Consider the following 57,671-nt stretch of genomic DNA (forward strand, 5'->3'; position numbering starts at 1 on the left):
CGGTCGCCGATGCGGTGCGCGCGGCGCTGCCCGACGTCGAGACGGCCGGCCAGAACCGGGTCCTCGCGGCGCTGCAGCAGTTCGGGCGGGCGGTGTCCGGGCAGCTCGACGTCGAGCACACGGTCGACGACGGTGTGAACGTGGTCCGGATCGCGGGGGCGGGGACCGACGGCACCCCGACCGAGGTCCTCGAGCACGTGACTACGCGGGTCGACGAGGGCAGGCGCGCGCTCACCCAGCGGGAACGGGACGTGTTCACCGGGTTCGTGCTCGGCGGGGTCGCGGACGAGTTGCGGCGCCGCATCGAACGCGCCGGCGAGCTCGTCGACGCGATGAACGCGAGCCTGTCGGGGAGCCGCACCAGCCACGGCATCGGCGTGCGGATCGGGTGGGTGCCCAACCGCGGCGACGACGAGATCGCCCGCATCACCGCGTTGCTGGCGGATCCGACCGGGCCGGGCAACGGGGCGGAACTGATCGACCTGTTGCGCCGACGCGTCGAGGCCTCGCATACGACGGATCCGTCCGCCGGGTACGCCGCGCACCTGGCGCAGGCGCTGGACTACCGGAACTGGCACACCGTCGACGTGACGATCCTGGGTCCGGAACCCGACCAGGAACGGCGGATCTCCAAGCGCGCCAAGATCTCCCAGGGCGAGACCCGGTTCGTGTCCTACGTGACGCTGTTCGCCGCGGCCGACGGATATCTGTCGAGCCTGCCGGACGTGGACCGCGCGCTGCGGCTGGTGCTGCTCGACGACGCCTTCGCCAAGATCGACGATCCGACCATCGGCGAACTGATGGGCCTGCTGGTCCGGCTCGACATCGACTTCGTCATGACCGGGCACGCCCTGTGGGGTTGTGTGCCACAGGTTCCCGCCCTCGACATCTACGAGGTGCGGCGCCTCGAGGACAGCTCCGCGGTGACCACCCACGTGCACTGGGACGGCCACAACCGGCACCTGCGCCCGCTGGACTGAGCCCCTTCCGCGCCACCGGGGCCTCCGGGAGGTGCCGAACGGGTCCGGCGAAACCCGGGACGGCGGCACCGGCCGGCTATAGCCTCTGGCCTACGCGGCGCTCCCCCCACGGTGCCGCAGGCGAGAAGGAGGCTCTTCGGATGTCCGAGTCGACCCGACCCACCCTGATCGAGCGTGTCGCGCACTGGGCGCGCACGACGCCCGATGCCGAGGCCGTGCGATATCTCGACCGCAGCCACACCTGGTCGCAGTGGCACGAGCGGCTGACGCGCCTCGCCGGCGCCCTGGCCGACGCCGGTGTCGGCCCCGGCGACACCGTGGCGTTCGTGGACAAGAACAACCTCGCCTGCATCGAGCTCACCTATGCCGCGTCCGCGCTCGGCGCAGCCACCGCGATTCCCAATTTCCGGCTCGCCGGTGACGAGCTCGTCTACGTACTCGACGACGCGAAACCTCGAATCCTGTTCGTGGGCAACGAGCTCGTCGAGCAGATCGACGCCATCCGGGACCGTCTCGCCGCGGCCCCGCAGATTCTGGTGGTCGGCGGGGACGACGACGAGTTCGAACCGCTGATCGCGCGCTCCGAGCCGCCGTCGGTGCTGCCGCAGGTCTCGGCGGACGACACGGCGCTGCTGCTCTACAGTTCCGGCACCACCGGCCACCCGAAGGGTGTGCAGCTGACCCACCGGAACCTCGCCGCGCATGCCGAGGCGGTGATGTCGGTGCTGCCGTTCTCCGACGGCGACTGCCTGCTGGTGGCGATGCCGCTGTTCCATGTGGGCGGCACCTGCTACGCGGCGATGGGCATCCACGCCGGGCGCCGCTGCGTCTTCACCCGCGAGGCGGATGCGCCGTCGCTGTTCCGCGGGCTCGCGGAGGGCGCGAACATCGCGTTCCTGGTGCCGCCGGTGATCGCGGGAGTCCTCGCCGCCGGCGAGAAGGCGATCGCGGCGTTCTCCCGGCTCACACGCATCACCTACGGCGCCGCGCCCATGCCGCTGCCGCTGCTGCGCGCGGCCCTGGCGGCGTGGCCGGACACCGAGTTCGTCCAGGTGTACGGGATGACCGAACTCGCCGGGGTGATCACCGCGCTGCTGCCGGATGTGCACCGCGACGAGACGCAGGTCGCGCGGATGGCGTCGGCGGGCACCCCGCTGCCCGGGGTGGAGATGCGCATCGTCGACCCGGCCACGCTCACCGACGTCGAACCCGGTGCCGTCGGGGAACTGTGGTGGCGGTCGGAACAGACCACCCCGGGCTACTGGCACCGCCCGGAGGCGACGAAGGAGGCAATCGTCGACGGTTGGTTGCGCAGCGGCGACATGGGTCGCGCCGACGACGGTGGTTTCGTCTACATCGAGGACCGGCTCAAGGACATGATCATCACCGGCGGCGAGAACGTGTACTGCCCCGAGGTGGAGCGGGTTCTCGTCGAGCATCCCGAGGTCGCGGAGGTCGCCGTGATCGGTGTGCCGGACCCGAAGTGGGGTGAAACCGTCAAGGCCGTCGTGGTCCCGACCGCGGACAGCACCGTCAAAGAGAGCGAGCTCATCGACTACACCCGCGAACATCTCGCAAAGTTCAAGTGCCCCACCAGCATCGACATCGTCGATGCGCTGCCGCGCAATCCGACCGGCAAGATCCTCAAGCGCTCGCTGCGCGAGCCCTACTGGGCGGATCGGCCGCGCAGCATCTGAGCCGCGGTTCGCGGTGGGAGCGCACCGGCGCTCCCACCGCATCCGTTCGTCAGCCGATGCGACGGAACAGCGCCGCCAGCGCCTGGCCGCCACCGATGCACATCGTGACGATGCCCAGCTCGAGGTCGCGGCGCACCAGATCCTTGGCGACACGGACGGTGAGGATCCCACCGGTCGCGCCGACCGGGTGACCGAGCGCGATCGCACCGCCGTACGGGTTCGTCTTCTCGGGATCGAGTCCGGCGTCCCGGATCACGGCGACCGCCTGCGACGCGAACGCCTCGTTCAGCTCGATCGTGTCGATGTCGGACGGCGTGGTGCCGGTCTGCTCGAACAGCTTCTTCAGCGCCAGCACCGGGGCGTAGCCCATCAGTTCCGGTTCCATCGCGGCGGTCGCGACGGACTCGAGGGTCACCAGGCCCCTCAGGCCCTTCGCCTCGGCCACCGACTGCCGGGCCAGCACGACCGCGCCGGCACCGTCGTTGATGCCCGACGCATTGCCGGCGGTGACCGTGCCGTCCTTCTCGAAGGCCGCGCGCAGCTTGGCGAGCGTCTCCATGGTGGTCTCGGGCTTGGGGTGTTCGTCGGTGGTGATGGTGACGGGCTTGCGGCCGCCGATCTCGACCGGGGTGATCTCCTCGGCGAACGCCTTCTGGGCGGCGGCGTCGGCGGCGCGGCGCTGCGATTCGACGGCGAACTCGTCCTGCTGCTCCCGGGTGATGCCGTACTTGCGTGCGACGTTCTCTGCGGTCACACCCATGTGGGTGTTGTGGAACGGGTCGGTGAGCATGCAGACGGTGCCGTCGACGAGGGTGTGGTTGCCCAGCTTGTAACCGGCCCGCGCGGAGTAGTCGTAGAACGGCATGCGCGACATGTTCTCGTCACCGCCGGCGACCGCGAGGTCGACGCCGCCCCACCGCATCTGCATCGCGGCCGACCAGATGGCCTGCAGGCCCGATCCGCACAGGCGGTTGACGGTGTAGGCGGGGACCGACTGCGGGATGCCGGCCGCGAGGGACACGCGGCGGGCGTTGTAGGCGTCTGGGCCGACCTGGCCGATGCAGCCCATGACGACCTCGTCGATGTCCTCGGCTGCCACACCGGCCCGCTCGAGGGCGGCCTTGACGGCGGTGGCGCCGAGTTCGTGCGCCGGCACGTCCTTGAAGACGCCACCGAAGCTGCCGACGGGGGTCCGTGCCCCTTCGACGACGACGATCGGTTCCGGTGTGGTCATTTCCTGTCCCATCTGCTCGAAGCGTTCGCTACCTCTGGCACCCAGTGCCAGTACCGCTTTGTAATCCAAGTTACCCTCGCAACGGCGATCGGAATACCCCCTCCCCGTTCGTGTTCACGCGACGAACGATCAGTGCTGGTGGGGATCGTCCAGGTCCCGCCGCAGGATCCGTTCGGCCGCCCGCGGCGTGCCCAGCTCGCGGCGCATCTCGGGGAAGTGGGCATAGAACTCGAGCACCCGGTGGAGCAGGACGGGGTCTATGTCGAACCGCCGCGAGTCCACTTCGATCATCGGTTCGACGGGCATCCGGTCCAGGCGGAAGATGCGGCTGGTGCGGCGCCTCGCCCACGCCGCGGTGGGGGTGCCGAGCACCCACGATTCCGGGTAGCCGTGATGGTCGGCGCGCACCCCGGCCACCGACACCCACGGCAGATAGGACTCCACGGTCCAGCCGCGTTGCCGGACCCCGTCGGGTCCCAGAAGCAGGGAACCGGAGCGGATGCGGCCGAGCAGGACCTCGACGACGAACGCCACGCACGGCACGCCCAGCAACGCAAGCACGGGGCTCACCCAGGGGAATCCGCTGCTGAACACGAAGATTTCGACGGCAGCGCCGACGGCGAGCGCGGCGGCGCATCCCATCATCGCGACGAGCAACCCGAACACCGATCGTCGTGAGCGCACCTCGGTGGTCCCGGCGACGCCGGCCGGCACGAACCGCACACCCGGTGCTCCGCGCTTCGGTCGCCAGTAGGCGTACCCGAACAGGGCGGTCAGTCCCATGAGCGCCGCCAGGACGAGGAAGAAACGGGTCACCGCACTCGACTCGGCGGCCGCAGTGCCGGCGCGCCACAGCGCCAGGACGAAGAAGACGGCAGCGAACCCGATCGCGACGGCGACCCGGCGATTCCACGAGTCGGCGGGCCATTCCGGGGGTCGCTCCAGAGGTGGGGCGTACGGTGCGGATTCCGGTTCGTCGTCGCGCCCTGTGAACGCCCGTCCCACTGCGATTCCCCTTCCGGAAGCGCCAGGGGACCCCGCCGCCCCCGGCCGGTGCCGGTTTGGGCGCGAACGCTACCGCAGCGCAGCGTTCCAGGCGGGTAGACACGCTTGGAACTGGACATTTGGTCGAGAAGAGGCCAAAGTAGTCCCACTGACCTGGATAATGCACACAAACATCTCGAGCACCAGTGTGATCATCACCATACTCGAGAGTCAGTTGCGGTATTCATGCTGCTCAGACCAAGTTTCACCGGGGGGAAGAACATGGCGTCGTACGGACACGCAGAATTTTGTGTACGGATGAGTAACACCTTCGGCGATCGACACGACACAATCTGTGACGATTCAGACGAGACCGGAGGAATCTGCATGACTGTCCAGCTTGATTCGCCTGGCATCGAAACCGCCGAGCAGGCCGCTTCGACCGAGGTCGAGCTCGTTTCGGCCGATGTCGAACTGGCTCATCTGTTCGACGAGATCCAGGAACTCGATGCCCAGATTCTCGAGGTGATCAAGCGGCGCTGCGAGCTGTCTCAGTTGATCGGGGTTGCGGCGAAGGCCACCGGCCATTCGCGCGAGGCCCAGAACCACGAGATGCAGGTCCTGGACCGCTTCACCGAGCTCGGCAAGGACGGCAACACCCTCGCGCTGACGCTGCTGCGTCTCGGCCGTACGCGCCTGGCTTCCTGACCTCAGCCCTCGGGCGAACGAAGCCCCCGCACCGATCCGGTGCGGGGGCTTCGCCGTTCTCCCCTTCGGGTGCGAGCAGATCAGTAGTAGACCGCTCCCGGCACGCCACCGCCGACGGCGACGGCGTCGCCGGTGATGCCGACGCTGCGCGGCGAGGCCAGGAATGCAACGACGTCGGCGACCTCGCTCGCGTCGATCAGCCGGTGCAGGGAGTTCTGTGCGAGTTCACGTTCGAGTTCCTCGACCGGGACTCCGGTCTCCTGGGATCGTGCGGTGACCTGCGCGACGAGCCGCTCGGTCCGGGTCCGGCCCGGATGCACGACCGTCACGTTGATGCCGTGCGGGCCGAGTTCGTCCGCCAGGTTCTTCGTCAGCGCGGCGACGCTGACGTTGCGGACGGTCTGCGCGATCGAGTTGGCCGCCCGCGCCCCGAGGCCGCTGATGTTGATGATGCGGCCCCAACCCTGGTCGATCAGGTGCGGCGCGACGGCCCGCGCGGTCCGCAGGCAACCGAGTACCTTGATCTCGACCTCGCGGCGGACCACATCGTCGGTGGTCGCGGCGAAATCGGTCGGGGCGTTGGCACTCCACGGGGTGGCTGCCGAGTTGACGAGGATGTCCACGCCGCCGAACTCCTCGACGGTCCGCGCCACGAGCGCGTCCACCGAGTCCTGGTCGCCGGTGTCGGTGGGCACCCCGACGACCCGCCGCCCGGTTTCGTCGGCGAGTGCCTTCGCGGCGATTTCGAGGTCGTGGGCGGTGCGGGCGGCGATCACGACGTCGGCGCCTTCGGTCGCCAGTGCCCGGGCGATCGCGTAGCCGATGCCGCGGCTGCCTCCGGTGACGATCGCGCGCTTGCCTTCGAGGCCGAGATCCATGGTGCTCCTCACGAAATGCCGGTTGGTCCACTGTCGACGCTAGTCCGCCGCCGGATCACCGCCACCGTTTGCCGTCACGGTGACCGTAAGTCGGGTCGGCCGGCAGCCGGGATCGACCGAAAGGGCCGTGGCGGCACCACGATCGGCGGATACTCGACCGGAGTTCCCCGTCGGGTTGCCCGAGCCTGGAAGGACACTCCTCCATGACCACCTACACCGTCGGCTATTTCGTCGGAAGTCTCTCGTCGCGGTCCATCAACCGGACGCTGTCGAAGGCCCTGATCCGGTTGGCGCCGGACGATCTCGAGTTCGTCGAGATCCCCATCAAGGACCTGCCCCTCTACAGCCCGGACTACGACGCCGACTTTCCGCCGGCGGGCACGGCGCTGAAGGAGACGATCGCGGGGGTCGACGCGGTGCTGTTCGTCTCCCCCGAGTACAACCGGTCCATTCCGGGCGCACTGAAGAACGCGATCGACTGGGCGTCGCGTCCGTGGGGCCAGAATTCCTTCGATCATGTGCCGACCGCGCTGATCGGCGCGTCCATCGGCGCCATCGGTACCGCGGTCGGCCAGCAGAGCCTGCGCGGGGTCATGGCGTTCTGCAACGCCCGGCTGATGACCGCCCCCGAGGCGTACATCCACTACACACCCGACGTGTTCGGCGACGACGGCAGCGTCCACAACGAATCGACGGAGACGTTCCTGCGCAACTACATGTCCGAGTTCCGGGACCACATCGTCCGGGTCCTCACCGTGCTCCCCCGATAGGACCGAGCGGGGCGACCTTCTCGAGTTCGAACTCGGCCAGGACGCGGCCGACGACCGCGGCGATCCGATCGGCGGGAAGCTCCTCGTAGGCGGCCAGCACGATCGCCAGCTGCTCGGTCGGCGGCAGCGTCGCGAACAGCACGTCACCGTGCGGGCCGTCGCCGGCGACCCGAGGGGCCTTGCGCGGACGCTGCAGATAGACGAACCAGCTCAGTACGTACGCGCACAGTTCCGGTCCGACGGGGCCACGCCAGGTCGCCACGGCCCGCGCGACCGCCCGGTCGAGGATCTCCGGTGCCGCGTCCCCGGCGAGGAGGCGCGCGCACGGCGCCAGGTCGGGAAGTTTGCTTTCGAGGACTTCGCGCAGCCCGGCGATCCGCTCCCGGTCCACGGCCAGGGTCAGGCTCTCGACCGCGCCCTTGCCTCGGGCACGCTCGCCGCTGCTGCTCGCAATGGTCGTCTCTGCCGCCGGCTGGTACATGGCTCCACTTCTTCCTCGCGTCTCTACTACGACCATCGTCCCGCGAGTGAGGAATGTCACGCGTAGTCGTCTACGCGTGTCGCGAACGGCCACTACGCGAGAAAACCCGCCCCGACGGTCGGTGCACAGATATTTCCGTACACGGACCGTCGGACCGGGTGAGCTGTGCGTACCAGCGCAGGATCAGCGCAGAAATCAGCGCAGGATCGACTTGATCTCGAGGAACTCCTCGAGCCCGAAGACGCCCGCTTCACGGCCGAGCCCGGACTGCTTGTAGCCGCCGAACGGCGCTTCGGTGTTGAACGCGCCGCCGTTGACGTACACCTGGCCGGTGCGCATCCGGCGGGCCACTCGTTCCGCACGGGCGGGATCTGCGGACCACACGCCGCCGGACAGCCCGTATTCGCTCTTGTTGGCGATGCGCACGGCGTCGTCCTCGTCGCGGTAGCCGATGATCGACAGGACCGGCCCGAAGATCTCCTCGCGTGCGATGGTCATGTCCTCGGTGACGTTGCCGAACACGGTCGGGCCGACGAAGTACCCGGTGGTCAGGCCGGTCTCGCGGCCGTCGAGGACCAGGTCGGCGCCTTCCTCCACACCCTTGTCGATGTAGGACCGGACCCGCGCGAGCTGGGTGGCGTTGACGAGCGGGCCGAGCTTGGACCCCGGTTCCGAGGGGTGCCCGACGGTGTAGGCCTGCGCGACCTTCGCGGCGAGCTCGGCGGCCTCGCCGAGGCGGTCCGCAGGCACGAGCATGCGGGTCAGGGCGGTGCAAGTCTGCCCGGAGTTGAGGAAGCACTTGGAGACGCCCTCGGTGACGGCGGTGGCGAGATCGGCGTCGTCGAGGATGACGTTCGCGGACTTGCCACCGAGTTCGAGCGCGACCTTCTTGACCGTGTCGGCGGCGACCGCGGCGACGCGCTTTCCGGCGCGGGTGGAGCCGGTGAACGAGACCATGTCGACGTCGGGGTGTGCGGCGATGGCTTCGCCGACGACCGGCCCGTAGCCGCTGACGAGGTTGAACACGCCCGGCGGCAGGCCGGCCTCGTCGCAGATGTCGACGAGCGCGTACGTGACGAGCGGCGCGACCTCGGTGGGCTTGAGGACGACGGTGCAGCCGGCGGCGAGCGCGGCGAACACCTTGAGCACGACCTGGTGCAGCGGGTAGTTCCACGGGGTGATGGCGCCGACGACACCGACGGGCTCGCGCACGACGAGGGCGTTCCCGATCTCCCGGTCGTCGAAGTCGTATTCGCCGGCGAGCTTCGCGTAGGCGGCGATGTTGCTCAGCGGCATCCCGATCTGGACGGCCGCCGCGAGCTTGAGCGGCATGCCCATGTCGCGGGAGACGATCTCGGTCAGCTCCCCCGCGCGGTCGGTGGCGAGGGCGGCGACCTTGCCGAGATAGGCGCTGCGTTCGGCGCCGGACAGCGCCGACCAGGCGGGGAACGCGGCGCGGGCCGCGGCGGTGGCGCGGTCGACGTCGGAGGCGGTGCCCTCGGCAACGACGGCGATGACCTCCTCGCTCGCGGGGTCGATCACCTCGATGCGGCCGGTGCCGTCCGAGTCCACCCAGGCCCCGTCGATGTAGATCTTGGTGCGGTCGAGTACGTCGGTCATGCGAATCCCTCTCTGCAGCGCTTCGCGGTGTGGCGTGGAACACTCCGACCTGCAGCTTAGCCGAGCGCTCGCTCGGCCGGTGTGACGAACGTGGCGTCCACGCAGGGCACGCGGTGCGGTACGCTGGCCAGGCACTCGCGGGTTTCCAACTTGCTACGCGCGGGTTGCCAGACAACGACGTCTGCCTCATTTCAGACGTCGGCATCCACCATCGGAAGTCCGGATTCCCGGGCTCACCCCTCCGTGGCTGCCGGCACGATCCACCCGAGGAGGACGTCCGTTGCTTACGCATGCCGGCGGAACCGGTCTGTACGACAGCACTTTCGACAAGAGCAGCTGTGGCGTCGGATTCATCACCCGCAAGGACGGCGTGCAGACGCACGAGGTCCTCACCCTCGGTCACGACGCTCTCTGCGTGGTCCCGCACCGCGGTGGCATGTCCGCCGAGGGCGTGGGCGACGGTGCCGGCGTCAACGTCGACCTGTCGGTCGCGTTCTTCTCGCAGCTCACCGGAAAGAGCCTTCGGGCAGGCGAATTCGGTGTCGGCAACTTCTTCCTTCCGACCGATCCCGCCGCCCGCCCCGCGGCGGAGGAACTGATCGGCGCGGCCCTCGCGGCGCAGGACATCGAGGTCCTCGCCGTGCGCGACGTCCCGGTCGACGACAGCGTGCTGCGGCCGGCCGCCGTCGCCTACCAGCTGCCGATCCGGCAGTGGATCTTCGCGCGCCCCGAATCCGTGGACAGCGCAAAGGAATTCGACCGGATTCTGCACGAGGTGCTGCTCGCGGTCGAGGCGCAGGCATACACCGATCCGGCGCTGGCCGGGCTGTACCCGCTCTCGCTCAGCGCACGCACCCAGGTTCTCAAGGGACGCTTGAACTCTCACGAGGTCATCCCCTACTTCGCCGATCTCACCGATCCGGCGCACGCGGTGCACACCCTCTTCTTCCACACCCGGTTCTCCACCAACACCGACCCGCACCCGACGATGGCGCAGCCGTTCCGGCTGATGGCCCACAACGGCGAACTGAACACCGACCGCAAGAACCGGCTGTTCGAGGGCGCGCTCGCTCGTGCCCTGGGCCGCAACATCATCCGACCGCCCGGACAGTCCGACAGCTGCCGCTTCGATCAGACCCTCGCGTCGCGGCTGGTGTACGACGATCTCGATCTGGTGACCGCGGTCGTGCAGATGATGCCCCCGGCGTGGGAGAACGACACCACCCTGTCGCCGCAGGTGCGCGCGATGCTCGAGTTCTTCTCGCTGTACGAGGAGAAGAACGACGGTCCCGCCGCCCTGATCTTCGGCAACGGCAGCGTCGTCGGCGCCCGCCTGGACCGGCTCGGCCTGCGTCCGCTGCGCACCGTCGAGACCGCCGAGTACCTGGGCGTGACCTCCGAGGCCGGCCAGTTCGGGTTCGCACCCGAGACCGTGCTGCGCCGCGGCCGCATCGAGGCCGGCGGCATGCTGTACTTCGACCACGAGCAGGGCCGCTCGTTCGGCACCGTCGAGGCCCTCGAACTGCTCGCCGCGCGCCGCGACTACCCGGCGCTGGTGGCCGATGCCCGCGCCGAGCTCGCGTCGCTGCCCGAGATCCCTGCCGAGAAGGCGGGCTCGCCGCTGCGCTACAACGGCGACCTCGACCGCTACCAGCGGTACGTGTCGTACTCGCTGAACCAGGAGTCGTTCCGGTTCATGCTCGACCCGATGCTCGCGTCGGGAACCGAGAAGATCTCCGCGATGGGGTACGGCAACGCCATCAACGCCCTGTCCGATCAGGAGGGCGGCGTCGCCAAGTACTTCTCGCAGCGGTTCGCGCAGGTCACCAACCCCTCACTGGACTCGATCCGCGAGGCCGACGGCATGACGCTGCGGGTCGCGCTCGGCGCCCGCCCCGGCTCCGGTGCCACGGAGGCCCGGCAGATCGTGGTGCCGTCGCCGATCCTCACCCACCTCGACATGCTCCGCATCCGCGAGCAGGCCGACACCCCCGTGCGCCGCTTCCAGATGCTGTTCACGCCGGTGTTCGACGACCCGGCCGCCAACGCCGCCGCGCTCGAGGCGGCCGTCGAGGCCCTCGCCGACGAGATCGCCGCGTTCGCCCGCGAAACCGGCGGCATCGCGGTGCTCACCGACCGGCACGTCGCGACCGATCGTGCCGCGCTGCCGATGATCCTGACCACCTCCGCCGTGAATCAGCGGCTCATCGACGAGGGCCTGCGGCTGCGGGTCTCGGTGATCGTCGAGTCCGGTCAGCTGTTCTCCTCGCACCACATCGCCACGACCCTCGGTTTCGGTGCCGCCGCCGTGTACCCGCTGACGGTGCAGATGCGCGCGGAGGAGAAGTACGGCGACGACGCCGACGACGCCTTCCTGAAGTTCCGCAAGGCCGCCGAGAAGTCGCTGATGAAGACGATGGGCCGCGTCGGCCTGTGCACCGTCGAGTCGTACATCGGCGGCGAGTTCTTCGAACCCAGCTACCTCGACACCGACGACGCCGTGCTGCGCCGCTGGTTCCCGAACGTCCGAACCCCGGTCGGTGGCGTCGGGTTCGCGACGATCGCGCAGGCCGTCGCCGACTGGCACCAGCGTGCCCTGACGGTCGCGGCCGAGAAGGACGTGCCGCTGCTCGGCCTGTTCAAGGAGCGCGCCGAGGGTGCCGGGCACTCGTACGGCACCACCGCGGTGCGCGGCTTCGTCGACATGACCGAGGAGCCCATCACGCTGCCCGGCGGCGAGCGGGACGGCGAACCCGACCTGACCGACGCGCTGCGGCTGCTGCCGCTGCACCGCCTCGGCGACGCCCACGGCCTCGACGACGACGCCTACCGCTACGGCGGTTTCCGGGCGCTGACCTCCGACGAGATCGACCGGTTCGAGATCACCCCCGGTTACCGTGCGTTCGCGCGCACCATGGCCGACGAGCGGGCCCAGCGCCCGGCCGCGCTGCGCGACGTCCTCGCGACCCCCGCCGACGTCACGTACGCCACCACCGCCGACGAGTTCCGCCGCGAGATGGGCCGCTTCGCCCGCTACGGCAACAACTCGATGCTGGTGCGCGGCATCTCCGCGGCCCGGGTCGGCGACGAGGAGTTCGTGCTGCGCCTGACCGGCCCGCGCGCCGACGAGGCCGACCGGCTCGAGGCGCTCGCCCAGTCCCTCGTCGCCCGGTTCGGCGACGAGATCCTCGGCTACCGCTGCTACGGCGACACCGTCACCGTGCAGGCCACCGGGCAGGCCCGCGACTACCTCGCACTGGTCCGCAAGGCCCCGGACAGCGTGCCGCTGGACCGGGTGCAGCCCGCCCATGAGATCACCCGCACCCTCGCGTCCGGCGCGATGAGCCACGGCGCCCTGAATTCCAACGCGCACGAGGCCGTCGCGCACGGCACCAACATGGTCGGCGGCATGTCGAACTGCGGTGAGGGCGGCGAGCACATCTCCCGCTACGGCACGATCCGCGGTTCGCGGATCAAGCAGTTCGCGTCCGGCCGCTTCGGGGTCTGGGCCGGCTACCTCGCCGACCCGATGCTCGAGGAGATCGAGATCAAGATCGCGCAGGGCGCCAAGCCCGGCGAAGGCGGGCAGCTGCCGGCCGCGAAGGTGACCGTGGAGATCGCCGCCGCCCGCGGTGCCACGCCCGGCGTCGAACTGGTGTCGCCGCCGCCGCACCACGACACCTACTCGATCGAGGACCTCGCGCAGCTCATCCACGACTGCAAGGCCGCCCGCGTCCGGGTCATCGTCAAGCTGGTGTCCTCCGAGGGCATCGGCACCATCGCCGTCGGTGTCGCGAAGGCCGGCGCGGACGTCATCAACGTCGCCGGCAACACCGGCGGCACCGGCGCCGCGTCCGTCACCTCGCTCAAGTACGCGGGCCGCTCCGCCGAGATCGGCGTCGCCGAGGTGCACCAGGCGCTGTGCGCGAACGGTCTGCGCGACAAGGTGGTTCTGCGCTGCTCCGGTGCACACCAGACCGCGTCCGACGTGATCACCTCGGCGCTGCTCGGCGCCGACAGCTTCGAGTTCGGCACCACCGCGCTGATGATGCTCAAGTGCGTCATGGCCAAGAACTGCAATGTCAAGTGCCCGGCCGGTCTGACCACCAATCCCGAGGTGTTCGACGGTGATCCGCGCGCGATGGCGCAGTACCTGCTCAACGTCGCGCACGAGACCCGCGAGGTGCTGGCCCGGCTGGGTCTGCGGTCGCTGCGCGATGCCCGCGGCCGCTCGGATCTGCTGCACCTGCTCGACCACCCGTCGTCCGTCGGCAAGCTGGACCTGCGGGCCATGTTGACCGTCGTGCCGGAGGTCTCGGTCGAGAACCCGGTGTACCTGGAGAAGGACTACGAACTCGACGATCGCTGGATCGCCGAGCTGCGGGCGGCGCTGGTCGACGCAGGCGAGACCGCGGTCGCGCTCGGGGGCGGTGTCGCGCTGACCAACCGCAACAAGAGCGTCGGCGCGCAGCTGGCGATCGACATCGAGCGGATGCTCAACCACGAGCAGCTCGATGAGATCCCCGCTGCCCTGCGCGACGAGCGCGGTCGCCGCTGGCTGCGCGACAGTGCCGTCACCGTCACCACCACCGGTTCGGCCGGCCTGTCGTTCGGCGCGTTCTGCAACGACGGAATGGTGCTGGCGCACACCGGGACCGCGAACGACGGCGTCGGCAAGGGCCAGTGCGGCGGCGAGATCGTCGTGCTCTCCCCCGGCGGCGGCTCCGCCGATCACGGCGGAAACGTGCTCATCGGCAACTTCGCGTTGTTCGGTGCGACCGGCGGCCGGTTGTTCGTCCAGGGGCAGGCCGGTGACCGGTTCGCGGTCCGCAACTCCGGTGCCGCCGCGGTCGTCGAGGGTGTCGGCGAATTCGCCTGCGAATACATGACGAACGGTGTCGTGCTCAACCTCGGCGGATTCGGCAAGGGCCTGGGCAACGGCATGTCCGGCGGGTTCGTCTACCAGTACGACCCCGAGGGACTGCTGCCCGGCAAGGCCAGCGCCGACTCGATCGTCCTCGGCTCCGTCACCGGCGACGATCCGCAGGCGGCGGTCCACAATGCGGCCGTGCTCGAACTGCTGCACCGGCACGTCGAGGCCACCGGGTCCGTCAAAGCCCGCTTCCTGCTGGACAACTGGCAGACCGAGCAGGCGCACTTCGTGTACGGCATGCCGCGGGCGCTGCTGCAGTACCAGGACTCGGAGCAGATCCTCGCCGCGAAGTCCCGCAAGGAACTCGCCGAGGAGGTCGCCGCGGCCCTCGTCGAGCACCAGGTGCGCAAGTTCAAGACCGACTACCAGCAGGGCACGCCGGTGGCCGGTGGCGTCACCCCGGACGGCACGGACAGCGAGGCGATGTTCGCGCTGCTCAACAACTACACGGTGCTCGCCGCCGCCCAGTCGATGGCGATGCAGCGCATCCCCGGCGCCACCGACGCCGCCGATCCGGCCGTGCAGAAGGCGGTGCGCAACCTGCTGCTGACCGAGGATTTCTTCCTCGTCAAGAAGCTGCAGCGGTACGCGCTCGAGGCGATCTCGGAGCGCACCGACGAGGAGCTCGCGGTGCTCGTCGCCGACAAGCGCCTCGGCGACTACAAGCGGTCGCTGGCGTTGCGCAACGTCCGGTCCGTGTACACCCCCGGCACCTACGGGTGGATTCTCCTGCAGGACAGGAAGAACCACGACTCCATCGGCCGGTTGCCCGGTTACGAGGAACTGTTCGCGCGTCACGCGGTGCCGGATCTGCTCACCCAGTCGCCCGCGCTTTCCACGGAGGTGGCTTCCGCATGACCCCGTTCATCCCCACCGACGCCCCGTTCACCACGGACCAGCGGTCGTGGCTCGCCGGCTTCCTCGCCGGCATGCAGACCCGTCTGCTCGCGACCGGCCCCGACACCGCCGCCGCGGCGGGCTCGGCGCCCGCGCTGCACATCCTGTACGGGTCGCAGACCGGCAACGCCGAGTCCGTCGCCGAGGACACCGCGGCCGCGGCCCGCAGCCACGGATTCGCGCCGACGGTGTGCGCGCTCGACGACGTCGACCTCGACCGGTTCGCGACGTTCGGTCGCGTGCTGATCGTGACGTCCACCTACGGCGAGGGCGAGATGCCCGACAACGCCGAACTGTTCTGGGAGGCCCTGTCGGCCGAGTCCGCGCCGCGCCTCGAGGGCATGGACTTCGCGGTGCTCGCGCTCGGCGACACCGGCTACGACGGGTTCTGCCAGGCCGGCAAGCTCATCGACATGCGGCTCGAGCAGCTCGGGGCGCAGCGCATCGTGCCGCGCGTGGACTGCGACGTCGACTACGAGGACGTCGCCGCCGCCTGGATCGCCGAGACCCTGCCGCTCGTCGCGGCCGTCGAGGGCATCCACGGCGACGGAACCGCGGCCGTCGCGGCCCCGGCTCCCGCCCGCGCGAAGTCGCAGTGGAACCGCAAGAATCCGTTCCCCGCGGCCGTCACGGTCAACCGGCTGCTGTCGGGCGAGGGGTCCGGCAAGGAGATCCGCCACTACGAGTTCGACCTCACCGGGTCGGGCCTCGAGTACGAGGCGGGCGACGCCCTGAACGTGGTGCCCGTCAACGATCCCGCACTCGTGCAGGCACTGCTCGACACCCTCGGCCTGGACGGCGCGGTCGTCCCCGCCGGGCACGAGCAGACCCTGACCGAGCTGCTCACCCACAGCTACGAGATCACCGCGCCGAACATCGACCTCCTCGAGGAGGTCGAGAAGCGCACGCACAACGAGGAACTGACATACGTGCTGCGGCACGGCGACAAGGCCGCGCTCGACGACTGGCTGTGGGGTCGCGACATCCTCGACGTGCTGCGCCTGGAACCGACCCCGGAGCTGACCGCCGAGGAGTTCCTGTCGCTACTCAAGCCGCTGCAGCACCGCGCGTACTCGATCTCGTCGAGCCCGAACGCGACGGAGCAGAGCGTGCACCTGACGGTCGCGGCGGTGCGCTACGGCACCGATGGCCGCGAACGTCGCGGCGTGTGCTCGACGTTCCTGGCCGACCGGGTCGGTGAGAACGGCATCGCCGGGGTCTTCGTGACGAAGAACAAGGCGTTCCGGGTTCCCGCCGACGACACCGCACCGATGATCATGGTCGGTCCGGGCACCGGGATCGCTCCCTTCCGGGGCTTCCTGCAGGAACGCCGCGCGCGGGGCGCGACCGGCCGGAACTGGCTGTTCTTCGGCGACCAGAAGCGCGCGTGCGACTACGTGTACGAGGACGAACTGACCGAGTTCGTCGAGTCCGGTGTCCTGACCCGCCTGGACCTGGCGTTCTCCCGCGACCAGGCCGAGAAGATCTACGTGCAGACCCGCATGAAGGAGCACGGCGCCGAGCTGTTCGCGTGGCTCGAGGACGGCGGCCACTTCTACATCTGCGGCGACGCGTCCCGGATGGCGAAGGACGTCGATCGTGCGCTGCACGAGATCGTCGCCGAGCACGGCGGTCTGTCGGAGGAAGGCGCCGCCGAGTACGTCACCAACCTCAAGCGCGAGAAGCGGTACGTGCGCGACGTGTACTGAGGTGCGGCTCCGCCGCCCGTGTGTGAGGTGCGGCTCCGCCGCCGGTGTGCCTTTCCGGCGGTCCCAACCGCCACAAAGGCACACGGGCGGCACAGCCGCACGGTTACCCTGGTCGGAGGCCGTGTCGAGCGGTGGCACGGATGCCACGGGAGGAGACTCCGATGCCCGACCGAACCTCGGCGCGAACCGAACGGGCGCCCGTCGTCGAACGCCCGGACCAATTGCGCAACGTCGTTCTGATCGGATGCAGTGGGGTCGGCAAGACCACCCTCGCCGAATCGCTCGCGCTCGCCGCCGGCGCCATCGGACGTGCGGGCCGCACAGCGGACGGCACCACCATCTCTGACTTCGAACCGATCGAACAGCAGCACCGGCGATCGGTGCAGCTCGCCGTTATCCCGCTGGAATGGAACGGCACCAAGATCAACCTGATCGACACGCCGGGCCACCCGGACTTCGACGCCGAGGTCCGCGCGGGCCTGCGCGCCGCGGATTCGGCGGTGTTCGTCGTCTCCGCGACCGACCCGATCAGCGCCGCGACACGCGCGCTGTGGCGGGAATGCGCCGAGGCCGGACTCCCCCGCGGCATCGTCGTCACCAAACTCGACATCGCGCGCAGCGGTTACGAGGAGATGCTCACCGAATGCCACGACGCGTTCGGTCTCGGACCCGACACCCTGCGCCCGGTGTTCGTGCCGGCCTACGACGGCTCCCGCCCGTGCGGATCGGTGGACGTGCTGCTCGGCCGCACCTACGGTGACCCCGGCCAGACCCCGGATCTGGGGCAGATCCGGGAAAGTCTGGTCGAGGCGATCTCGGGTCAGGACGACACCCTCATGGAGCGCTACCTGGCGGGTGAAACCCTCGACACCGATTCCCTCGCCGACGGTATCCGACGCGAAATGATCGCGTGCACACTGCATCCCGCATCCGCCGCCACCGACTACGGGGTAGGCGCCGCCGAACTCCTCGACCTGATCGCGGCGGTGTTTCCCGACCCGACGCACCGCCGGCCCGGCGCCCCGTTCGCCGACCCGGACGCCCCGCTGGCCGCGCAGGTCGTGCGCGTCACCGGCGACGCGTACGTGGGGCGGATCAGCCTCGTGCGGGTCTATTCCGGCAGGCTGCGCCCCGACACGTTCGTCCGGTTGAGCGGGCCCGGCCACGCCGAGGAGACGACCGAACGGATCCCGACGCTGACCAGCCCGTTCGGCAAGCAGCAGCGCCCGGTGCCGGAGGCGGTCGCCGGGGACCTGGTGTGCATCGGCAAACTCGGCAGCGCCGTGCCCAGCGACACTCTGTGCGACCCGGACCACCCCGTCGTCCTCGATCCGTGGCCGCTGCCGGAGGCGTTGCTGCCGGTCGCCGTCGAGGGCCACACCCGAAGCGACGACGACAAGCTCGCGCAGGCCCTGTCCCGGCTGACTGCCGAGGATCCCGCGGTGCGCCTCGAAAACAATCCCGACACACACCAATTGGTGTTGTGGTGCACCGGCGAGGCCCACGCCGAGGTCGTCCTCGACCGGCTCCGCAACCGGCACGGCGTGAACGTCGACATCGTCGACTACCGGGTCGCCTTGCGCGAGACGTTCGCCGGTCCCGCGAAGGGGCACGGCCGGCTGGTGAAACAGTCCGGCGGGCACGGCCAGTACGCGGTGTGCGACATCGAGGTCGAGCCACTACCGGTCGGCAGCGGTGTCCAGTTCGAGGAGCACGTCGTCGGCGGCGCCGTGCCCCGCCAGTTCATCCCGTCCGTCGAGAAGGGCGTGCGCAGCGCCACCGCCAAGGGTGTGGCCACCGGTCATCCGCTCGTCGACGTCAAGGTCACCCTCGTCGACGGCAAGGCCCACTCGGTCGACTCGTCGGATGCGGCGTTCCAGGCCGCCGCGGGACTCGCGTTGCGCGACGCCGCCACCCACACGACGGTGCGGGTGCTCGAACCCGTGGACGCGGTGAAGGTCGTGGTCCCCGACGATTATCTCGGCGCGGTCCTCGGCGACCTCTCGGCCCGGCGCGGCCGGGTTCTGGGCACCGAGAACGCGGGCCCGGGCACGACCCTGCTGCGCGCCGAGGTGCCCGAGCTCGAGCTGACGCGCTATCCCGTCGACCTGCGCGCCCTGACGCAGGGCACCGCCGAGTTCGCGCGCGGCTACCTGCGCCACGAACCGATGCCCGAATCCCTCGCCGCGCAGCACACGAGCGCCGGCAACGGCAACGGACACTGAGCCACTCGGGAATTACCGCCCCTCGACCGGCGCGACCAGCAGATCGGTGAGTTCACGGGGACGCACCAGCGCCACCAGGTGACCGCTGTCGAGGACGTCCGGTTCCACGCCGACCCGCTCGCGGGCGATCCGCCGGATCAGATCGAGCGGAAACAACCGGTCGTGACGGCCGGCGACCACCCTCACCGGCACATCCGGCCATCGGTCGGCGCGCCAGGCCGGTTCGAACGCCGAATCCGAGAGCACGGGCGCTTCGTGCGTGAACGCTTCCGCGACGATCTCGGCGGGCACGTCGTGGAAGAACAGCTCGCGCGGATCGAAGGGAAGGTCGGGGTCACGCCCGTCCGCGATGTCCTGTGCGCGTTTGGCCTCCTCCTGACCGACAGCGCTCCACCATCCGCCGGGTGACTCGCCGGGCGCCGGGATCATCGGCGCGACGAGGATCAGCCGGTCGACGACCAGCCGTTCCGCCGCGATCACCGCGGTGAACGCGGACATGGACTGGCCGACCAGGACCAGCGGCGACTGCGCGTCCCGGGCCGCCGCGACCACCACGTCGGCGTACTCGTACTGTCCGGCGGCGTCGTCGGAGTACGGCAGGTCGACGGGAATCGCGGTGTGCCCCAGTTCCTGCAGCAGCGGCACCACCCGATGCCAGTACCACGAGTCCGATCCGGCACCGGGCAGCAGCACGAAGGTCGCCATCGCGTCTCCTCAGTCGGACTTCACCTCGCTCAACCGACCCGTGGCGACGTCGAAGACGAAGCCGCGCAACGATTCGGTCCGGGTGATGAACGCGCTGTCCTCGATGCGGCGCAGCGACTGCCGCACGTCCTCCTCCACGTTCGGGAAGGACTCGGGCGACCAGGACGGTTTGATGCCGATCTCGTCCTGGATGGACCGCTTGAACTCGTCGTCGGTGAACGTGAGCATGCCGCAGTCGGTGTGGTGGATGAGGATGATCTCGCGGGTACCGAGCAGTCGCTGGCTGATGGCGAGGGACCGGATCTCGTCCTCGGTCACGACACCACCGGCGTTGCGGATCACGTGGGATTCGCCTTCGCCGATCCCCAGGGCCCGGTAGACGTCCAGCCGCGCGTCCATGCACGCCACGACCGCGACGTGCTTGCTGGGAGGCAGCGGAAGCGGACCGGTGAAGGACTCGGCGTACTTCCTGTTGTTCTCGAGGTATTCGTCGGTGACAGTCATGGGCTGTGCCTCTCGTCGACCCGGCGTCCGCGACCGCGGACACCGTGGTCCATGGTCCTCTGCCCGGCCGTGCACGTAAAAGGATTCCGATCTGCGCGCACCGCACTCTGGACGGGCGCCGAAAACTGTGCAGGCGCCCCGCCGGTGGCCCTATGGTGATCGAAGCACCTCGGGCGGAGGAACCCGGTTCATGGCGACGCAGACCTCGACTTCCCTTCGGTTCGCCGTCATTCTCACGATGGTCGGCGGCTACCTCGACGCATACACGTTCATCACCCGCGACGGTGTCTTCGCGAACACGCAGACCGCCAACGTGATCCTCATGGGCATCGATCTCGCCGAGGCACAATGGCGCGACGCGCTCGCGCACCTGTATCCGATCCTCGCGTTCCTCGTCGGCATCGCGGTCGCGATGCTCGTCAAGACCGGCCGCATCGAACGCCGCCTCACCCGCCCGCTGCGCTGGGCGACGGGCCTGCAGGCGATCATCCTCGTGATCGTGGGGTTCCTGCCGGACAGCGTCCACGCCGCGGCGGTCACCGTTCCCATCGCGTTCGTCGCGGCACTGCAGATGGGTCTGTATCGCATGATCGGCGAGCTCACCTACATGTCCATCGCGACGACCGGAAACCTGATGCGGCTCACCGAGGCCTGGTTCCGCGGGTTCGTCGACCACGACGAGGTGGCCCGCCGCCACACCGCCGTCTACGGCGCGATCTGCGCGTCGTTCGCGGGCGGCGCGGTCTTCGGTGCCCTCGTGTCCCAGTGGGTCGGCGGGCAGGCAGCGTGGGTCCCCGCCCTGATCCTGACCGTCACCCTCGTGTTGTTCTACCTCGACGACCAGGACTGACGGCGGCCGTCATTCCGTGGCGTCGCCCATCCGCTCGCTGACCCGGTCGGGATACCAGGCGGAGAACTTGATCGCGGCGACCATCGCCGCAACCTGGATCACCCATCCCGTCCAGATGTTGTCGTCGTCGTGGAGCACCGCGTCGCCGTACCACCCCGCAGCCGCCGCGACCAGGAAGGCGAGTGCCCACGCCCCGGTGATGACGTAGTTGGTGCGCAGGAACACCGGCGAATCCCAGTACTGCGGATCGACCTCCTCGCGCGCGTACTGGATCGTGAACGGCTTCCGCGCCAGCATCGATCCGACCGCGATGAGCACCAGCGTGATGTTCGCGATCTCACCGATCCACGTCTCGAGCCATATCTGGTTGTCCTCGCTCAGCATGAAGTGGGTGATCAGCAGCGCCGCGAAGAACACGACGTCGACCACGCCGAGCAGTTTCAGCGACCGGCCGCGAACCAGGTCCAGGACGAGGAACAGGACCGACAGGCCCAGTGCCACGGCCGCCACCCACGCGATACTGCCCGGCCCCTCGAAGACGGCGAGCACGATCCACGGGGCGAGACCGGCGAGCGGACTGTCGAGCAGTCCCTCCACCGCCGGTGGGAAGCGACCTTCCTGCGGGGACGAGCGTGGGGCGTTCTCGATGTCGTCGGCCATGGCGATACCTCGACGAGTTCGCGTGCAGTCGGACCTTTCGATCTTAAGGTTCGGCCTGCGGTGTGCACGGTCGTTTCGCCGTCATCCGGGGACCGGACCCGCCGTGAAGTGTCCGAATCGACGGTCGGTGTACCGAATTTTCGGGACGTCCACCGTCGTTCCGGGCCGATACGCAACCGGATTGGAGACCCCGGCAGCGACCGGCAGCCGAGCACCCGTCCGTCTGTGCTCGGGCACAACTATCCGGCCGGAACGGCGCCGAGAAAATAGGATGTGTTCCTGCCGTCAACCTTGCGCACCGGCTTCGAGCGCGGAAAGGACCCCATGGTCTCGCATTTCCAGGACGACGAATTCGCACAGCTCCCCCGGAACGCCGCCGAACTCGGGCTGACACTCGATGCTCCACCGGTGGTGCAGCGTGTCGGCACCGACATCCGCGAGGGCGTGCACGTGAGCTCGCTGCTCTGGGCCACCGAACCGCCTCGTATCGTGTTCCTGCACGACAGCGGTCAGGACGCCCACACCTGGGATGCACTCAATCTCGCGCTGGGACTGCCCGCGCTCGCCGTCGACCTGCCCGGGCACGGACATTCGACGCCGCTCGACCACCCCGACCACTCCCCCTGGAACGCGGCCGACGCGGTGGCACACGCCGTCCGCCGCTGGGCACCCGAAGCCGAAGCCGTGGTGGGCGCTTCCCTCGGCGGTCTCACGACGATCCGTCTCGCCGCGATCGTTCCGGAACTGGTGCGCCGCGCGATCGTTCTCGACGTGACGCCCTCGGCGGTGCTCGACGACGGCCAGGATCTGTCGGCGCTGTGGGACGATCTAGCGGGCATCGGGGTTCCGCTGACGCTGATCCGTGGTGGCGCATCGGATTTCGTGTCCGATTCCGATGCCGACGAGGTCCGGCGGCGCAATCCGGCCGCGCGAATCCTCGCGGTGCCGCACGCCGGTCACACCGTGCACAACGACGCGCCACGCGAACTCGCCGAGATCATCGGCTCGTCACTCGAAACCGTCTGATACACAGAATCATCCGAACTCGACCCACCACGGCTCTAGGCTGGACGCATGGCATCGACCGATCCGCTCGAAGCGCTGTTCACCACCACCAAGGTCGCGACGCTCGTCACCCTCAAGCGGGACGGACGGCCGCAGCTGTCGAACATCCTGCACCACTACGACCCCCGCACCCGCACGTTCTCCGTCTCGGTGACCGACGACCGCGCCAAGACCCGCAACATGCGCCGCGACCCGCGCGTGAGCATGTTCGTCGACTCCGCCGACGGCTGGTCGTACGCGGTCGCGGAGGGTTACGCCGAGTTGTCCCCGGTCGCGGCACTTCCGCACGATGAGACCGTCGAACAGCTGGTCGAGCAGTATCGGCAACTGCAGGGCGAGCATCCGGATTGGAACGAGTTCCGCGCGGCGATGGTGACCGAACGGCGGCTGCTGCTGCGGGTGCGCGTCGAACGGTTCTACGGCATGTCCCGCTGACCGCTCACGGCTCGACCATCACGACCCGCACCCCGATCAGCCGTACTTTCCGGTCGTGATCGAACCGGTCCAGCAAGGCGACCGCGGCGTCCGAGACGACCTGCGAGTCCAACGTCGGTTCGGGCAGGGCCCGGCCGGTGGTGTGGGTGGTGAACGGCGCGTACCGGAGCTTGACCTCCACCCGCACGCCCGGTCGCTGCTCGGCGCGGATGTCCTCGGTGGCGCGGGCCGCGAGCCGGCGCGCATGTTCGGCGAGTTCCGCCCAGTCGCTCACGTCGTGCTGGAACGTCACCTCCCGCCCGTGCGACCGCGCGACCCACGGCTCGGCCGTCACGGTCGCGCCGCCGACCCCACGTCCCAGTCCGACGAGCCACGGCCCGGTCTTCGGTCCGAACCGCGCCGCCAGGTCCGCTTCCGACGCCATCGCGAGATCCCGCACGGTGCGGATCCCGAGCGCGTCGAGTTTCTTCGCGGTGCGCGAGCCGATACCCCATAACGCGTCGGTGCCGCGGTCGCCCATCACCGCGAACCAGTTGTCGCGGGTGAGCCGGAACATGCCGCGCGGCTTGCCGAAGCCGGTGGCGATCTTGGCGCGCAGCTTGTTGTCGCCGATGCCCACCGAACAATGCAGTCCCGTCGCGTCGAACACCGCGGTCTGCACGGTCCGCGCGACCGCCTCCGGATCGTCGGTGTCCACCCCGAGGAACGCCTCGTCCCAGCCGAGGACCTCGACGACGACGCCGAGCCCGCGCAACGTGTCCATCACGACGTTCGACACCTCGGTGTAGGTGTCCGCGTCGACGGGCAGGAACACCGCGTCGGGGACCTTGCGGGCCGCGGTCCGCAGCGGCATCCCGGACCCGACGCCGTGCTCGCGGGCCTCGTAGGACGCCGTGGACACGACACCCCGTTCGGTCGGGTCGCCGCGACCGCCGACGATCACCGGCCGCCCCGCCAGGTCGGGGTTGCGCAGTACCTCGACCGCGGCGATGAACTGGTCGAGGTCGACGTGCAACACCCAGTGCCCGGTCACCCGGATGCCAATTCGACGGCCACCGACGCGGCGAGGGCGACGTTCGCGCGGTAGACCGCGACGTTCACGTCGAGGCTGCGGCCACCGGTGGCGTGATGCAGGTGGGCGAGCAGGAACGGGGTCGTCGCCTTCCCCGTGACCCCGGCGGCCGCGGCGGCATGCTCGGCGTCACGCAGCACCCGATCGTGCAGCGCCGGATCGAGCTGGTCCTGTTCGGGCACCGGATTGACCAGCAGCACAGCACTTTTCGAGCCGAGACGGTCGCGGGCGTCGACGATCGCCGCGGCTTCGGCGGGCGACTCCACGGAATAGTCGATCGCGCAACCGCTGTCGCGCACGTAGAAGCCGGGGAACCGCCGCGTCCGATAGCCGACGACGGGCACGCTCAGGGTTTCGAGGCGTTCCAGGGACGCCGGAATATCGAGGATCGATTTCACTCCGGCGCTGACGACGAGGATCGGTACCGATGCCAGGGTGGTCAGGTCGGCGGATTCGTCGAACGTCGACGCCGCGCCGCGGTGGACGCCGCCCAGGCCGCCGGTCGCGAAGACCCGCACTCCCGCGTGGTGGGCGAGCACCGCGGTCGAGGCGACGGTCGTGCCACCCGAGATGCCTTTCGCCGCGGCGGCGGGAAGGTCGCGGACGCCGAGCTTCTCGACGCCCGGCTCCGATCCGAGCGCGGTGATCTGCTCGTCCGACAACCCCACCGTGGGGATGCCACCGACCACGCCGACGGTCGCCGGCACCACGCCGGCGTCGCGCAGGTTCCGTTCGGCCTCGAACGCGACCTCGAGATTGCGAGGCGGGGTCAGCCCGTGCGTGAAGATCGTCGATTCCAGCGCGACGACCGGTCGCCCGTCGGCGACGGCGTCACGCACCTGCGGTGACACGTGGATGAGCGGGTTCATCGATACTCCGATCCGTCGTCCCACACGGTAGGACGGGGCCGCGGGGACGCGGGCGGATTCGGTGATCGCGCGGACAGTCCGGCCGAGCCCGCCGCATACTGAACCGGACTAAGCGACCATCCAGTCCCATCGGAGCCCACCATGCGCAGACTCCCGATCTTCCTGGCCGCCACCGTCGTCGCGCTGGCCTCCGCGTGCACCAGCGACGACACGACCACCTCGCCCACGACGGGCACGGAATCCCCGGAGAGCGCCGAGTCCGCGCTGGCGGACCGGTTGCAGGAAACCCTCGACAGCCTGCACGGGGAGATCGGATTCCCCGGCGTCGTCGCGCGGGTGATCGGCCCCGAGGGGGAATGGACCGGGACCGCGGGTGTCGCCGGCGTCGACACCCAGCAGCCGCCGACACCGGAGGACCACACGCGCGTCGGCAGTCTCACCAAGACGATGACCGCCACCGCGATCCTGCAGTTGTGGGAGGACGGACGGCTCGAGCTCACGGACCCGATCGGCAAATACGTACCGGGCCTTCCGAACGGAGACATCGCGACGCTGGAGCAGGTCGCCACGATGACCAGCGGAATCCCCAGCTACACCTTCGACGAGGGGTTCCAGCAACAGCTGTTCGCCAACCCCGACGCTCCGTGGACCCCGGAACAACTCCTCGACGTGGTGCGCGGCGATCCGCCGAACTTCGCGCCCGGCGAGCAGTTCGAGTACTCCAACTCGAACTACGTCGCGCTCGGTCTCGTCGTCGAACAGGTCAGCGGGCAGAGCCTCGCGGACTACTTCGAGGAGCACCTGTTCGCACCCCTCGGCATGTCCGAGACGTCCCTGCCCGCCGACGCGGCGTTCCCCGACCCGCACCTGGCCGGCATCACCGAACAGGGCCAGCCGGAGGGCGAGACCGCCGACGCCACGAACTGGAACCCGTCGTGGGGATGGGCGGCCGGCGCCGTGATCTCCTCCATCGACGACCTGCAGCGCTGGGCGAAGGCGCTCGGCACCGGCGAGGGCATCCTCAACCCCGAAACCCAGCAGTACCGGCTCGAGTCGTTCAACTACGACGTGCCACCGGCCACCCCCGAACGCGCCTACGGCTTCGGCTGGGGCATCGAGAACGGCTGGCTCGAGCACACCGGCGAACTCCCCGGGTACAACACCTATGCCGGATACCTGCCGGCGTCCGGCACGATCCTGGTCGCCGCGGTCAACAGCGACATTCCTGCCGCCGACGGCACCGCCCCCGTCACCGTCGTCGTCAACGCCCTGAAAGAGGATCTCCGGTAACCCCGGAGGTCAGATCGCCTCGAACGGCTCGCCTTCGAGCGCGACCGACTCCCGGCCGTCCGGTCCGACCGGAACGTCACCGACGAGGGTGATCCGGTACAGCCGGCGATCGTCGTCGGTGGTGAGATCACGCGGCGCGAGGTGCACGCTGGAGCGGTTGTCCCAGAACGCGATCGAGCCAGGCGCCCACCGGAACCGCACCGTGTACTCCGGACGCGCCAGCTCGTCGTAGAACAGCTCGAGCAACCGGCGGCTCTCGTGCGGCGACACCCCGACGATGTGGGACGTGAAACCGGGATTGACGTACAGCGCCTTCTCCCCCGTCTCCGGGTGCACCCGCACAACCGGATGTTCGGTGAGCAGCGGCCGCTTCTCGACCCTGCGCAGGTAGTCCTCGGTGGGGGTGGTGCCCGCACCGGGACTGAACCGGTGCACGGCGCGCAGGCCGTCGGCGAGGGCCTTGACCGGCGCCGACAATCCTTCGTACGCGGCGACGGTGTTGGACCACTGGGTGTCGCCACCGTACGGGGGCAGCACCTCCGCACGCAGGATCGACGCTGCCGGCGGATTCACCGCGGCGGTGACATCGGCGTGCCAGCCGGGCCGGTCGTAGCCGGAAGTGCTCGCGACCCGGGCCTTGAAGCGGTCGCGGAAGATCGGGTAGATCGTCGGGTAGTTCGGGTCCGGGATCGAATCGAACAGGGGGTGGGCGGGCGTTGGTGCGCCGAAGTAGTTCGCGAACCGCAGGTGCTGGTCGTGGTCGAGGTGCTGGTCGCGGAAGAACACGACCTTCCACTGCAGCAGCGCCTGCCGGACGGTGGCGATCTCGTCGGTGGTGAGTTCGCGGGTGAGGTCGAGTCCGTGGATCTCGGCGCCGGTCCAACCGGACTGCGGGCGCACCTCGATGCGGGTTGCGGCCTGGGTCATGGTGTCGCTCCTTCTCGTGTGGTTCGGGTGCGGTCGCAGACGACTACGGAAGCGGTGTGAGCGCCACTCCGTCGGTGTCGTTCTGCGCCTGGATGATCGAGTTGTAGCGGTCGTCGAGGTAGGGAGCCACGTCGACGGGCCGGTCGATGATGCCGGTGTCGAGGAGCCCGTCCGACACGGTCTGGAACAGTGCGGTGAACTTCGGTTCGATCGGGTAGTACTTCGCGATGCCGGTCTTGTCGAGCAGTTCCTTGCCCTGCTCGTACGTGATGCCCTGGACACCGACGTAGTACGCCTCGACCCACTGCTCGGGGTTGGCTTCCTGCCAGTTGTTCGCCGCGACCGTCCGTCCGACGTAGTCGCCGATCGCGGCGACCTTGACGGGATCGTCGAGGACATCGCGCCGCACCACCAGCGCGCTGATGCCGGTGTTGATGCCGGTTCCGTCACCGAGAATCGGCGGAGAGCCGATCTTGTAGTACTGGTTCCCGAGGACGATCGCGGCATCGACCGCACCGGCGACAAACGTCGGCACCACCTCCGATCCCGCGAGTTCGACGCCCTCGACGTCGGTGCCGAGTTCGAGACCGGCCCGGTCGAGCAGGCCGACGGTGATCATCTGACGGCCGGTGCCCGGCGGGTATGCGACGCGCTTGCCGCGCAGGTCTTCGAGGGTCTCGATGCCACTGCCCGGCTGCGCGACGAGGTAGTAGCCGCCGCTGCTTCCCGGATTCGCTTGTCCCGCAACGACCACGATGTCCTCGATGCCGTTGGACACGGCGATCGGAACAGGCGCTTCGCCGACGAAGCCGATGTCGGCAGCGCCGGAACGCAGCGCTTCGATGACAGCGGGGCCGCCGCTGAAGTCCGCGAAGGTGACCTCGTAGGGCGCGTCGGCTCCGGCGCCGGACAGCGACCATGCGAGCGACTGGTTCCCGTTCTGCTCGGCGACAACGAGTTCCGTCCCCTCGGGGACGTCGACGGTGTTCGCGATGGTCGCTTCGGAGAGCGCTTCGCTCTCCTCGGATTCGGACAGCCCGCAGGCGGAGGCGAGCATCGTCAATGCGAGGGCGGGCAGCAATGCCCACCGGGCCCGTCTGATTCCAGGCAACGTCATGTTCCTTCTGATGTGAGTTATCGAGCGTCGGGTTCGTCGCCGACACCGAGTTCGGCGAGCAGTCGCCGTCGCAGCGCGGTGAATTCGCGCGAGTCCCGAGAACGTGGCTGCGGCACGTCGACGCGGGTGGACAGGGAGATCGCCCCGTCGGTCAGCACGATCACGCGGTCCGCGAGCAGGATCGCTTCGTCGACGTCGTGGGTGACGAGCAGGACCGCGGGCCGGTACTTGCGGTACAGCCGCAGCAGCAGGCCGTGCATCCGGATGCGGGTGAGCGCGTCGAGTGCACCGAAAGGTTCGTCGAGAAGCAGCAATTGGGGTTCGCGCACGAGTGCCCGCGCCAGCGCGACGCGCTGTGCTTCACCGCCGGAGAGGGTGCGCGGCCACGCGCCGGCCTTGTCCTCGAGGTGCACCTCGGCCAGCGCGGCGCGGCCCTGCTCGCGCACCGTGGCGTTGTTGGGCAGTCCGATCGTGACGTTGGTCAGCACCTTCTGCCACGGCAGCAGACGCGGTTCCTGGAACACGACCGCCTGTTTCGCGGGCACCCGGATGTGGCCCTGGACGTCGGGGTCCAGCGCGCCGAGCGCCCGCAGGAAGGTCGACTTGCCGGATCCGCTGCGTCCGAGCAGCGCGACGAACTCGCCCGCGGCGATCTCGACGTCGAGACCGTCGAGGACGGTCTGCGCGCCGAACACCCGTCGCACACCGCGCGCGACAACGACCGTCTGGGTGTCGTTGTCCACCAGGTCAGTTGCCATCGTAGGCTCGCCTCCAGGTCAGCAGCCGGTTCTCCAGCCAGCGCACCACCGCGATGGAGAGCAGCCCGAGGATTGCGTACACCGCGATGAGTACGAACACGACGTCGATCTGGAAGTACTCGCGGGCGTCGGTCATCATGCGGCCCAGGCCCTTCTTCGCGTTGATCGTCTCGGCGAAGATCAGCGAGAGCCACGCGCCGGTGAGGGCGAGGCGCAGGCCGACGAGGAACCCGGGCAGTGCGCCGGGCAGGACGACACGGCGGATCAGTTCGCCGCGGCCGACCCCGAACGAACGTGCCGCCTCGACGAGCCCGGCGTCGACGCTGCGTATCGCGGCGAAGGTGTTGATGTAGATGGATACCGCGACCGCCAGGACGATGAGGATGACCTTCGGGACCTCGCTGATGCCGAACCACACGATGAGCAGCGGTACCAGCGCGAAGTTCGGAACCGCCCGCAGCACTTCCATGTTGGCGTCGACGAAGTTCTCGCCGATGCGGGACAGGCCGGAGACCACGGCGAGCACCAGCCCGAGCGCGATGCCGATGAGCAGGCCGTAGCCGACGCGCAGCAGGCTGATCGTCAGGTGCTCCTCCAGCGACCCGTCGGTGATGAGCCGCCACGCCGCGGACAGCACCGACAGCGGCCGGGGCACCGTGCGTTCGTCGAAGAACCCGGTGCTCGACGCGACCTGCCAGGCCACGACGAGCAGGACCGGACCGAGCAGGCGCTGCACCGACCGCGGCACCCGCGAGGCGCGCTGGGTGCGCGCGGACAGCGCGGTGGGATCGACGAGAGCGACTCCCGCCGAGGACTTTTCGAGGACGGTGGTCATGCTCAGGCCGCCCCGAACCATTCACCCGAGATCGATTCGGACTTCACTCCGTTCGGCCCGACCGGCACGTCGCCGACGAGGGTGATGCGGTGCAGAACCCGGTCGTGGTCGAGATGGTGGGCGTCCTGCGGCGCCAGGTGCAGCGCGGCCCGGTTGTCCCAGAACGCGACGCTGCCGGGTTCCCACTTGAACCGGACCGTGTATTCCGGGCGTGCGACTTCGGCGAACAGCAGGTCCAGCACGTGCCGCGACTCGCGCGGCGCGAGGTTCACGATCTCCCGCGTGAACGACGGATTGACGTAGACGACGCGCTCCCCGCTCTCGGGATGCACCCGCACCACGGGATGAATCGTGGCGAGCGGGTTGGTGCGGACCAGGTCCCCGATCTTCTCCGAACTGCGCTCGGCGTCGAACGCGGCGCCGAATCGGTGCTCGGCGCGCAGCTCGTCGATGAACGCCCGGACCGGTTCGCTCAGGCCCTGATAGGCGGCCGCGACGTTGCTGAACTGGGTGTCGCCGCCGAACGGCGGGATCGTCTCGGCGCGCAGGATCGAATGCGACGGCGGGTTGATCAGCGGGGTGACCTCGGCGTGCCAGCCGGGGCCGGCCGCCCCGCGGCGCTTGGTGCAGTCGGCGCCGTACCGGTGGTCGTAGGCCTTCGGTGAGACGGTGTGGATCTCGGGGAATCCCTCCGGCGCGGTGGTGCCTTCGTAGGGATGACCGGGGGTGACGTCGCCGAACTGCTTGCCGAACGCGATCTGCGAAGCGTGGTCGAGATCCTGGTCGCGGAAGAACACCACCTTCCAGCGCAGCAGCGCCTCCCGGATCGTTGCGATCTCACCGTCGGACAACGGCTGCGACAGATCCGCGCCGTGGATCAAGGCGCCGGTCCAGCCGGACAGTGGTTCGACAGTGAGTCGCTTTTCGATCGTGGTCATTTCACGCCTCCTCGGGCACCGTGGGCGGGCTGTGAATCTCTCCCCCGTTGTGCCCACGACGCTAGAGCCGCGACGCGATTCCGCTGAAGCGTTGAAATCCCTGTGATCGGAACGATGGGATCAGTTCCCGGCGACCGCCTCGTGAGCTTCGACGAGGTCGAGGCGCAGCCAGCCGCCGTCGGGACCGGTCCGGTCCAGCGGGTATCCGGCGGGAATCGCCGTCTGCCGCAGCACATCCAGACGCTGCTCGTCGGTCAGGTCCGGTGCGGCCGCACGCAGCAGCACCGCGGCCTCGGCGGGAATGCCGTTCGTGGCGTCCGGATGGATCCGCTCGAACCCGTAGGTGAGCCGTTCGCGGAATTCGGCGCGGGCCGTCTCCGCGGACCGGTACGGGCTGTCGGAGGCGATGTAGTCACGCAGCGGCATCCCGGCGGCGGTCTCGAGCACGGCGCGCAGTTCCGCACCCGCTTCGTCGACGAGCCGCGCGAACGCCGGATCGTTGAGCCGGTCCGCCGCGGCCGCCTGGCCCATGATGCGGCCAGCCATGACGTCGAGCGGGTAGTGCACGCCGAGCACGATGCGCCCGTTGCCGATCTCGGACGCGCGCGTGAGGATCTGCGGTGCCAGTTCGGGCAGCATGTCGGCGAGCAGGATGCCTTTCCAGTACGCCTGCGACGCGTGCCCGGAGGGGTACGAGTCGGTGCCGTACACATCGGCGAACGGGTCGGCACCTCCGCTGATGCCGTCGCCCCGATAGGCGACGATGCGTTCGGGCACCACCTCGAAGGGCCGCGGATTGCTCCAGTGGTTCTTCTCGACGAGTGTCGAGTTCGCGATGCCACCGGCGCGGGCGAGGTCCCCGGCGAGCAGGGCCGCGACTTTCGGCAGCCGATGCTGGGCGAGCGCCGCGCGGAAGATGCCGCCGAGGCCGGCGCCGAGGCCGTCGGACAGCGAGAGCAGGCGGTCGTGGTTGTCGTCGAACAGGGCGCGCTGCTGTTCGACCGGGGTCGCGGCGTTGTTGATCTCCACGCCGCGGTCGAGATTGCGCTGCAGCAGGTCGGGGCGCGTGTCCCGGATCTCGGTGAAGCCGTCGAGGACGCCGATGTACGAGCCGCGCGCGGGAGCGTCCGACGGGTAGGGCCCGATCAGTTCCGGCAGGGTGAACGCCTCGGCGACCGGGGCTGCGGGCACGAGGGGCTCTGCGTCGGCGAACGACACGGACGCTGTCAGTGTCGTCGCGAGGGCCACTGCCATCGCACCGGCCAACCTGCGCAACTCCATGGACCCTCCTGCATCTGTACGGGCGTCCGTGAAGTCAATCCCGAACCAGGTCCGGCAGGCAACCGTGGATCCCATGCGGATCGCCGAGGAGCAGCACCCACACGACCGGTAATGGTTTTACTGTATGCCTTACCGTATATTCGTCGACGTTCGGTTCGATGTGCCGCCGAGACGAAAGAGAAACCCGATGCCCCGAGCCCTGGCACCCGAGATCTCCACCTGGCCCGAGCCCGACCCGCAGCTCATCGGCAGTCGGTGCGAGGACTGCGCGGCCGTCGCATTTCCGGTGCACAGGCGGTGCCCGCGGTGCAGTTCACGCAACGTCGCCGAGACCACGTTGCCGCGGCGCGGAACCCTCGTCTCGTGGACGACGCAGGGTTTTCTCCCCGGCCCTCCCTACGCCGGGCGCGAAACGGCCGCGACGTTCACCCCGTTCGGCGTCGGGCTGGTCCAGCTCGACGACGTCGTCCGCGTCGAGGGGCGGCTCACCGAGAACGACCCGAACAAGCTGCATTTCGGCATGGAGGTCGAACTGACCATGGTGCCCATCGCCGTCGACGACGACGGAACCGAAACCGTCACGTTCGCGTTCCGCGCGGTCTGAGCGACGAGGAGAGTCGGGATGGACGATGTCGCCATCATCGGGGTGGGGCTGCACCCGTTCGGCCGGTTCGACGGCAAGTCCGCGATGGACATGGGTGCCGATGCCGTGCAGGCAGCGCTCGACGATGCGGGGCTGCAGTGGAAGGACATGCAGTTCGCCGTCGGGGGCAGCTGGGAGATCGCGAATCCCGACGCGATCGTCGGGACTCTGGGTCTGACCGGGTTGCCGTTCACGAACGTTTTCAACGCGTGCGCGACCGCGGCGAGCGCGACCCAGGTGTGTGTGGATTCGATCCGGGTGGGTCGCTTCGACATCGGTATCGCGATCGGGATGGACAAGCATCCGCGCGGGGCGTTCACCGTCGACCCCACTCTGGTCGGGATGCCGAGGTGGTACGGGGAGAACGGCCAGTACCTCACCACCCAGTTCTTCGGGATGAAGGCCAACAAATACCTGCACGACCACGGGATCTCGCAGCGCACCCTCGCGAAGGTCGCGGCGAAGAACTACCGCAACGGGGCCTTGAATCCGAATGCGTTCCGCCGCAAGCCCATCGACGAGGACACGATCCTCGACTCCCCGACGCTGAACTACCCGCTGACGCACTACATGTTCTGCGCGCCCGACGAAGGCGCCGCCGCCGTCGTCATGTGCCGGGCGGATATGGCGCACCGCTTCACCCGCACCCCCGTCTACGTACGGGCGGTCGAGATCCGCACGCGGCGATACGGGGCCTACGAGGTGAACACGACGTTCGCGCCCGTCGACGAGGACGCCTCCCCGACCGTCTACGCGTCGCGTGCCGCGTTCGAGGCGGCCGGGATCGCACCCGAGGAGGTCGACGTCGTGCAACTGCAGGACACCGACGCCGGCGCCGAGGTCATCCACCTGGCCGAGGCCGGGTTCTGCGCCGACGGCGACCAGGAGAAACTGATCGCCGAGGGCCACACGGAGATCGGTGGCCGGCTTCCCGTCAACACCGACGGTGGCCTCATCGCCAACGGCGAACCGATCGGCGCGTCCGGGCTTCGGCAGGTCCACGAGTTGGTACGGCAACTGCGTGGCGAGGCGGGTGACCGGCAGATCTCAGGTACTCCCCGCGTCGGCTTCGCACAGCTCTACGGAGCCCCCGGCACCGCCGCGGCCACCATCCTCACCACCTGACCCGTCCCCCGTGCCCGTGCGTGGTTTTGGTAGTTGCCGCTACCAAAACCACGCATGGGCACCAACATTCGGTCAGGGACGAGGACGCAATCCTCGACTCCCCGATGCTGAACTACCCCTCCCTGGAATCACGTCGAGCACAAGTATTGGGTCGGCGTCCGAACCCTGCTGAACTGCCGGTGATTTGTGCCGACAGTATTTCGGAGGGTGTTCGTTATGGCTTCTCGATTGCATCTCAACGTGTTCGTTCCCGCGACCGGCCACCACGAAGCGTCGTGGCGACTGCCGGGTACCACCCCCGAACGCGTCGACGACGTGCACTACTACCGCGAGATCGCACAGACGGCCGAGCGTGGACGGTTCGACTCGATCTTCCTGGCGGACGTTCCGGCGGTCGGACGCCATGCCGATCGCGTCGCGCAGAGCAGTTTCGAGCCGCTGACCTTGCTGTCCGCGTTGGCGTTGGTCACCGAGCACATCGGTCTCATCGGAACCGCGTCCACGACATACACCGAGCCCTACAACCTGGCCCGCCAGTTCGCGTCGCTGGACCACATCAGCGGCGGACGGGCGGGATGGAACATCGTCACCTCGTGGTCCTCCGCGGCCGCGCACAACTTCGGGTTCGACGGCCGGCTCGGCCACACCGACCGCTACGAACGCGCAACCGAATACCTCGAGGTCGCCACTGCCCTGTGGGACAGCTGGGAGGACGACGCCGTCGTCGTCGATCGCGAGCGCGGCATTTACGCCGACACGGACAAGGTGCACCGGATCGACCACGCCGGAGCACACTTCCTGGTTCGCGGGCCCCTCAACGCGGCGCGCTCACCACAGGGGCACCCGGTACTCGTCCAGGCAGGCTCGTCCGTGGAGGGCCGCGCGTTCGCCGCGCGCTTCGCCGAGGCGATCTTCACCGCGCAGGTCGACCTCGGCGACGCGCAGGACTTCTACCGTGACGTGAAGGCCCAGGCGGCGGCGTTCGGCCGCGACCCCGGCACAGTCAAGATCCTTCCCGGCCTGTCCCCCATCATCGGTTCCACCGAGGCGGAGGCGCGGCGCATCGAGCAGGAGCTGACGGACCTGTCGATCCCCGAGGTGGGGTTGGCGCACCTGTCGTCCCGATTCGACGACGTCGACCTGTCCGGGTTCCCCCTGGACGGTCCGGTTCCGCTGCACGCGCTACCGCGCCCCGAGGACGTGCAGGGCGCGCAGAGCCGCTCTCGGGTCATCTTCGACATGGTCGAACGCGAACCCGGCCTCACCCTGCGCGGGTTGCTGCATCGCCTCGCCGGCGCGCGCGGGCACGGCACGATCGTGGGCACCCCGGAGCAGGTCGCGGATCGGATCGTCACCTGGTTCGAGGCCGGTGCCGCCGACGGTTTCAACATCATGCCGCCCTATCTGCCCGGCAGCTTCGACGCGTTCGTCGACCACGTCGTGCCGATCCTGCAGAGCCGCGGTGTGTTCCGCACCGAGTACGAGAGCACGACGCTGCGCGACCACTACGGCCTGCCCCGCCCGGCCGCCCGACGCTCGTCCCCCGTCCCCGTCTCCTAGCCCCCCGCGCCCTGTGCGTGGTTTCGGTAGTTGCCGCTACCGAAACCACGCACGAGGCAAGGGTTTCGATCACGACGATCCGAACCCTGTACGCGGGCGTCACCTCGGCCCATGATCACCACTCTGAGAATCGAAAGCTGTTTTGGGCCCGGTAATTCCGGCCAGGAGGTGCCGGAACCGTGAACGCCCCCGTCGACACCCTCGACGACCCGACCATCGCGGTCACCGCCGCGCCGACAAGCCCACGATCGGACAACGCCTTCCTCCGCCGCGCCGCCGGCCGTCTCGTCGCCCTTGGCGCGTTCCTGCTGATCTGGTGGGCGGTGACCGCCGCGGGCCTGATCGAACCGCTGTTCCTGCCGTCACCGGGCGCGGTGTGGGACGCGTTCGTGCTGGCCAACACCTGGCATCCGGTCGCACCGGGTGTCGATCGACTCGTGCAGGGTGCCCAGGGCTATTTCCTGTGGGAACACCTGCTGGCCAGTTGCCAGCGGATCGCCGCGGGTGTCGGTGCCGCAATCGTCGTCGGCCCCCTCCTCGGTTTCGCGATGGGCATGTGGGGGCCGCTCAACACCCTGGTCGAGCCGTATCTGAACTTCCTGCGTGCTCTCCCTCCGCTCGGCTACATCGGCCTGCTCATCGTGTGGTTCGGCATCGGCGACACCTCGAAGATCTGGCTGCTGTTCCTCGCCGCGTTCCCCGCGATCACCATCGCCACGATCAACGGCGTGCATTCGGTGCCGCGCGACCTCATCGACGCCGTGCGCTCACTCGGCGCCAACCGGCGCCAGGTGCTCACCGAAGTCGTCCTGCCCTCCACCGCACCCGAAGTGCTCACCGGCATCCGCATCGCCGTGGGTTTCGCGTGGACGACGGTCGTCGCAGCCGAACTCAACAACGGCATCCCCGGCATCGGCGGATTGGCGTATCTGTCCGGCACACAACTCGATACACCGCTGACGATCGCGTGCATCGTCGTCATCGGGGTCACCGCCCTCGTGTTGGACGCAGTCATCAAATGGATCGGCGTCCTCGCCGTGCCCTGGAAGGGAAAATCATGAAGCGCACACTCGTTGCCGTCACGGCGCTGGCAACGGCCACGCTCGTCGCCGGCTGCGTGTCCTCCGACCGCAGCAGTTCCCCCGACGGTTCCGCCGCAGCGAGCGCCTGCCCGTTCGAGGTCGACGAATCGATCACCACCACCGCCCGGATCGCCTACCAGGACATCCCGAACGGTGATCTCCTCGTGAAGGATTCGGGCATCCTCGAGGCGTGCCTGCCCAACGCCGAGATCACGTGGAGCCGGTTCGCGTCGGGTGGCGACGTGGTGCAGGCCTTCGGTTCCGGCAGCGCCGACCTCGGCCTGCTCGGTTCCAGCCCCGCGACGAAGGCGCTGTCGGCGCCGCTGAACATCGACGTACAGGTCGTCTGGATCCACGACGTCATCGGCGCAGCCGAGTCCCTCGTGGTGCGCGATCCGGCGATCACGTCGGTCGAACAGCTCGCGGGCAAGACGATCGCGACGCCGTTCGCCTCGACCGCGCACTACAGCCTGCTCGCCGCACTGGACCGCGCCGGCATCACCGACCAGGTCACCCTCGTCAACCTGGCACCCGGCGCGACGGTCGCGGCGTGGCAGAGCGGCGAGATCGACGGCACCTGGATCTGGGAGCCGACCCTGTCCGAACTCACCGACGGCCACGTGCTGCTCACCAGCGCCGACACCGCCGCCGCCGGCGTGCCGACCTTCGACCTCGCCGGCGCGACCCGCGCATTCGTCGACGCCAACCCGGAGTTCGTCGCGGTGTGGACGCGGGCCCAGGACTGGGCCGTCGAACAGCTCCTCACCAACCCCGACGAGGCATCGGTCGCGCTCGCGGTCCAGCTGGGCATCTCGCCGGAGGAGGTGCGTCCGCAGCTCGACGGGCTGACCTATCTGCGGGCGTCGGATCAGGCGTCGGACGAGTATCTCGGGACCGCCTTCGCCGACAATCTGCTCTCCACCGCACAGTTCCTGCTCGAACAGGGTCAGATCACCGCGGTGAGCGACCCGGAGGTGTACCGGAACGGCATCTACGTCGACGCGGCACGCAAGGTCGCACAGCCGTGACCGGCGTCCGGACGGGAACCGACCGGGTCACCTTCACCGGGGTCTCGAAGTCGTACGGCACCGGTCCGTCGGCGGTGCCCGCGGTGAGCACCGTCGATCTGACCGTCGAGGCGGGCGAGTTCGTGTGCCTGGTCGGCCCGTCCGGATGCGGCAAGACCACCCTGCTGCAGATGCTCGCGGGATTCGAATCCCCCACCACCGGCACCGTCGACATCGGCGGTGTCCCGGTGACGGGCCCCGGTTCCGAACGCGGGGTGGTCTTCCAGAAACCCAACCTGTTCCCGTGGAAGTCGGTGCGCGCCAACGTCGAACTCGGACCGAAGCTGCGCGGTGTCCCCCGGGCCGAGCGCCGCGCGCGAGCCGACCGGATCCTCGCGACCGTGGGCCTGTCCGAGTTCGGGGATCGGCGCACGTACGAACTGTCCGGCGGCATGCAGCAGCGCGCGCAGATCGCGCGGGTGCTGGTGAACGAACCGCGAATCATCCTGATGGACGAGCCCTTCGGTGCGCTCGATGCCCTGACCCGCGAGAAGCTCCAGACCGAACTGCTCGCGATCCGGAACGCCGAGCACCGCACGGTCCTGTTCGTCACCCACAGTGTCGACGAGGCCGTCTTCCTCGGCACCCGGGTACTCGTGATGAGCGCGCGACCCGGCCGCATCGTCGAGGACGTCAGGATCTCGTTGCCCGGCGACGAGGACGACGCACCGCGATCACCGTCGGTGCGCACGACCCCCGAGTTCGCCGCCTACAAGGAGCGGATCGCGAGCGAGATCTACCGCGCCCACGCCTGACCGTCAGTGCACCAGTGAAAGTCCCTGCGCCGCAGCAGGATGCTTCCACAGTCCACGGCGCGCCAGCAACGGCAGGACACCCTCACCGAACCAGTACGCCTCCTCGAGGTGCGGGACACCCGAGAGCACGAATTCGTCGATGCCGGCGGCGTGATACTCCTCGATCAGCGCGGCGACCTCCTCGTGACTACCGACGAGCGAGGTTCCCGCGCCGCCGCGCACGAGTCCGACCCCACTCCACAGACCCGGGTGGATCTCGAGGGAGCGGGCGTTCCCGTCGTGGCGGGTCGCGCTGCCGTGCAGTTCCCGCATCAAGCGCTGGCCCTCGGACTCGCTCGCCGCCAAACCGGCTTGGGCGAGCGCGATCTCGTCCGGATCCATGTCGTCCAGGAGCCGCTGTGCCTGCGCCCACGCCTCTTCGGACGTGTCACGGCTGATCACGTGCAGCCGGACTCCGAATCGCAGGGACCGGCCGAACACGGCAGCCTCGGACTTCACCCTCTCGATCTTCCGCGCGACCGCGGCCGGCGGCTCGCCCCACGTGAGGTACACGTCCGCGTGCCGGCCCGCCACCGGGAGCGCCGCGGGCGACGACCCGCCGAAGTACACCGTGGGCGCCGGATCGGGCGTCCGGTCCAGGCGCGCACCTTCGACGTGGATGTGCTCACCGTCGAGCGACACCAGGTCGCCGCGCCACAGTCCGCGCAGGACGGTGAGGAATTCGTCGGTGCGCCGGTAGCGCTCGTCCTTGCTCAGGAAATCCCCGTACGCGCGCTGTTCGCTGCTCTCGCCACCGGTGACGATGTTGATCAGCAGACGTCCGTTCGAATGATCCTGGTAGGCAGTGGCCATCTGCGCGGCCAGTGTGGGCGAGAGTGCGTCGGGACGGAAAGCGACGAGGAACTTCAGTCGCTGCGTCAGCGGGACCAGCATCGACGTGGTGATCCACGCATCGACGCACTGCAGGCCGGTCGGGGTCAGCGCAGCCTCGAATCCGAGTTGCTCGGCCGACCTCGCGACCTGGCCGAGATAGTCGAGGGTGGCCGGCCGGTCGGCGGCCGAAACGCGCAGGTCGGCGCCGTGACCGCCACCGACGATCGAGCGGCTGTCGCCGGAAGTGGGCAGGAACCAGTGGAACGACAAGGACATGACGAGACCTTCGAAGTGAGGGAACGTGGACCGGTGCGGGTCAGCGACGACAGCGAAGCGCAGATACCCGGCACAGATCCACGTACAGACGCCAGCTGTGCCACACGGGACGCAGCACGCGGGGCTGCGGGTCACCGATGGGCGTCACGGCACTACTCCTGCACTCGTGCATGTTCGGGCGTCGACAGGCTACCGCACGAGTGCGGAATTCGACACGGGCGTTCCGGCCGGGACGCACGGCTGCCGTGCGTCCCGGCGACCGGTCAGAAGAACGCGCCCGTCGGCAACGGCTCACCCGTCAGTTCGTGGGCCCCGATGGCCTTTGCCTTGTAGGTGCGCGGGTTGTGTGCTGCCAGGGTACGGATGTTGCGCCAGTGCCGGTCGAGGTGCGAGCTTCGCCGGGCTGCGGTGCCACCGCCGACATCGAACAGGTCACCGGCAGCCCGCAGGGCGATCTCGTCCACCACGACCTTGGCCTTCGCTGCACGGACCGCGGCTCGCAGCGAAAGTTCCTGTTCCTCGTCGGTGCCGTGTGCGGCGTATGCCTCGGACAGGGCTTCGGCGGCCGCGACGACCAGCGCCTCGGCGGCGAACGCCTGGCTGGCGAGCACACCGACGGTCTGCTGCAGGATCGGATCCTCGACGGGGCTGTCCGCAGCGGCGTGATAGAACGTGCGCTGCTTGGTCCGGACGAGGTCGGCGGCGTCGCGGGTGACCCGCCGCAGGATCCCGGCGATCACAGCGGTGAGGTACAGCTGCGGGAACGTGGCCGAGTACGGCAGATCTCCGTAGTACGTCCCGGTGCCGAGGAAGTCTTCCCGGTCCACGGCGACGTTCTCGAACCGGGTGGTGCCGCTGCCGGTGAACTGCTGTCCGATGCCGTCCCAGTCCCGTTCCAGGACGACGCCCTCGCGGTCGGCGGGAACCACCACACGGATCGGTTCATCCTCGGGTCCCTGCGCTGCGACGACGAGATAGTTCGCGTAGAGGTTACCCGTGCTGTAGAACTTGGTGCCGTTCAACCGAAGCCCGTCCGGTGTCTCGGTCACCGCGGTTTCGAAATCCTGGTTGCGCCGGCCGGCGTGCTTGCGGCTCAGCTCCGTCGACGCCAGGCCGAACAGCTTTCCGGCCCGGACCTCTTCGAGCCAGCGCCCGTCCGGCCCGTCTGCCCGGCGCAGCGTGCTCTCGACGAAGTTCAGGTGGTTGCGGAGGCTGTGCGCCACGTTCGGATCCACCTCGCCGAAAGCGATGACCGTCCGGAAGAGTTCGACGAGCGTGGCCCCGCCGCCGCCCTGGTCTGCCGGGAGCCGGAGTGCGCCGAGCCGTGACTGCCGGATCACCTCGAATTCCTCGAACGGGTGCCGGTGGGCGTCGTCGCGGTCGACGACCTCGGCGTCGATGTAGGCGAGAAGTTCGTCGAGTTCGCGCGATCCGGCCGTCACGGGGTGTTCGAAGGTCGGTGCCGGGCGGGTTTCCACAGGATCGAGGGTGCTCGTCATTTCGGTTTCTCCTTGAGGTTGTTCGGGTGGATGTTCTTGTATGCAAATCGATTCGGCTACTTGTCCCGGGGAACGTGTACGGAGACGTACGCTCCTCGGTACTTCTGCTCGAGGTAGTCGGCCACCTCCTCACCTTCCAGCGCACGGCCGAGTGCCGATACTCTCGGGTCGCCGGCGAGCCGGGACGGCGCGACGAGTACGCGGGCGTATGGATTGTTCGGTCCCGGTTCCACTTTCAGCGCGTCCCGTTCCGGAATCAGACCGATCGAGGCCGCGGTTCGGGGATCGAGTACAACGGCGTCGTAGTTGCGGTAGGCATCCGCGGCGAAGTTCGCCAGGTCCAGCCGCCTGATCGACAGATGACGTTGCGATTCGAGGATGTTCGCCTCCGAGACAGCGAGATCCCGCGCGGCGAGACCGCCGAACTCCCGATCCAGTGTGATCAGATTCGACTCCTGCAGGAGGTAGAGACCGCGGGCGAATCCGGTGACGGTATCGGCCAATGCGACCGTTGCCCCGTGCGGCAGATTCGTTCCGGTGACCCTGTCCTCGACGAGTCCGGCGTTCACCCAGTCGTCGGTCTCTTCGATACCCGACCATTTCGCCGAGTACAGCGCGTAGGGCGCGACATTGACCTCGGAGACGACACTCAACGTGTCCAACGAGTTCGTCGCCCGGTCCTGCAGGAACGCGGGTTGCGTCTGGAAATACACGAGGTCCGCATGTCCTTCGGCGAGTTGCCGATTCGCGTCGTCGGTGGCGTCGACGAGTTCGATCTCGACGCCGTCCGCCAACCCGTGCGCGGACACGTGCTCCAGGACGTCGCGGTAACCCTCGTCGCCCACCAGGATCGTCAGTGCGTCCCCGCTCGCGGTACCGTCGCCGTAGGTCACGGTCACTTCGTCCGAACACCCGGACAGCACCAGCAACGCGGTGATGCTCGCGAGAATCGTTCCGCGAATGCGACCGGTATCCGATTTTCCCATGTGCGCCTCCTACAACGCCTCGTAGTAGAACGACGCCAACTTGGGCCCGCGACCACCCTCGAACCGAACGGTGACCTTCCACTGCCCCGCGACCGGAACGATGAGACCGTCACTGTCCCAGACGAGTTCACCGTCAGCGGACATCGTCGTGCGGAGCTCGACCGGCAGGCGTGCGATGTTCGCCTCGGCCGAGGAGAGTTCGACGCCGACATCCGGCATCGGCGCTCCGCCGGTCGCGCCCTCGGGTCGGTAACGAACCGTCAGTGACCGTGCGCCACGACGGACCGAGTCGATCTCGACGTCGAGGACCTCGGATGCGCCGAAGTCCAGCGCAGTGCGCACGTTCGTGGTGTAACTGTCCTTGGCCGGCACGACAGATGTCAGCACGGACGTCGCGGCGAGAATCACGATCGCGAGCGCTGCCTCGGCGACGAGGATCCGCGGGCGCCGCCGGACCGGCAGCGGTTCGGTTCCCCCGGCCGAACCGACGCTGAACCTGCGGTACGCGAGAGAGCCGGCGATCAGCGTGAGCACAGCGACCGACACCTTGACGGTCAGGGTGGATCCGTAGACGGTGGAGATCAGCGCTCCGACCGGGTCGACCTGGATGAACGCCAACAGGATCCCGGTGATCGCCACCAGGGCCACGTGCCCGGCCGCGAACCCGTGCCACCGCCGCAGCGGAGGCACCTGCTCCTGCACCAGCACGAGCAGGAGGACACCTCCGAGCCAGATCGCCCCGGCGTATACGTGCACACCTGTTCCGAGGAACGACACCGGCCAGCGCTCGGTCGAACCGCCGTGACCGCCGAGCGTGACCGCGACGATCGCGGACGCGGCCTGCAGGTATCCGGTCGCATCCGACCCACGGCCCCGGCCGGGCGGACGAATCCCGCACGCGAGACTCAGCATCACCGCGGCCGCGATCGCGATACCCAGCCGGCTGCTTGCGACTGCGGCGACGGCCGATCCGGAGATGCCGGACAGTCCGCCCGACTGTTGCGCGGCCAGCAGAACGACCCTGCCCACCAGGCCGGCAACCAGAAGCGTCGCACCGACCCGATAGACGAATCGGAACCGGCGGCCACCGAGCACGTTCGGCCACACCCAGCGGGCGACGACGAACAGGCCCGCCGACAGCGCGACCCCGAGATACGTCGCCCACTTGCTCGGAATACCGAGAAACTGTGCCGTGCCCGCATCCGCCCCGGGATCGTCGGGCACGTTCCCCAGCCCAGTGACCGATCCCACCGTGAACCGGATCGACAGCGACACCACATGCGTGTCGGCGGACAGCACACGCGCCGTCGCAAGGTAGGCACCGTCGGTGAGCCCGTCCGCGGGTACCAGCACGAGCCGACGCCCGCTGTTCTCCAGTCGCACCGCCGAGAAGGGGTGCCGCACACCGTCGTGGTCGATCAGCTGCGGCGAATCCTCGACGACGCCGACCACCTCGTTCAGCTCGAAGGACAGCGAGGCCGGCGAAACCTCCACACGGGATCCGTCGCCCGGTGAGCTGGACACGACACTCGCGTGCGCGGAGGCCGGCGCTGCCCATACGGTCGATGCCGACACCACGAGCCATACGAGGAAGCCGAGGCATGCAGCGCGATGCATCGATCGGTCACGGCTTCGGGACATGACTCCGGCGCACCAGCACAAGCACTCCGATCGACGATCCCGCCGCGATCACCAGCGCGGCACCGGCGATCGAACGCCACAACCACAGCTGTGGCTCGGTTGCCGCCGACGCGGTGCTCGCCGGGTCCGTCGAAGCATCGACACGGTCTCCGTGTCCGTCGTGCCCGTGCCCCGCTCCTGCAGCGGCCAGCGTGACGACGGGCGCCGGATGCTCGGGTTCGCTGCTCGCGTCCAGAGCGACCTCGTCCCACCGGACCACGGACCCGTCGCTGTATCCCTGTTCGCTGTGCAGCGCCACCGATTCGACGTCGTCCGGCCACGGTCCCGCGGAGAGGGTGAAGACACCGAACTCCGAACCCTTCAGCCCGTACGCCGGATCGCTCGTCTCCCAATCGATGCGCGTCACCCGTTCGCCGTCCGCGGTCGGCTCCCGCAGGATCGTCGCGGTCCACCCCGGAATCGGCAGTGTCCGCGCCGACACGAGGTCGACGCCGTCGGGAACGGTGATCGTCAGCCGCACCGTCGAGGCCGTGTCCGACTCGGTCGGGACGATGAGCCGCACCAGGCCGTATCCGCCCTGCGTGGGCCGGTCGCCGTCGTCGACCCGGACGTGCGCCGCAGCCGTGCCCGCGGCACCGGACAGGCCGAGACCCCCGAGCAGCGCGACAACGGTGAGGCGACCGACAAACTGCCTCGTGCGTCTACCGAACATCGTCGACCGGTCCCCCGACGGCAGCCGAGCGTGCTCGTCGCAGATCGGCGAGCACCAGATCGCGCGTGATCGCCTCCACCAGCCGCGGCACGCCGACGCGCAGGCTCGGGATGTCGCCGACCGGCCGGCCGAAGCTGACAGCCGCACCGATGCTGAAGACGTGGATGTCGCGCAGCCACGGCGCCGCACCCGGTTCGCGTTCGGTCAGCTCGTATCCGCTGCCGAGGTACGGCGCCGACGCGAGCAACTCCGATTCCAGTCCTTCGGGTGCCGGATAGGCATCCGCCCATCGCGCGACATAGGGCGCGATCGTCGACAGCTCCGGCCGGGTGGCCGGATCCTGCTGATAGCCGGTGCCGGCGATGACGAAGTCGAAGGTGCGAGTTCCGTCCGCGGCGTGGACGATCACGCGGCCGTCCTCCTCGGACGCCGACAACCACTCTGCGTCGAGGTGGAGGTAGTAGTTCTCGAACACCGCTGCCCGCTCGACGGACTCCGGAGGAACATTGGCCCCCTGCGCGGCGGTCCGCCACCGCTGACGCCACCGTTCCTCGTCGCCGAGCAGGTGGAATACGTCCTGCGCCAGCGGGTTCGGTCGTGTTCCGCCGAGCGGGGCGACAACCAGCTCCGGTCGGCGCGTGTACACGTGCACATCGCCCGCTCCGGCCTCGAGTGCGGTCGCCGCTGCATCGTATGCGGACGCCGCGGCGCCCAGGACCGCAACGGACCTGTCGCGCAGTGCGTCGAAATCGATTTCGTCCGCGGTATGTGCGAACACGCGGTCCGACAGGGCCGCCACTGCGGCGGGAATGTACGGGCCCCCGGTTCCCGAGACCCCGGTGGCCAGAACCAGTTTTCGGGTGTCCTCGGTCCAGGTGCGCTCGTCGTTCTCCAGGTGCAGACGCAGCCGTCCGTCGTCGACAGGCTCGATGTCCGTCAGCCGGACGCCGCGCCGTACCTCGATGCCGACCTGCCGGCGGAACCATTCGAGGTAGTCCGCCCAGTCCGACGTGGCGATGCGGTCGATTCCGTCGAACGCGCCTTCCCCGTGGGTCGCGTCGAACCAGACCTGGAACGTCAGGGCCGGGTTGCCCAGTTCGGGGCCCGACACCGTCTTGGGAGTGCGCAATGTGAGATTCCGTGCACGCGACTGCCACGCGAGGTCGGACTCGTCCCGGCCGGCGTCGACGACGGAGGTCCTGGCCACGCCGGCGCGGCGCAGCGCGTAGGCGATCGCCACTCCGCTCTGACCGCCGCCCACGACGACGACGTCGTGATCCGTATCGTCCAGCGGCGCGATCCAGTTCGCGTCGCCGTTACCGTAGCCGAGCAGGTGGAGCGATCGCTGCGCTGCGTCGTCGGGGTTGTCGGAGAGGTCGGTCATCGAGCTGTCATCCTTCTGCTGCGTACTTCTGGTTCTTGCGTACTTCTGGTCTGTCGATTCGTCATCGGCCGACGAGCGGCCACGGTCAGCGGCTCGTGATTCCGAGTTGCCATCCGGTCACGCGCTTCTCGATTCCGGCCAGCACGAGGTTCAAGGTGACGCCGATGATGCCCAGCACCACGATCCCCGAATACATCGCAGGGATCTGGTAGCCCTCCTGCGCGGATCTGATGTAGATGCCCAGACCTTCGGTGGCACCGAGATATTCGGCGGCCACCAGCGCGGTGAAGGCGTGCGATGCGCCCAGTCTCAGACCCGGGAAAATGTTGGGGAACGCAGCGGGAAGCACGATCCGGGTGAAGATGTAGACCCGTCCCGCGCCGAGGGTCCGCGCGGCGCTGACGAGAATCTTCTCGACGCCCTTGACCGCATTCGTGGTGTTGATGAAGATCGGCCAGAACGCCGCCCAAGCGACGATCGCGATCTTGGATTCCTCACCGATCCCGAAGAAGAGCAAGAACACCGGAAACAGCGCGAGGATCGAGAGATTCCGGAAGAAGTTCAGGATCGGCTCGAACAACTTGTCGAGTGTCCGGACCGAACCCACGAGAATCCCGAGGAAGATGCCGAGGACCGTCGCGATGAGGAACCCGGCGAGTCCGCGGCGCAGACTCGGCAGCACCTGCCGGCCGAGCTTGCCGTCCGCGGAGAACCCGTCGACCAATGCGGTGACGATGTTCTGGGGCGGCGTGAGGAACTTCGGATCCAGCAGTCCGGTCGTGTTGGCGAACCACCACACGAACAGGAACAGTGCGACTCCGACCGTCCCGTACACGTACTTGTCGTAATCGGCGGCCCACTCGCTCCACGAACGGGACGGCTTCTCCGGCTGCGCCTCGGTGCGTTCGTCGGTTCGTGGACGCGTCTCAACGGTCACCAATGTGGGCCTCCTCCTTGAGGATCTGCGCGACCTGGGCACGGATCCGGCCGAACTCCGGCGCGGCGCGGGAGTCGTCGTTGCGAGGTCGCGGCAGGTCGACCTCGATCAGTGCGTTCACCTTGCCGGGACGCTTGGACATCACCGCGATCCGATCGGACAGGAAGATCGCCTCGTCGATCGAGTGCGTCACGAACAGGATGGTCTTCTTCCGAGCCCCGGACTCCCAGATCCGCAACAGTTCTCCTTGCAGGAACTCGCGGGTCTGCGCGTCCAGCGCAGCGAACGGCTCGTCCAGAACCAGAACGTCCGGGTCGTATGCGAGAGAACGCGCGATGGCCACTCGCTGGCGCATGCCACCGGAGAGCCGATGCGGGAGGTGGTCGGCAAAGCTCTCCAACCCGACGGTCGTGAGGATCCGTTCCGAGATTTCGCGCTTGCGCGCGGCCGGGACGCCGCGGATCTTCAGACCTGCTTCGACGTTCTTCCGCACGGACAACCACGGAAACAGTGCGTAATTCTGGAAGACGACACCGATGTTCTTGCTCACGCCGCGGACGGGAGCGCCGTCGAGGAGCAACTCGCCGCCCTCGAAGGTCTCCAGTCCGGCGAGGATGTTGAGAAACGTCGATTTTCCGCACCCACTCGGGCCCAGCAGGGAAAGGAATTCGCCTTCCCGTATCTCGAGGTCGAAGTCGTCGAGGACTTCGGTGACGCCGTTGCCGGCGCCCTTGCCGACATTCTTGAACTCCTTGTGCAGGTTCCTGGCCGAAATCTTGACCGGCCGGGCCGCATCGGGAACAACAGCAGGGTGATCGACGACCGATCGGGTCATGACCGCTGCCTCCTCATCGTTTGGTTGCCTTCGTTCGTCACCGGCACCGGGCCGGTCAGAACTCGGTATCGGTCAGCACTTCGGTGTTGCTCGACTGCGAATCGATCAATGCGGCGGACGGTGCGTACGGATTGAACTCGTTGGTGGCCACGTCTTCCGGGGTGAGAGCGGCCTCCTCCGGTGTGAGGATCCCGAGTCGCTCGGACAGATCCCACCAGAAGCCGGTCTGTTCCTTGTCCAGGATCAGATTGTTCGTGTAGTAGTACTTGGTGACCTGATCCTCGGACAGTCCCGTGAGCCGCGCCACCAACTCCTGCTGCTTGTCCGGGTTCGCATTCACCCAGTTCGCCGTCTTGGCGAGGATCTCGACGAATTCCCTTGTCTGGGCTGGGTATCGACGGATGAACTCTCCACTCGCGCTGATCGGCGCCAGACCACCGTCACTGCCGGAGTTGTCGTAGTCCGAGAAGGCGACCCGCACCGCATCATTGGTCCGGAGGACACCGTTGAGCGGAGGATGGATCACCGCGAGGTCGATCTGCCCCTGCTCGAGGGACTGCGGCAGCAGGCTCTCCGACTGGGTCAGGAACTTGACCTTGTCGACATCGACACCGTTCTTGACGAGGTAGTCCTTGAGGATGAATTCGGCGCAGCCCTTCAGGGAGGCCAAGCCGACCGTCTTGCCTTCGAGCTGCCTCAGGTTCGTCTGGTTCAGGTCCGAGTCCTTGCGCACGAAGTACTCCATGTGCGGCTCGTCCTCGGTGGTATAGGTCAGTGACGCAATCACTTTCAGATCCACTCCGGCGGCGACAGCCGAGAGCGCCCGGTTGAACATGAAGTAGGCGAAGGTGACGTCGCCGGTTCCGAGCAGGGCCGGAACCTGACCGGCGTCCACGTGACCGAGATACTCCGGCCGGATACCCGCCTCGTCCCAGAATCCCAGCTCGTCGGCGATCTTGACGAGCGACGGGCTGTTCGGGTTCTCGGACCACTTGAAGTACACCGGATTATTCGGATCCGAGACGCTTCCGTCCACGTCCTGAACCACGGCCGATTCACCTCCGCCGCATGCGGCAAGGGTGGCCGCCACCACCCCGGTGACGACGAATGTTGCTGCTCCGCGGCACAATTTGCCGAACACGCCGGCCTGCGTCTCGCGCATGATCACCTTTTCTGTCCGAAGGATGTTCCGAATGGCCACCGGCTCTCCGAGGATCGACTACTGCTGATTCGCAACCGATCTCGGGGTCGACGATGTACATACGAATCGGCGGCCGCAGGACCCGACATGCGGGGCGGACCGTCCGAATATCGTCAATGCTAGAGCCCTTCGTCCCATACCCGTAGAGTTCGGATCTCCGTGACGGATTCCCCGCGTGAGACTTTCGAAACGAGTCCGAAACGACGACAGGTCCGTGCCGTCGGTGTTCCCGAACGGCACGGACCTCTGGTCCCTTTCCACGCGGACCTGCGGTCTGCTCCTACACGGACCTGTCGTCCCCCTGATGCGTCCGCGGGGCTACCCGACGGCGTGCAATGCCGGCAACGTCGCCCCGAACCGACCCCTGAGCGTCTTCTCGGAGTACTCGTGCCGGAACAACCCTCGTCGGCGCAGGATCGGCACGACGTGGTCGACGAACTCGTCCAGCCCGGTCGGCAACGCGTCCGGCATCAGATTGAATCCGTCTGCGGCTCCTGCGAGGAACCATTCCTCGATGGTGTCCGCGACCTGTTCGGGGGTGCCGATGATCGCGCGATGACCTCCGCTGCCGTTCAGGGACCGCAGCAGCTGCCGGATCGAGAGATTGCCCTCCTGCGCGAGTCCGACCACCGATTCCCGGAACCCGAGCGACCCCTGGTAAGCGTCGAGGTCCTCGGGAACCGCGAGAACGTGCGCCGGAATCGGCTCGTCCCAGTCCAGGGTCGTGACGTCGACGCCCAAGGTGCCGCTCAGCCGCTCGGCTCCGAAATCGGCGGGCACGTGCGCGCGCAGGGATTCGTGACGTTCGATCGCTTCTCGCTCGGTGGACCCGATCACGGTGATCAGACCCGGGAGGATCTTGACCTGGTCCGGGTCCCGGCCCGCCCGGGCGGCCGCGTCCTTGACGTAGCGGTAGTGCTCGATCCCGGCGGCCAGGGTGAGTTCCGCGGTGAAGACCCCGTGCGCCCTACGTCCGGCGAGTTCACGTCCTGCCGGCGATCCGCCCGCCTGGATCAGCGCCGGGTAACCCTGCGCCGACGGCGCGACCGCGAGACGCCCGGACACCTCGAATCGGGGACCGCGGTGATTCACGGGAACACCGGTCAGAGCCGATTCCCACAACTCGGTCACGACATCGACGAATTCGGCGGCGCGGGCGTACCGCTCCTCGCGGTCCGGGAGCGCCTGCAACCCGAAGTTCGCTCCCACCACCGGCGAATAGGTCGTCACGACGTTCCAGGCGACCCGCCCACCACTCGCGACGTCCAGCGAGAGGAATCTTTCCGCGAGCTCGTAGGGCTCGTTGAAGGTCGTCGATGCCGTGCCGATCAATCCGAGGTTCGTCGTGTGTGCGGCGACCGTTGCCAGGACCGCGGTCGGTTCGAGGGCCCGGGTGGGTTTGACCTTCGGGTTCTCCCAGAATCCCGGGCTGTCGGCCAGGAAGAACCCGTCCAGGGTTCCCCGTTCGGCTGCCTGCGCGATGCGCACGAAGTGGGATGCGTCGAGAAAAGCGTTCGGTGCGACGCCGAGTGTCCAGGCACCCGGGGAAATACCGACGTCGAGGACGTTGACGTTGAGGACCAGCCGACGGTTCGAGTGAGTCATCTCGGATGTCCTTTCCGGCTCAGAAGAACCCGGTGTCGGGCAGAGGAGTGTCGTTGACGAACAGGTCACCGAGGACCCTCGCCTTGTATGCCGTCGGATTGTGGGCGAACAGGGTGCGCAGGTTTCGCCAATGCCGATCGAGGTGTGCCGACTGCCGCGTGGCGGAGGCACCGCCCACATCGAAGAGACGGGACGCGGCGCGCAGTGCCGGTTCCTCGATCGCCACCTTCGCCTTCGCTGCCAGGATCGAGGCCCGCGCCTCGAGGGCCGGGTCGATCCCGGTCGTCCGCGCAGCGGCGGTCGCCTCGTCCTGCGCTTCTGCAGCGGCGCGCACGATCGATTCCGCCGCGAACGCCGTCGCGGTCAGCGAGCCGATGATCTCCAGCAGCTGCGGATCGTGACGGGGCTCCGAGACCGTTGCGAACGCGAAGCTACGCCGCCGGCTGCGAACGAGCTCGGCGGCATCGGTGGCGACGGATCGGAGAATGCCCGCTGCGACGGCGTGGAGAACGAGTTGCGGGAACGACTGCCGTGCGCGCAGCGTGTCGCCGGCGAGGCGGAACGGGAAGGTTTCGTCCTCTGCCACCCGCACGTCGGTGAAGACCGTTGTCCCGCTGCCGGTATGGCGCTGGCCGATTCCGTCCCAGTCGTCGAGGTGCTCGACGCCCTCGCGACGAGTAGGAACGACCGCGCTGAGCACGGTGCCGTCCGGCACTCCTGCGGTGACCCTCACGTAGTCGGAGAACACGGTGCCCGTGCTGTAGAATTTGGTGCCGTTCAATCGGTATCCGTCACCGTCGGGGGTGAGCGTCGTATCGAACTCGTACTTGCCCACCGCGCGGGACGACAGCTCGGAGTTCGCGCCGCCGAACAAGGAGCCGGCGAGAACCTCACCGAGCCACCGCTGCTTCTTCTCGGTGGTCGGTACCCGGAACAGTTCCTCGACGAAGGCGAAGTGCACCCGCAGAATGTGCGGCACGTCCGGATCCGCCTCAGCGAGATCGATGATCAGGTCGAACAGATCGCGCAACGAGTAGCCGGCACCACCCAGTTCCACCGGAACCCGCACCGCGCCGATTCGCTCTTCGCGGAGCAGTTCGAGAGCTGCGAGCGGCGGTTCGCCACCACCCTCGTCCCGGCGGCGCCGTGCGTCGGCGGCAATCACCGAAAGGATCTCGCTGCGTGAACGACCGGATCCCGGTGACAGTCGGTCTGCCGGACCGGGCCGTAGGTCGACGGATTGCGTTGTCATGATGTCCTTCGAATTTTCGGGGTTACGAAACGGGAAACAGACTGCGACGGTGCCCGCTGAGGATGCGAGAGGCCGCAGGCAGACCGAGGCGCTCACGGAGCGTCGTGTCTCCGGCCCCGGGCGGTCTCGGTCCGGCGACGGTCGCAACGGATTCGAGATCGTGCACGTCACGAATCCTGACGACCACGCCGCCGCGCTCGGGTGCCTCGACGTCCCACGAGCCGTTCCACGTGACCTCACGCAGCGTGAGGATCTGCTGGTGGGCGCCCTCGTCGGTGCCGCGCACGATCACGACATCGGGTGCGCCCGCGATCGAGTCCGGCGCAGTGTCCGAGAACCGGAACACCGGTAGCTTCCGCTGTGGCGGCTCCGGCACGTTGAGCGGTCCCGAAACCGAGAACACTCCCTCGTGGTCGATGAAGGTGATGCGTTCCGACTCGACGAACACGGCCCGTTCGCGGTCGGCGACGATGCTGTCGGCGGGCCAGCTCTCCCACAGCTTGCGCGCGACGGTCACCGCGTCGTCGAGCAGGCTCTCCACGCCCTCGGCGGGGCCGCTCGATGCTCCGGCGCCCACCAGCCAGCCGATCCTGCCCCCGCTCAGGTGATCGAGCGACGCGAGCCGCCGCGCGAGGTTGTACGGGTGATGAACCCGAGGATCGGCTGCGACGACGAGACCGATCCTGCGGGAGTTCGCCGCCAGCAATGCGGCGACGACGCTCGCGTCGAACCGCTGCTCCGGCGCGACCCGCGGATCGAGCACGTCGCCTCCCAGGATGGCGAAGTCGACCGCCGACGCGTCGAGAAGTGCCCCCGCCTCGAGGGGTGACAAAGGGCCGGCCGGATCGAACAACTCCGACAACACCGCAGTGTCGATGTCGATCCCGACCAGCGGTCGTGTTCCCACCGAAATCGTCTCCTCCGCATGCATTTCCGGTACCCAGGCCCGAGAGATGGCCGTGGCCGGGACTCCAGGGCCACCGGTCGAAACTCTCACCGAATTCCGGCGCCTGCCATCGTTAGGCTCGAGATGGTTCTGAACCGGCCTCTGCCGCAGTCGCGCCGGCGTCGAGACGACCTGCGTGAAATACCTTCAGGCGGAGGCAAACGCTTCTCTTCGATCGACGCTCGTCCGAGCATTGCCTGCGACATACCGCCTCGCGAATGCGGAAATGCATGCCGTATAGCGATTTACCTACCTGTAAGGAACATCGTGCCCCAGAGAAACCCGTCCGTCTTCTTCGTCTCATCCGAATTTCGGTTCGCCGATCGCTTTCCCCGATGGAAGTTCTCGTCGACGCCGGCCGAATCGGAGGGCAATCACCGAGCGAGGGCCGAGTTCGCACGCGAGCTGGAACACCTGGGTTTCGACGCGGTGTTCATCGCGGATTTCGCGGGACTGAACAGAACACAGATCGCGTACGACGGCCCCCGCTCGTTCGAGCCGCTCACCCTGGCCACGTATCTGGCCGCACACACCGACCGGATCGGTCTCGTGATCACGCTGTCCACGCAGTTCAGTGAGCCCTACACGGTGGCCCGGGAACTCACCTCGCTCGATCGGCTGTCGGGCGGCCGGGCGGGCTGGAACGTCGTGACGTCGTTCAACGGTGAGGTCAACTACGGATACACCACCCTTCCCGCCCCGCACGACCGGTACCGCAGGGCCCGGGAATTCCTCGGCGTCACCAAGGCGCTGTGGAAGTCGTGGGATCCCGACGCGATCATCGCAGACCCGGACTCGGAGATCTACGTCGACACCGACCGGGTCCGGGACATCGACTGGGAGGGAGAGAACTTCCGGGTTCGGCAGGCCCTCGACCTTCCACCCGCACCCCAGTCGTTCCCGGTGATCGCGCAGGCCGGGGCATCCGACATCGGGATCGAGTTCGCTGCCGAATCCGCCGAAGTCGTCTTCGTCGCGAGCCCCGATCTCGCGTCGGGACAGAGCTACTACAGGAAGCTCAAGGACGCGGTCGTCGCCAACGGGCGGCACCCGGACGACCTGAAGGTGCTGCCGGGAATCCGGATCTATCTGGGCGATACCGAAACGGATGCGAAAGCGGCCTACCGCGCCGAACTGACCGATCGGGATCTCGAGCGTGCACGTGAAGCGATCCGCTACGAGATTCCGGAACTGGACCTCACGGACCTCGGCTTCGACGATCCGATTCCGCTCGACCGGTTCCCCACCCTGGCAGAACTCGAGCAGCGGGGCCGGCGCGTCAGTCGAGCGCTCATCTACCGCCGGTGGATCGAGACCGGCGAATACGCCACCCTGCGCGACTTCCTCGTGCGGTACGCGACGTCGTTCGGTCACTTCCAGATCGTCGGCACCGCGGAGCACGCGGCGGCGACGATCGCGCAGTGGATCGACGAGGGTGCAGCGGACGGATTCATTCTTCTCGGTGGCTCGAGTTTCGAACGGATCCGGCGCGACCTCCTTCCGCGCCTACGGGATCTCGGCATCTTCCGGGATCCCGAGAACGAGAATGGGCACGACATCAGTCTGCGTCGACGTCTCGGAACCACCACACCCGGTCTCGAAACGACCCGGTTGCTCGTCGAGAGCTGAGCGTCCCGGCCGAGCGGCGGACGCGAAAGCATATCGCTTGCCGCGGAACGAGATCCGTTCCGCGGCACGCGATACGAGTATCGGTGACGGCGCGATCCGTGATCAGGCTCCGACGAGCAGCGAGCTCCGGAACCGCTGTCCCGGAACGGAGTCGATGAGATTGCGCGTGTACTCCGAAGACGGTTCGTCGAACACTCGTTGCGTGTCGCCGAATTCGACGAGCCGACCCGACCGGAGAACGGCGACTCTGTGCGAGATCTGACGGACCACCGTAAGATCGTGGGAGATGAACAGGTACGTCAGGTCCAGATTGCGCTGCAGATCGATCAGGAGGGCAATGATCTGGTCCTGTGTGACCACGTCGAGGGCGGAGAGCGGCTCGTCCAGAATGACGATCTCCGGCCGGACCACCAGTGCCCGCGCGATGGCGACGCGCTGGCGCTGGCCTCCCGACAGTTCGGCGGCGTACTTGTCGAGGGATCCCGCCGGTAGGTTCACGCTGCCGAGGGCCTGTTCGATCCGCTGTTTTCGCAGCGCGGCGTCGCCGATCCCGAAGGAGCGCAACGGCTCGTCGAGGATCTGCCGGATCGACCATCGGGGGTCCAGCGCGGAGTCGGGGTTCTGGTAGACGAACTGGACCTCGCGCCAGTGGTGGCGTCGCTCGCGGTGCCCGAGCCGGGCGACGTTCCGCCCGAGCACTTCGACCGTGCCGCCGGTCGGTGTTGTCAGTCCGATGATCATCTTCGCGGTGGTCGACTTGCCCGACCCGGACTCGCCGACCAGGGCGACGGTCTCGCCGCGCCGCACCGACAGGTCGACGCCGTCGACGGCCCGGTGCACGATCCGGCCCTTGACCCGGAATTCCTTGGTGATCGCGGATACCCGGACGACCTCGTCCGAATCGGTGCGGGTGGGCAGCGGCGCCGGCGGTGTGACCTCCCGGATCCGGCCGATCAATGTGCGCGTGTACTCCGACCGGGGCTCGGTGACCACCGATTCGACGTCGCCCTGCTCGACGACCCGACCGTCCCTCATCACCACGATGCGCGACGCGTGGTCGGTCGCCACGCCGATGTCGTGGGTGACGAACAGGACGGTGGTGCCGTGCTCGGCGACCAGCCGGTCCAGCACCCGCAGGACCTGGCTCTGAACCGTGACATCCAACGCGGATGTCGGTTCGTCGGCCACGAGCAGCTTCGGATTGAGGCCGAACGCGATCGCGATGAGGACCCGTTGCCGCATACCACCGGACAGTTCACCGGGATATTGACGGAGCCGTCGTTCCGGGTTGTCGATCTCGACCTGCTCCAGCAACTCGATGCTGCGGCGACGTACCTCGCTGCGGCTCAGCTTCAGATTCCGGAGTTCGAACACCTCGGCGAGCTGCGCTCCGATCGTACGCACCGGATTCAGGGACGCCCCCGGATCCTGCGGTACCAAACCGACCGTGCTGCCGCGCAACCCGCTCCACTGCCGTTCGGACAGCCCCAGGATGCCGTGTCCGTCGAGGACCGCGGTGGTCGCATGCGTGTGCGCCGACTCGGGAAGCAGACCGACCACCACGTTCGCCAAGGTCGTCTTACCCGAGCCCGATTCGCCGACAACGGCGGTGAACTGCCCCTTCTCCAGTCTCAGGCTCACGTGGTCGAGTGCGACCTTGGCGGTGTCGCCGGCACCGTAGGTGACGACGAGATCTTCGATGTCGAGTAGCGGTTCGGACATGTGGATTCTGGCTCCCGTGGTTGGATCCGTGGTCAGATTCTGTTGGCCGCGAGCAACCGCCTGCTGACCACACCGAGCGCGATGATCACCAGCAGGATCACGATGCCCGGCAGCGTTGTCAGCCACCACGCGGTGGCGATGTAGTTGCGTCCTTCGGCCACGAGCAGGCCCCACTCCGGAGTCGGCGGCGGGGCGCTGTATCCGAGATAGCCGAGCGCCGCGATCGCCAGGATGGCGGCACTCAGGTCGATGACCGCGAGCGCGACCACCGCTCCCACGGCGTTCGGCAGAATGTGCTTGCGGATCACCGCCCATCGGCTCGCCCCGGACAGGAACGCCGCTTCGACGTAGTCGAGTGCGCGCACCCGGAGCACCTCCGCCCGGAACACCCGCGCGAAGATCGCGATCGAGCCGATACCCACACCGATTCCGACGGACAGCCGTCCCGCCCCGTACGCGGTGACGATCCAGATCGACACCAGGAAGCCCGGCAGAGCCAGCAGCACGTCGCTGATGCGCATACCGACGGCGTCGACGACCGGTCCGGACACCCCGGCGAGGATCCCGATGACGCTGCCGATCACCAGGCCGACTGCGACGGCGATACCGGCCGTCAGGACGGTCTGCGATGTGCCGTGCACGACGCGGGTGAGGACGTCGCGTCCGAGGTGGTCGGTACCGAACCAGTGTTCCCAGCTCGGCGGCTGGAACTTGTCCACATGGTTGCCGGTGAGCGGGTCGAACGAGGTGAACAACCCGGGCACCAGCGTCCAGAGCACCACGACGACGAGTAACGACGCGGAGAGCAGCACCGGCAACGGAAGACCGCGCACGACGCCGAGCACCCCTGCACGGTCTTCGGAGACTTCGGGATCGACGACGATCCGCTCCGATGTCGATTCACTCATTGGAACCTGCCTAGGCGAGTGCTGAAACCCTTGCTCTGGGTCCTGGTTACTCGTGGATCGAGGATCGGATAGATCAGGTCGACGGCGAGGTTGATCGCGACGATGGCGACCGTTGTGAGCAGGACGAGTCCCTGAATGAGGGAGATATCCTGTGTTGCAACAGCGTCCATCAGAACCGAGCCGAGGCCGGCCCGCGAGAAGACGGTCTCGGTGACCACCGATCCGCCCAGGAGGGCACCGACGGTGGTTGCGGTGACGGTGAGAGCCGGTCCGGCCGCGTTCTTGAGCACGTGCTTGCGGATGACCCAGCCGGGTGTTCCTCCCTTCGCACGCGCCGTGGCGACGTGGGGAAGCCGCATGGTCGCTTCGGCATTCTTCAGCAGGACCTGCGCGATCGGCGCCGAGATCGGGACCGCGAGCACCAGCGCCGGTATGACGAACGACGCCACCGAACCGTCCGGGAAGAGCGAGAACAACCCGAGTTGCACCGAGAAGATCTGCAGGATCACCAGGCCGAGCCAGAAGGTCGGTACCGAGCTGAACAGCGGCGGGATGTTGCGCACCGCCTTGCGCAGTCGCTCGAAACGGCTGGTCGTCGCCAGCAGGACGAT

General features: G+C 68.3%; 49 protein-coding genes (1 of these 49 running past the window's edge). 18 read left to right on the forward strand and 31 right to left on the reverse strand.

From position 1 onward, the window contains the following. On the forward strand, positions 1 to 980 hold a 980-nt coding region (locus tag ACN675_RS07150; RefSeq protein ID WP_420750201.1), incomplete at its 5' end, for an SbcC/MukB-like Walker B domain-containing protein. A 140-nt stretch (positions 981 to 1,120) separates the two neighbouring features. After that, on the forward strand, positions 1,121 to 2,677 hold the full coding sequence (locus tag ACN675_RS07155) for a long-chain-fatty-acid--CoA ligase (protein WP_420750202.1): 1,557 nt from the start codon (positions 1,121 to 1,123) through the stop codon (positions 2,675 to 2,677). Between the two features lie 49 nt (positions 2,678 to 2,726). Here the strand turns inward: ACN675_RS07155 and ACN675_RS07160 are convergent, their stop codons facing one another. Both ACN675_RS07160 and ACN675_RS07165 read right to left on the reverse strand, forming a co-directional pair. Further along, the gene (locus ACN675_RS07160) at positions 2,727 to 3,911 is read right to left on the reverse strand and encodes a thiolase family protein (protein WP_420750203.1); all 1,185 of its coding nucleotides are present in this window, start codon (positions 3,909 to 3,911) and stop codon (positions 2,727 to 2,729) included. A 129-nt stretch (positions 3,912 to 4,040) separates the two neighbouring features. Beyond that, positions 4,041 to 4,916 carry a hypothetical protein gene (locus ACN675_RS07165; protein WP_420750204.1) on the reverse strand — a complete coding sequence of 292 codons (876 nt, stop codon included), beginning with the start codon at positions 4,914 to 4,916 and terminating at the stop codon, positions 4,041 to 4,043. A gap of 297 nt (positions 4,917 to 5,213) precedes the next feature. Between ACN675_RS07165 and ACN675_RS07170 the strand changes: the two genes are divergently transcribed. Continuing rightward, complete coding sequence (locus ACN675_RS07170; protein ID WP_374068693.1) at positions 5,214 to 5,603, forward strand: chorismate mutase; 390 nt, start codon at positions 5,214 to 5,216, stop codon at positions 5,601 to 5,603. An 80-nt stretch (positions 5,604 to 5,683) separates the two neighbouring features. Here ACN675_RS07170 and ACN675_RS07175 read toward each other — a convergent pair whose 3' ends face one another. Continuing rightward, positions 5,684 to 6,481: an SDR family NAD(P)-dependent oxidoreductase gene (locus ACN675_RS07175; RefSeq protein ID WP_420750205.1), complete on the reverse strand. Its 798-nt coding sequence runs from the start codon at positions 6,479 to 6,481 to the stop codon at positions 5,684 to 5,686. A 203-nt stretch (positions 6,482 to 6,684) separates the two neighbouring features. Between ACN675_RS07175 and ACN675_RS07180 the strand changes: the two genes are divergently transcribed. Next, positions 6,685 to 7,251 (forward strand): NADPH-dependent FMN reductase, encoded by a 567-nt coding sequence (locus ACN675_RS07180; protein ID WP_420750206.1) that lies wholly within the window; start codon positions 6,685 to 6,687, stop codon positions 7,249 to 7,251. Here the strand turns inward: ACN675_RS07180 and ACN675_RS07185 are convergent. Next, complete coding sequence (locus ACN675_RS07185) at positions 7,232 to 7,732, reverse strand: hypothetical protein (RefSeq protein ID WP_420750207.1); 501 nt, start codon at positions 7,730 to 7,732, stop codon at positions 7,232 to 7,234. The two genes, ACN675_RS07180 and ACN675_RS07185, sit on opposite strands and share 20 nt — an antisense overlap. Positions 7,733 to 7,927: 195 nt before the next feature. After that, the gene (locus ACN675_RS07190; RefSeq protein WP_420750208.1) at positions 7,928 to 9,352 is read right to left on the reverse strand and encodes an aldehyde dehydrogenase family protein; all 1,425 of its coding nucleotides are present in this window, start codon (positions 9,350 to 9,352) and stop codon (positions 7,928 to 7,930) included. Positions 9,353 to 9,632: 280 nt separating this feature from the next. On the opposite strand from ACN675_RS07190, the gene ACN675_RS07195 reads away from it, so the two are divergent. From ACN675_RS07195 to ACN675_RS07205, 3 genes are all read left to right on the forward strand, one after another. Beyond that, complete coding sequence (locus ACN675_RS07195) at positions 9,633 to 15,143, forward strand: glutamate synthase-related protein (RefSeq protein WP_420750209.1); 5,511 nt, start codon at positions 9,633 to 9,635, stop codon at positions 15,141 to 15,143. Beyond that, a complete protein-coding gene (locus ACN675_RS07200; protein ID WP_420750210.1) occupies positions 15,140 to 16,891 on the forward strand; it encodes a sulfite reductase subunit alpha in 1,752 nt (583 codons plus the stop codon). Before ACN675_RS07195 ends, ACN675_RS07200 begins: the two co-directional genes overlap by 4 nt. Positions 16,892 to 17,052: 161 nt before the next feature. Then, a complete protein-coding gene (locus tag ACN675_RS07205; RefSeq protein ID WP_420750211.1) occupies positions 17,053 to 19,116 on the forward strand; it encodes an elongation factor G-like protein EF-G2 in 2,064 nt (687 codons plus the stop codon). Between the two features lie 12 nt (positions 19,117 to 19,128). Here ACN675_RS07205 and ACN675_RS07210 read toward each other — a convergent pair whose 3' ends face one another. Next, the gene (locus ACN675_RS07210) at positions 19,129 to 19,821 is read right to left on the reverse strand and encodes an alpha/beta fold hydrolase (protein ID WP_420750212.1); all 693 of its coding nucleotides are present in this window, start codon (positions 19,819 to 19,821) and stop codon (positions 19,129 to 19,131) included. Positions 19,822 to 19,830: 9 nt separating this feature from the next. Next, a complete protein-coding gene (locus tag ACN675_RS07215; RefSeq protein ID WP_420750213.1) occupies positions 19,831 to 20,325 on the reverse strand; it encodes a beta-class carbonic anhydrase in 495 nt (164 codons plus the stop codon). A 190-nt stretch (positions 20,326 to 20,515) separates the two neighbouring features. Between ACN675_RS07215 and ACN675_RS07220 the strand changes: the two genes are divergently transcribed. Next, positions 20,516 to 21,175, forward strand: a complete 660-nt coding sequence (locus ACN675_RS07220; protein ID WP_420750214.1) for a YoaK family protein — start codon at positions 20,516 to 20,518, stop codon at positions 21,173 to 21,175. Between the two features lie 9 nt (positions 21,176 to 21,184). Here the strand turns inward: ACN675_RS07220 and ACN675_RS07225 are convergent, their stop codons facing one another. Continuing rightward, complete coding sequence (locus ACN675_RS07225) at positions 21,185 to 21,835, reverse strand: hypothetical protein (RefSeq protein ID WP_420750215.1); 651 nt, start codon at positions 21,833 to 21,835, stop codon at positions 21,185 to 21,187. 324 nt (positions 21,836 to 22,159) lie between these two features. Here ACN675_RS07225 and ACN675_RS07230 point away from each other — a divergent pair, with 324 nt between their 5' ends. Next, on the forward strand, positions 22,160 to 22,861 hold the full coding sequence (locus ACN675_RS07230) for an alpha/beta fold hydrolase (RefSeq protein ID WP_197252387.1): 702 nt from the start codon (positions 22,160 to 22,162) through the stop codon (positions 22,859 to 22,861). A 48-nt stretch (positions 22,862 to 22,909) separates the two neighbouring features. Next, a complete protein-coding gene (locus ACN675_RS07235) occupies positions 22,910 to 23,335 on the forward strand; it encodes a PPOX class F420-dependent oxidoreductase (RefSeq protein ID WP_197252388.1) in 426 nt (141 codons plus the stop codon). A gap of 4 nt (positions 23,336 to 23,339) precedes the next feature. Here ACN675_RS07235 and ACN675_RS07240 read toward each other — a convergent pair whose 3' ends face one another. Further along, positions 23,340 to 24,368, reverse strand: a complete 1,029-nt coding sequence (locus tag ACN675_RS07240) for a DNA polymerase IV (RefSeq protein WP_420750216.1) — start codon at positions 24,366 to 24,368, stop codon at positions 23,340 to 23,342. Then, positions 24,365 to 25,276, reverse strand: coding sequence for a pseudouridine-5'-phosphate glycosidase (locus ACN675_RS07245; protein WP_197252389.1), 912 nt, complete (start codon positions 25,274 to 25,276; stop codon positions 24,365 to 24,367). Before ACN675_RS07245 ends, ACN675_RS07240 begins: the two co-directional genes overlap by 4 nt. Positions 25,277 to 25,417: 141 nt before the next feature. On the opposite strand from ACN675_RS07245, the gene ACN675_RS07250 reads away from it, so the two are divergent. Continuing rightward, positions 25,418 to 26,566 (forward strand): serine hydrolase domain-containing protein, encoded by a 1,149-nt coding sequence (locus tag ACN675_RS07250; protein WP_197252390.1) that lies wholly within the window; start codon positions 25,418 to 25,420, stop codon positions 26,564 to 26,566. Between the two features lie 9 nt (positions 26,567 to 26,575). Here ACN675_RS07250 and ACN675_RS07255 read toward each other — a convergent pair whose 3' ends face one another. The 6 genes from ACN675_RS07255 to ACN675_RS07280 form a co-directional block, all read right to left on the reverse strand. Continuing rightward, complete coding sequence (locus ACN675_RS07255) at positions 26,576 to 27,493, reverse strand: TauD/TfdA dioxygenase family protein (protein ID WP_197252391.1); 918 nt, start codon at positions 27,491 to 27,493, stop codon at positions 26,576 to 26,578. Between the two features lie 43 nt (positions 27,494 to 27,536). Beyond that, positions 27,537 to 28,604 (reverse strand): PhnD/SsuA/transferrin family substrate-binding protein, encoded by a 1,068-nt coding sequence (locus tag ACN675_RS07260; RefSeq protein WP_231610582.1) that lies wholly within the window; start codon positions 28,602 to 28,604, stop codon positions 27,537 to 27,539. Between the two features lie 23 nt (positions 28,605 to 28,627). After that, a complete protein-coding gene (locus tag ACN675_RS07265; RefSeq protein WP_248676673.1) occupies positions 28,628 to 29,368 on the reverse strand; it encodes an ABC transporter ATP-binding protein in 741 nt (246 codons plus the stop codon). Then, complete coding sequence (locus tag ACN675_RS07270) at positions 29,358 to 30,203, reverse strand: ABC transporter permease (protein WP_420750217.1); 846 nt, start codon at positions 30,201 to 30,203, stop codon at positions 29,358 to 29,360. Before ACN675_RS07270 ends, ACN675_RS07265 begins: the two co-directional genes overlap by 11 nt. A gap of 2 nt (positions 30,204 to 30,205) precedes the next feature. Further along, positions 30,206 to 31,141, reverse strand: coding sequence for a TauD/TfdA dioxygenase family protein (locus tag ACN675_RS07275; protein WP_420750218.1), 936 nt, complete (start codon positions 31,139 to 31,141; stop codon positions 30,206 to 30,208). 120 nt (positions 31,142 to 31,261) lie between these two features. Beyond that, on the reverse strand, positions 31,262 to 32,422 hold the full coding sequence (locus ACN675_RS07280) for an acid phosphatase (RefSeq protein ID WP_420750219.1): 1,161 nt from the start codon (positions 32,420 to 32,422) through the stop codon (positions 31,262 to 31,264). A 187-nt stretch (positions 32,423 to 32,609) separates the two neighbouring features. On the opposite strand from ACN675_RS07280, the gene ACN675_RS07285 reads away from it, so the two are divergent. The 6 genes from ACN675_RS07285 (at position 32,610) to ACN675_RS07310 (ending at position 38,654) form a co-directional block, all read left to right on the forward strand. After that, positions 32,610 to 33,026 carry a Zn-ribbon domain-containing OB-fold protein gene (locus ACN675_RS07285; RefSeq protein WP_197252395.1) on the forward strand — a complete coding sequence of 139 codons (417 nt, stop codon included), beginning with the start codon at positions 32,610 to 32,612 and terminating at the stop codon, positions 33,024 to 33,026. 18 nt (positions 33,027 to 33,044) lie between these two features. Then, positions 33,045 to 34,190, forward strand: a complete 1,146-nt coding sequence (locus ACN675_RS07290; RefSeq protein WP_420750220.1) for a thiolase family protein — start codon at positions 33,045 to 33,047, stop codon at positions 34,188 to 34,190. 216 nt (positions 34,191 to 34,406) lie between these two features. After that, positions 34,407 to 35,750: an LLM class flavin-dependent oxidoreductase gene (locus ACN675_RS07295; protein WP_420750221.1), complete on the forward strand. Its 1,344-nt coding sequence runs from the start codon at positions 34,407 to 34,409 to the stop codon at positions 35,748 to 35,750. Between the two features lie 179 nt (positions 35,751 to 35,929). Beyond that, the gene (locus ACN675_RS07300; protein WP_420750222.1) at positions 35,930 to 36,811 is read left to right on the forward strand and encodes an ABC transporter permease; all 882 of its coding nucleotides are present in this window, start codon (positions 35,930 to 35,932) and stop codon (positions 36,809 to 36,811) included. Beyond that, the gene (locus ACN675_RS07305) at positions 36,808 to 37,860 is read left to right on the forward strand and encodes an ABC transporter substrate-binding protein (RefSeq protein ID WP_420750223.1); all 1,053 of its coding nucleotides are present in this window, start codon (positions 36,808 to 36,810) and stop codon (positions 37,858 to 37,860) included. The genes ACN675_RS07300 and ACN675_RS07305 overlap by 4 nt, the downstream gene beginning before the upstream one ends. Next, positions 37,857 to 38,654 carry an ABC transporter ATP-binding protein gene (locus tag ACN675_RS07310; protein WP_420750224.1) on the forward strand — a complete coding sequence of 266 codons (798 nt, stop codon included), beginning with the start codon at positions 37,857 to 37,859 and terminating at the stop codon, positions 38,652 to 38,654. Before ACN675_RS07305 ends, ACN675_RS07310 begins: the two co-directional genes overlap by 4 nt. Positions 38,655 to 38,657: 3 nt before the next feature. On the opposite strand, the gene ACN675_RS07315 is transcribed toward ACN675_RS07310, so the two are convergent. The 12 genes from ACN675_RS07315 to ACN675_RS07370 form a co-directional block, all read right to left on the reverse strand. Further along, the gene (locus ACN675_RS07315; RefSeq protein ID WP_420750225.1) at positions 38,658 to 39,803 is read right to left on the reverse strand and encodes an LLM class flavin-dependent oxidoreductase; all 1,146 of its coding nucleotides are present in this window, start codon (positions 39,801 to 39,803) and stop codon (positions 38,658 to 38,660) included. A 263-nt stretch (positions 39,804 to 40,066) separates the two neighbouring features. Continuing rightward, positions 40,067 to 41,302 carry an acyl-CoA dehydrogenase family protein gene (locus ACN675_RS07320; protein WP_420750226.1) on the reverse strand — a complete coding sequence of 412 codons (1,236 nt, stop codon included), beginning with the start codon at positions 41,300 to 41,302 and terminating at the stop codon, positions 40,067 to 40,069. A gap of 56 nt (positions 41,303 to 41,358) precedes the next feature. Further along, positions 41,359 to 42,288 carry a MetQ/NlpA family ABC transporter substrate-binding protein gene (locus tag ACN675_RS07325; protein WP_197250776.1) on the reverse strand — a complete coding sequence of 310 codons (930 nt, stop codon included), beginning with the start codon at positions 42,286 to 42,288 and terminating at the stop codon, positions 41,359 to 41,361. 9 nt (positions 42,289 to 42,297) lie between these two features. After that, positions 42,298 to 43,929, reverse strand: coding sequence for a copper resistance protein CopC (locus ACN675_RS07330; protein ID WP_420750227.1), 1,632 nt, complete (start codon positions 43,927 to 43,929; stop codon positions 42,298 to 42,300). After that, positions 43,913 to 44,641, reverse strand: coding sequence for a YcnI family protein (locus ACN675_RS07335; RefSeq protein WP_420750228.1), 729 nt, complete (start codon positions 44,639 to 44,641; stop codon positions 43,913 to 43,915). Before ACN675_RS07335 ends, ACN675_RS07330 begins: the two co-directional genes overlap by 17 nt. Beyond that, positions 44,631 to 46,025 carry a SidA/IucD/PvdA family monooxygenase gene (locus tag ACN675_RS07340; protein WP_197250773.1) on the reverse strand — a complete coding sequence of 465 codons (1,395 nt, stop codon included), beginning with the start codon at positions 46,023 to 46,025 and terminating at the stop codon, positions 44,631 to 44,633. The genes ACN675_RS07335 and ACN675_RS07340 overlap by 11 nt, the downstream gene beginning before the upstream one ends. Positions 46,026 to 46,110: 85 nt before the next feature. Continuing rightward, complete coding sequence (locus ACN675_RS07345) at positions 46,111 to 46,962, reverse strand: ABC transporter permease (RefSeq protein ID WP_197250772.1); 852 nt, start codon at positions 46,960 to 46,962, stop codon at positions 46,111 to 46,113. Further along, positions 46,952 to 47,797, reverse strand: coding sequence for an ABC transporter ATP-binding protein (locus ACN675_RS07350; RefSeq protein ID WP_197250771.1), 846 nt, complete (start codon positions 47,795 to 47,797; stop codon positions 46,952 to 46,954). Before ACN675_RS07350 ends, ACN675_RS07345 begins: the two co-directional genes overlap by 11 nt. Positions 47,798 to 47,852: 55 nt before the next feature. Further along, the gene (locus ACN675_RS07355) at positions 47,853 to 48,959 is read right to left on the reverse strand and encodes an ABC transporter substrate-binding protein (RefSeq protein WP_197250770.1); all 1,107 of its coding nucleotides are present in this window, start codon (positions 48,957 to 48,959) and stop codon (positions 47,853 to 47,855) included. A gap of 357 nt (positions 48,960 to 49,316) precedes the next feature. Continuing rightward, positions 49,317 to 50,603 carry an LLM class flavin-dependent oxidoreductase gene (locus ACN675_RS07360; protein WP_420750229.1) on the reverse strand — a complete coding sequence of 429 codons (1,287 nt, stop codon included), beginning with the start codon at positions 50,601 to 50,603 and terminating at the stop codon, positions 49,317 to 49,319. Positions 50,604 to 50,622: 19 nt separating this feature from the next. Beyond that, complete coding sequence (locus tag ACN675_RS07365) at positions 50,623 to 51,855, reverse strand: acyl-CoA dehydrogenase family protein (protein ID WP_229581889.1); 1,233 nt, start codon at positions 51,853 to 51,855, stop codon at positions 50,623 to 50,625. 22 nt (positions 51,856 to 51,877) lie between these two features. After that, positions 51,878 to 52,762 (reverse strand): LLM class flavin-dependent oxidoreductase, encoded by an 885-nt coding sequence (locus ACN675_RS07370; protein WP_349536248.1) that lies wholly within the window; start codon positions 52,760 to 52,762, stop codon positions 51,878 to 51,880. 306 nt (positions 52,763 to 53,068) lie between these two features. On the opposite strand from ACN675_RS07370, the gene ACN675_RS07375 reads away from it, so the two are divergent. After that, positions 53,069 to 54,430: an NtaA/DmoA family FMN-dependent monooxygenase gene (locus tag ACN675_RS07375; protein WP_229581887.1), complete on the forward strand. Its 1,362-nt coding sequence runs from the start codon at positions 53,069 to 53,071 to the stop codon at positions 54,428 to 54,430. Positions 54,431 to 54,532: 102 nt separating this feature from the next. On the opposite strand, the gene ACN675_RS07380 is transcribed toward ACN675_RS07375, so the two are convergent. The 3 genes in view from ACN675_RS07380 to ACN675_RS07390 are tightly spaced (at most 32 nt apart) and all read right to left on the reverse strand, a layout consistent with a single transcriptional unit that may run on beyond the window. Beyond that, the gene (locus ACN675_RS07380; protein WP_420750230.1) at positions 54,533 to 56,152 is read right to left on the reverse strand and encodes a dipeptide ABC transporter ATP-binding protein; all 1,620 of its coding nucleotides are present in this window, start codon (positions 56,150 to 56,152) and stop codon (positions 54,533 to 54,535) included. Between the two features lie 32 nt (positions 56,153 to 56,184). Next, a complete protein-coding gene (locus ACN675_RS07385) occupies positions 56,185 to 57,060 on the reverse strand; it encodes an ABC transporter permease (RefSeq protein ID WP_197250765.1) in 876 nt (291 codons plus the stop codon). Next, positions 57,057 to 57,671, reverse strand: partial view of an ABC transporter permease gene (locus ACN675_RS07390; protein WP_197250764.1) — the 3' portion only. Its footprint extends 354 nt past the window's final position; 615 of the gene's 969 nt are visible here — the last part of the coding sequence; the start codon falls outside the window, past its right edge; the stop codon is at positions 57,057 to 57,059. The genes ACN675_RS07385 and ACN675_RS07390 overlap by 4 nt, the downstream gene beginning before the upstream one ends.

It is taken from the genome of Rhodococcus sp. O3, assembly GCF_048897285.1.
GTDB lineage: Bacteria > Actinomycetota > Actinomycetes > Mycobacteriales > Mycobacteriaceae > Rhodococcus.

Excerpts from the sequence above, each read along its gene's own strand:
- ACN675_RS07290 (WP_420750220.1), top strand. The coding sequence starts at position 33,045 with ATGGACGATGTCGCCATCATCGGGGTGGGGCTGCACCCGTTCGGCCGG.
- ACN675_RS07335 (WP_420750228.1), bottom strand. The coding sequence starts at position 44,641 with ATGTTCGGTAGACGCACGAGGCAGTTTGTCGGTCGCCTCACCGTTGTC.
- ACN675_RS07365 (WP_229581889.1), bottom strand. The coding sequence starts at position 51,855 with ATGACAACGCAATCCGTCGACCTACGGCCCGGTCCGGCAGACCGACTG.
- ACN675_RS07235 (WP_197252388.1), top strand. The coding sequence starts at position 22,910 with ATGGCATCGACCGATCCGCTCGAAGCGCTGTTCACCACCACCAAGGTC.
- ACN675_RS07270 (WP_420750217.1), bottom strand. The coding sequence starts at position 30,203 with ATGACCACCGTCCTCGAAAAGTCCTCGGCGGGAGTCGCTCTCGTCGAT.
- ACN675_RS07275 (WP_420750218.1), bottom strand. The coding sequence starts at position 31,141 with ATGACCACGATCGAAAAGCGACTCACTGTCGAACCACTGTCCGGCTGG.
- ACN675_RS07175 (WP_420750205.1), bottom strand. The coding sequence starts at position 6,481 with ATGGATCTCGGCCTCGAAGGCAAGCGCGCGATCGTCACCGGAGGCAGC.
- ACN675_RS07320 (WP_420750226.1), bottom strand. The coding sequence starts at position 41,302 with ATGACGAGCACCCTCGATCCTGTGGAAACCCGCCCGGCACCGACCTTC.
- ACN675_RS07380 (WP_420750230.1), bottom strand. The coding sequence starts at position 56,152 with ATGTCCGAACCGCTACTCGACATCGAAGATCTCGTCGTCACCTACGGT.
- ACN675_RS07210 (WP_420750212.1), bottom strand. The coding sequence starts at position 19,821 with ATGGCGACCTTCGTGCTGCTGCCCGGTGCCGGATCGGACTCGTGGTAC.
- ACN675_RS07340 (WP_197250773.1), bottom strand. The coding sequence starts at position 46,025 with ATGACCGACCTCTCCGACAACCCCGACGACGCAGCGCAGCGATCGCTC.
- ACN675_RS07315 (WP_420750225.1), bottom strand. The coding sequence starts at position 39,803 with ATGTCCTTGTCGTTCCACTGGTTCCTGCCCACTTCCGGCGACAGCCGC.
- ACN675_RS07220 (WP_420750214.1), top strand. The coding sequence starts at position 20,516 with ATGGCGACGCAGACCTCGACTTCCCTTCGGTTCGCCGTCATTCTCACG.
- ACN675_RS07250 (WP_197252390.1), top strand. The coding sequence starts at position 25,418 with ATGCGCAGACTCCCGATCTTCCTGGCCGCCACCGTCGTCGCGCTGGCC.
- ACN675_RS07200 (WP_420750210.1), top strand. The coding sequence starts at position 15,140 with ATGACCCCGTTCATCCCCACCGACGCCCCGTTCACCACGGACCAGCGG.
- ACN675_RS07160 (WP_420750203.1), bottom strand. The coding sequence starts at position 3,911 with ATGACCACACCGGAACCGATCGTCGTCGTCGAAGGGGCACGGACCCCC.
- ACN675_RS07295 (WP_420750221.1), top strand. The coding sequence starts at position 34,407 with ATGGCTTCTCGATTGCATCTCAACGTGTTCGTTCCCGCGACCGGCCAC.
- ACN675_RS07255 (WP_197252391.1), bottom strand. The coding sequence starts at position 27,493 with ATGACCCAGGCCGCAACCCGCATCGAGGTGCGCCCGCAGTCCGGTTGG.
- ACN675_RS07325 (WP_197250776.1), bottom strand. The coding sequence starts at position 42,288 with ATGGGAAAATCGGATACCGGTCGCATTCGCGGAACGATTCTCGCGAGC.
- ACN675_RS07180 (WP_420750206.1), top strand. The coding sequence starts at position 6,685 with ATGACCACCTACACCGTCGGCTATTTCGTCGGAAGTCTCTCGTCGCGG.
- ACN675_RS07205 (WP_420750211.1), top strand. The coding sequence starts at position 17,053 with ATGCCCGACCGAACCTCGGCGCGAACCGAACGGGCGCCCGTCGTCGAA.
- ACN675_RS07280 (WP_420750219.1), bottom strand. The coding sequence starts at position 32,422 with ATGGAGTTGCGCAGGTTGGCCGGTGCGATGGCAGTGGCCCTCGCGACG.
- ACN675_RS07215 (WP_420750213.1), bottom strand. The coding sequence starts at position 20,325 with ATGACTGTCACCGACGAATACCTCGAGAACAACAGGAAGTACGCCGAG.
- ACN675_RS07355 (WP_197250770.1), bottom strand. The coding sequence starts at position 48,959 with ATGCGCGAGACGCAGGCCGGCGTGTTCGGCAAATTGTGCCGCGGAGCA.
- ACN675_RS07350 (WP_197250771.1), bottom strand. The coding sequence starts at position 47,797 with ATGACCCGATCGGTCGTCGATCACCCTGCTGTTGTTCCCGATGCGGCC.
- ACN675_RS07225 (WP_420750215.1), bottom strand. The coding sequence starts at position 21,835 with ATGGCCGACGACATCGAGAACGCCCCACGCTCGTCCCCGCAGGAAGGT.
- ACN675_RS07360 (WP_420750229.1), bottom strand. The coding sequence starts at position 50,603 with ATGACTCACTCGAACCGTCGGCTGGTCCTCAACGTCAACGTCCTCGAC.
- ACN675_RS07265 (WP_248676673.1), bottom strand. The coding sequence starts at position 29,368 with ATGGCAACTGACCTGGTGGACAACGACACCCAGACGGTCGTTGTCGCG.
- ACN675_RS07385 (WP_197250765.1), bottom strand. The coding sequence starts at position 57,060 with ATGAGTGAATCGACATCGGAGCGGATCGTCGTCGATCCCGAAGTCTCC.
- ACN675_RS07155 (WP_420750202.1), top strand. The coding sequence starts at position 1,121 with ATGTCCGAGTCGACCCGACCCACCCTGATCGAGCGTGTCGCGCACTGG.
- ACN675_RS07245 (WP_197252389.1), bottom strand. The coding sequence starts at position 25,276 with ATGAACCCGCTCATCCACGTGTCACCGCAGGTGCGTGACGCCGTCGCC.
- ACN675_RS07190 (WP_420750208.1), bottom strand. The coding sequence starts at position 9,352 with ATGACCGACGTACTCGACCGCACCAAGATCTACATCGACGGGGCCTGG.
- ACN675_RS07170 (WP_374068693.1), top strand. The coding sequence starts at position 5,214 with ATGAGTAACACCTTCGGCGATCGACACGACACAATCTGTGACGATTCA.
- ACN675_RS07230 (WP_197252387.1), top strand. The coding sequence starts at position 22,160 with ATGGTCTCGCATTTCCAGGACGACGAATTCGCACAGCTCCCCCGGAAC.
- ACN675_RS07330 (WP_420750227.1), bottom strand. The coding sequence starts at position 43,929 with ATGTCCCGAAGCCGTGACCGATCGATGCATCGCGCTGCATGCCTCGGC.
- ACN675_RS07305 (WP_420750223.1), top strand. The coding sequence starts at position 36,808 with ATGAAGCGCACACTCGTTGCCGTCACGGCGCTGGCAACGGCCACGCTC.
- ACN675_RS07285 (WP_197252395.1), top strand. The coding sequence starts at position 32,610 with ATGCCCCGAGCCCTGGCACCCGAGATCTCCACCTGGCCCGAGCCCGAC.
- ACN675_RS07185 (WP_420750207.1), bottom strand. The coding sequence starts at position 7,732 with ATGTACCAGCCGGCGGCAGAGACGACCATTGCGAGCAGCAGCGGCGAG.